This window comes from Mesorhizobium sp. M0019 (assembly GCF_040323975.1).
Lineage (GTDB): Bacteria > Pseudomonadota > Alphaproteobacteria > Rhizobiales > Rhizobiaceae > Mesorhizobium.
This window is the reverse complement of sequence record NZ_JAMYVK010000003.1, coordinates 1-56646: the sequence shown is the minus strand read 5'-3', so window position 1 is coordinate 56646 and position 56646 is coordinate 1. Positions and strand designations below refer to the sequence as shown.

At 62.8% G+C, this 56646-nt stretch carries 52 protein-coding genes and 1 other RNA gene (1 of these 53 only partly in view); 13 read left to right on the top strand and 40 right to left on the bottom strand.

What is annotated here, in order from left to right:
• Positions 1 to 51, bottom strand: the 5' end (the start) of a protein-coding gene (locus NKK47_RS03715) for a hypothetical protein (RefSeq protein WP_352575106.1). 294 nt of this gene lie to the left of the window's left edge; the window shows 51 of its 345 coding nt (coding positions 1–51); it begins with the start codon at positions 49 to 51; its stop codon lies off the left edge, out of view.
• A gap of 36 nt (positions 52 to 87) precedes the next feature.
• On the opposite strand from NKK47_RS03715, the gene NKK47_RS03710 reads away from it, so the two are divergent.
• A complete protein-coding gene (locus NKK47_RS03710; RefSeq protein ID WP_352575104.1) occupies positions 88 to 1932 on the top strand; it encodes an aminopeptidase P family protein in 1845 nt (614 codons plus the stop codon).
• Here NKK47_RS03710 and NKK47_RS03705 read toward each other — a convergent pair.
• The 25 genes from NKK47_RS03705 to mraZ all read right to left on the bottom strand — a co-directional run bounded on the left by NKK47_RS03705 (position 1922) and on the right by mraZ (position 30923).
• Complete coding sequence (locus NKK47_RS03705; RefSeq protein ID WP_352575102.1) at positions 1922 to 2812, bottom strand: LysR family transcriptional regulator; 891 nt, start codon at positions 2810 to 2812, stop codon at positions 1922 to 1924. The two genes, NKK47_RS03710 and NKK47_RS03705, sit on opposite strands and share 11 nt — an antisense overlap.
• A 316-nt stretch (positions 2813 to 3128) precedes the next feature.
• Entirely contained in the window at positions 3129 to 3425 is a 297-nt protein-coding gene (locus NKK47_RS03700) for an AzlD family protein (protein ID WP_352456554.1), read from the bottom strand.
• On the bottom strand, positions 3422 to 4150 hold the full coding sequence (locus NKK47_RS03695) for an AzlC family ABC transporter permease (protein ID WP_352575100.1): 729 nt from the start codon (positions 4148 to 4150) through the stop codon (positions 3422 to 3424). The genes NKK47_RS03700 and NKK47_RS03695 overlap by 4 nt, the downstream gene beginning before the upstream one ends.
• 99 nt (positions 4151 to 4249) lie before the next feature.
• Positions 4250 to 4762 (bottom strand): hypothetical protein, encoded by a 513-nt coding sequence (locus tag NKK47_RS03690; RefSeq protein ID WP_352575098.1) that lies wholly within the window; start codon positions 4760 to 4762, stop codon positions 4250 to 4252.
• Positions 4763 to 4854: 92 nt separating this feature from the next.
• Positions 4855 to 5565: a DUF2461 domain-containing protein gene (locus NKK47_RS03685; RefSeq protein ID WP_352575096.1), complete on the bottom strand. Its 711-nt coding sequence runs from the start codon at positions 5563 to 5565 to the stop codon at positions 4855 to 4857.
• Complete coding sequence (gene ligA, locus NKK47_RS03680; protein ID WP_352575094.1) at positions 5565 to 7772, bottom strand: NAD-dependent DNA ligase LigA; 2208 nt, start codon at positions 7770 to 7772, stop codon at positions 5565 to 5567. Before ligA ends, NKK47_RS03685 begins: the two co-directional genes overlap by 1 nt.
• A 242-nt stretch (positions 7773 to 8014) precedes the next feature.
• Positions 8015 to 9688, bottom strand: coding sequence for a DNA repair protein RecN (gene recN, locus NKK47_RS03675; RefSeq protein WP_352456159.1), 1674 nt, complete (start codon positions 9686 to 9688; stop codon positions 8015 to 8017).
• A gap of 13 nt (positions 9689 to 9701) precedes the next feature.
• Entirely contained in the window at positions 9702 to 10571 is an 870-nt protein-coding gene (locus tag NKK47_RS03670; RefSeq protein ID WP_352456160.1) for an outer membrane protein assembly factor BamD, read from the bottom strand.
• 204 nt (positions 10572 to 10775) lie between these two features.
• Entirely contained in the window at positions 10776 to 11723 is a 948-nt protein-coding gene (gene lpxC / locus NKK47_RS03665) for a UDP-3-O-acyl-N-acetylglucosamine deacetylase (RefSeq protein WP_254818982.1), read from the bottom strand.
• A 279-nt stretch (positions 11724 to 12002) separates the two neighbouring features.
• Positions 12003 to 13673, bottom strand: a complete 1671-nt coding sequence (ftsZ, locus tag NKK47_RS03660; RefSeq protein WP_352456161.1) for a cell division protein FtsZ — start codon at positions 13671 to 13673, stop codon at positions 12003 to 12005.
• Between the two features lie 68 nt (positions 13674 to 13741).
• The gene (ftsA, locus tag NKK47_RS03655; RefSeq protein WP_352456162.1) at positions 13742 to 15049 is read right to left on the bottom strand and encodes a cell division protein FtsA; all 1308 of its coding nucleotides are present in this window, start codon (positions 15047 to 15049) and stop codon (positions 13742 to 13744) included.
• Positions 15046 to 15987, bottom strand: a complete 942-nt coding sequence (locus NKK47_RS03650; RefSeq protein ID WP_352456163.1) for a cell division protein FtsQ/DivIB — start codon at positions 15985 to 15987, stop codon at positions 15046 to 15048. The genes ftsA and NKK47_RS03650 overlap by 4 nt, the downstream gene beginning before the upstream one ends.
• On the bottom strand, positions 15975 to 16901 hold the full coding sequence (locus NKK47_RS03645) for a D-alanine--D-alanine ligase (protein ID WP_352575092.1): 927 nt from the start codon (positions 16899 to 16901) through the stop codon (positions 15975 to 15977). The genes NKK47_RS03650 and NKK47_RS03645 overlap by 13 nt, the downstream gene beginning before the upstream one ends.
• A gap of 314 nt (positions 16902 to 17215) precedes the next feature.
• On the bottom strand, positions 17216 to 18181 hold the full coding sequence (murB, locus tag NKK47_RS03640) for a UDP-N-acetylmuramate dehydrogenase (RefSeq protein ID WP_031211769.1): 966 nt from the start codon (positions 18179 to 18181) through the stop codon (positions 17216 to 17218).
• Positions 18178 to 19584: a UDP-N-acetylmuramate--L-alanine ligase gene (murC, locus tag NKK47_RS03635; protein ID WP_352456166.1), complete on the bottom strand. Its 1407-nt coding sequence runs from the start codon at positions 19582 to 19584 to the stop codon at positions 18178 to 18180. The genes murB and murC overlap by 4 nt, the downstream gene beginning before the upstream one ends.
• The gene (gene murG / locus NKK47_RS03630; RefSeq protein ID WP_352575090.1) at positions 19581 to 20705 is read right to left on the bottom strand and encodes an undecaprenyldiphospho-muramoylpentapeptide beta-N-acetylglucosaminyltransferase; all 1125 of its coding nucleotides are present in this window, start codon (positions 20703 to 20705) and stop codon (positions 19581 to 19583) included. The genes murC and murG overlap by 4 nt, the downstream gene beginning before the upstream one ends.
• A gap of 1 nt (position 20706) precedes the next feature.
• Positions 20707 to 21858 carry a putative lipid II flippase FtsW gene (gene ftsW / locus NKK47_RS03625; protein WP_352575088.1) on the bottom strand — a complete coding sequence of 384 codons (1152 nt, stop codon included), beginning with the start codon at positions 21856 to 21858 and terminating at the stop codon, positions 20707 to 20709.
• On the bottom strand, positions 21858 to 23258 hold the full coding sequence (murD, locus tag NKK47_RS03620; protein ID WP_352575086.1) for a UDP-N-acetylmuramoyl-L-alanine--D-glutamate ligase: 1401 nt from the start codon (positions 23256 to 23258) through the stop codon (positions 21858 to 21860). Before murD ends, ftsW begins: the two co-directional genes overlap by 1 nt.
• Before the next feature lie 8 nt (positions 23259 to 23266).
• Positions 23267 to 24349, bottom strand: a complete 1083-nt coding sequence (mraY, locus tag NKK47_RS03615; RefSeq protein WP_023676767.1) for a phospho-N-acetylmuramoyl-pentapeptide-transferase — start codon at positions 24347 to 24349, stop codon at positions 23267 to 23269.
• 24 nt (positions 24350 to 24373) lie between these two features.
• Positions 24374 to 25807, bottom strand: coding sequence for a UDP-N-acetylmuramoylalanyl-D-glutamyl-2,6-diaminopimelate--D-alanyl-D-alanine ligase (locus NKK47_RS03610; RefSeq protein ID WP_352575084.1), 1434 nt, complete (start codon positions 25805 to 25807; stop codon positions 24374 to 24376).
• Positions 25804 to 27258, bottom strand: a complete 1455-nt coding sequence (locus NKK47_RS03605; protein WP_352575082.1) for a UDP-N-acetylmuramoyl-L-alanyl-D-glutamate--2,6-diaminopimelate ligase — start codon at positions 27256 to 27258, stop codon at positions 25804 to 25806. The genes NKK47_RS03610 and NKK47_RS03605 overlap by 4 nt, the downstream gene beginning before the upstream one ends.
• A gap of 54 nt (positions 27259 to 27312) precedes the next feature.
• Positions 27313 to 29058 (bottom strand): peptidoglycan D,D-transpeptidase FtsI family protein, encoded by a 1746-nt coding sequence (locus tag NKK47_RS03600; protein ID WP_352575080.1) that lies wholly within the window; start codon positions 29056 to 29058, stop codon positions 27313 to 27315.
• A complete protein-coding gene (ftsL, locus tag NKK47_RS03595) occupies positions 29055 to 29432 on the bottom strand; it encodes a cell division protein FtsL (protein WP_023676771.1) in 378 nt (125 codons plus the stop codon). The genes NKK47_RS03600 and ftsL overlap by 4 nt, the downstream gene beginning before the upstream one ends.
• A gap of 4 nt (positions 29433 to 29436) precedes the next feature.
• A complete protein-coding gene (rsmH, locus tag NKK47_RS03590; RefSeq protein WP_352575078.1) occupies positions 29437 to 30468 on the bottom strand; it encodes a 16S rRNA (cytosine(1402)-N(4))-methyltransferase RsmH in 1032 nt (343 codons plus the stop codon).
• Complete coding sequence (gene mraZ / locus NKK47_RS03585; RefSeq protein WP_254818997.1) at positions 30465 to 30923, bottom strand: division/cell wall cluster transcriptional repressor MraZ; 459 nt, start codon at positions 30921 to 30923, stop codon at positions 30465 to 30467. Before mraZ ends, rsmH begins: the two co-directional genes overlap by 4 nt.
• 406 nt (positions 30924 to 31329) lie before the next feature.
• Between mraZ and NKK47_RS03580 the strand changes: the two genes are divergently transcribed.
• Positions 31330 to 32445 carry a cystathionine gamma-lyase gene (locus NKK47_RS03580; protein ID WP_352575076.1) on the top strand — a complete coding sequence of 372 codons (1116 nt, stop codon included), beginning with the start codon at positions 31330 to 31332 and terminating at the stop codon, positions 32443 to 32445.
• 8 nt (positions 32446 to 32453) lie between these two features.
• Here NKK47_RS03580 and NKK47_RS03575 read toward each other — a convergent pair whose 3' ends face one another.
• From NKK47_RS03575 to NKK47_RS03545, 7 genes are all read right to left on the bottom strand, one after another.
• Positions 32454 to 32747: a type II toxin-antitoxin system RelE/ParE family toxin gene (locus tag NKK47_RS03575; RefSeq protein ID WP_352575075.1), complete on the bottom strand. Its 294-nt coding sequence runs from the start codon at positions 32745 to 32747 to the stop codon at positions 32454 to 32456.
• Positions 32744 to 33028: a type II toxin-antitoxin system ParD family antitoxin gene (locus NKK47_RS03570; RefSeq protein ID WP_352471550.1), complete on the bottom strand. Its 285-nt coding sequence runs from the start codon at positions 33026 to 33028 to the stop codon at positions 32744 to 32746. The genes NKK47_RS03575 and NKK47_RS03570 overlap by 4 nt, the downstream gene beginning before the upstream one ends.
• A gap of 153 nt (positions 33029 to 33181) precedes the next feature.
• Positions 33182 to 33580: RNase P RNA component class A (gene rnpB, locus NKK47_RS03565), an RNA gene on the bottom strand.
• A gap of 60 nt (positions 33581 to 33640) precedes the next feature.
• Entirely contained in the window at positions 33641 to 34384 is a 744-nt protein-coding gene (locus tag NKK47_RS03560) for a lytic transglycosylase domain-containing protein (protein WP_352575073.1), read from the bottom strand.
• Between the two features lie 185 nt (positions 34385 to 34569).
• Positions 34570 to 35337 carry an N-acetylmuramoyl-L-alanine amidase gene (locus NKK47_RS03555; RefSeq protein WP_352575071.1) on the bottom strand — a complete coding sequence of 256 codons (768 nt, stop codon included), beginning with the start codon at positions 35335 to 35337 and terminating at the stop codon, positions 34570 to 34572.
• A complete protein-coding gene (locus NKK47_RS03550; protein ID WP_352575069.1) occupies positions 35334 to 36053 on the bottom strand; it encodes a TerB family tellurite resistance protein in 720 nt (239 codons plus the stop codon). The genes NKK47_RS03555 and NKK47_RS03550 overlap by 4 nt, the downstream gene beginning before the upstream one ends.
• Positions 36054 to 36250: 197 nt before the next feature.
• Positions 36251 to 36457, bottom strand: coding sequence for a hypothetical protein (locus NKK47_RS03545; RefSeq protein ID WP_023676780.1), 207 nt, complete (start codon positions 36455 to 36457; stop codon positions 36251 to 36253).
• A 182-nt stretch (positions 36458 to 36639) separates the two neighbouring features.
• On the opposite strand from NKK47_RS03545, the gene NKK47_RS03540 reads away from it, so the two are divergent.
• The 5 genes from NKK47_RS03540 to NKK47_RS03520 all read left to right on the top strand — a co-directional run bounded on the left by NKK47_RS03540 (position 36640) and on the right by NKK47_RS03520 (position 43260).
• Entirely contained in the window at positions 36640 to 40515 is a 3876-nt protein-coding gene (locus NKK47_RS03540; RefSeq protein WP_352575067.1) for a hydantoinase B/oxoprolinase family protein, read from the top strand.
• 82 nt (positions 40516 to 40597) lie between these two features.
• Positions 40598 to 41842, top strand: a complete 1245-nt coding sequence (locus tag NKK47_RS03535; RefSeq protein ID WP_352575065.1) for a BtaA family protein — start codon at positions 40598 to 40600, stop codon at positions 41840 to 41842.
• Positions 41842 to 42507: a class I SAM-dependent methyltransferase gene (locus tag NKK47_RS03530; RefSeq protein WP_023676783.1), complete on the top strand. Its 666-nt coding sequence runs from the start codon at positions 41842 to 41844 to the stop codon at positions 42505 to 42507. Before NKK47_RS03535 ends, NKK47_RS03530 begins: the two co-directional genes overlap by 1 nt.
• A gap of 135 nt (positions 42508 to 42642) precedes the next feature.
• Positions 42643 to 42939, top strand: coding sequence for a type II toxin-antitoxin system RelE/ParE family toxin (locus NKK47_RS03525; protein WP_352456184.1), 297 nt, complete (start codon positions 42643 to 42645; stop codon positions 42937 to 42939).
• A gap of 12 nt (positions 42940 to 42951) precedes the next feature.
• Positions 42952 to 43260: a HigA family addiction module antitoxin gene (locus tag NKK47_RS03520; RefSeq protein ID WP_352453138.1), complete on the top strand. Its 309-nt coding sequence runs from the start codon at positions 42952 to 42954 to the stop codon at positions 43258 to 43260.
• Positions 43261 to 43284: 24 nt separating this feature from the next.
• Here NKK47_RS03520 and NKK47_RS03515 read toward each other — a convergent pair whose 3' ends face one another.
• Positions 43285 to 44664: a serine hydrolase domain-containing protein gene (locus NKK47_RS03515; protein WP_352575063.1), complete on the bottom strand. Its 1380-nt coding sequence runs from the start codon at positions 44662 to 44664 to the stop codon at positions 43285 to 43287.
• Between the two features lie 407 nt (positions 44665 to 45071).
• Here NKK47_RS03515 and NKK47_RS03510 point away from each other — a divergent pair, with 407 nt between their 5' ends.
• Both NKK47_RS03510 and NKK47_RS03505 read left to right on the top strand, forming a co-directional pair.
• The gene (locus NKK47_RS03510; protein ID WP_502903591.1) at positions 45072 to 45869 is read left to right on the top strand and encodes a glycoside hydrolase family 25 protein; all 798 of its coding nucleotides are present in this window, start codon (positions 45072 to 45074) and stop codon (positions 45867 to 45869) included.
• A gap of 80 nt (positions 45870 to 45949) precedes the next feature.
• Positions 45950 to 47122: a lytic murein transglycosylase gene (locus NKK47_RS03505; protein ID WP_352575061.1), complete on the top strand. Its 1173-nt coding sequence runs from the start codon at positions 45950 to 45952 to the stop codon at positions 47120 to 47122.
• 115 nt (positions 47123 to 47237) lie between these two features.
• On the opposite strand, the gene NKK47_RS03500 is transcribed toward NKK47_RS03505, so the two are convergent.
• Positions 47238 to 48131 carry a LysR family transcriptional regulator gene (locus tag NKK47_RS03500; protein ID WP_352575059.1) on the bottom strand — a complete coding sequence of 298 codons (894 nt, stop codon included), beginning with the start codon at positions 48129 to 48131 and terminating at the stop codon, positions 47238 to 47240.
• 123 nt (positions 48132 to 48254) lie between these two features.
• Here NKK47_RS03500 and NKK47_RS03495 point away from each other — a divergent pair, with 123 nt between their 5' ends.
• Complete coding sequence (locus NKK47_RS03495) at positions 48255 to 48986, top strand: SDR family oxidoreductase (RefSeq protein WP_352456187.1); 732 nt, start codon at positions 48255 to 48257, stop codon at positions 48984 to 48986.
• Between the two features lie 134 nt (positions 48987 to 49120).
• Here NKK47_RS03495 and NKK47_RS03490 read toward each other — a convergent pair whose 3' ends face one another.
• Positions 49121 to 50341 (bottom strand): alanine racemase, encoded by a 1221-nt coding sequence (locus NKK47_RS03490; RefSeq protein WP_352456188.1) that lies wholly within the window; start codon positions 50339 to 50341, stop codon positions 49121 to 49123.
• Positions 50342 to 50567: 226 nt separating this feature from the next.
• On the opposite strand from NKK47_RS03490, the gene NKK47_RS03485 reads away from it, so the two are divergent.
• Entirely contained in the window at positions 50568 to 51485 is a 918-nt protein-coding gene (locus NKK47_RS03485; RefSeq protein WP_352575057.1) for a DMT family transporter, read from the top strand.
• Positions 51486 to 51520: 35 nt separating this feature from the next.
• Here NKK47_RS03485 and NKK47_RS03480 read toward each other — a convergent pair whose 3' ends face one another.
• The 4 genes from NKK47_RS03480 to NKK47_RS03465 form a co-directional block, all read right to left on the bottom strand.
• Positions 51521 to 52210 carry an RES family NAD+ phosphorylase gene (locus NKK47_RS03480; RefSeq protein ID WP_352570502.1) on the bottom strand — a complete coding sequence of 230 codons (690 nt, stop codon included), beginning with the start codon at positions 52208 to 52210 and terminating at the stop codon, positions 51521 to 51523.
• Entirely contained in the window at positions 52211 to 52648 is a 438-nt protein-coding gene (locus tag NKK47_RS03475; RefSeq protein WP_352575056.1) for an antitoxin Xre/MbcA/ParS toxin-binding domain-containing protein, read from the bottom strand.
• Between the two features lie 592 nt (positions 52649 to 53240).
• Positions 53241 to 54158, bottom strand: a complete 918-nt coding sequence (gene metF / locus NKK47_RS03470) for a methylenetetrahydrofolate reductase [NAD(P)H] (protein ID WP_352575054.1) — start codon at positions 54156 to 54158, stop codon at positions 53241 to 53243.
• Positions 54158 to 55180 (bottom strand): ArsR/SmtB family transcription factor, encoded by a 1023-nt coding sequence (locus NKK47_RS03465; protein ID WP_352575053.1) that lies wholly within the window; start codon positions 55178 to 55180, stop codon positions 54158 to 54160. The genes metF and NKK47_RS03465 overlap by 1 nt, the downstream gene beginning before the upstream one ends.
• 142 nt (positions 55181 to 55322) lie before the next feature.
• Between NKK47_RS03465 and tsaA the strand changes: the two genes are divergently transcribed.
• Positions 55323 to 55841, top strand: a complete 519-nt coding sequence (gene tsaA / locus NKK47_RS03460; RefSeq protein WP_352575051.1) for a tRNA (N6-threonylcarbamoyladenosine(37)-N6)-methyltransferase TrmO — start codon at positions 55323 to 55325, stop codon at positions 55839 to 55841.
• The gene (locus NKK47_RS03455) at positions 55841 to 56152 is read left to right on the top strand and encodes a DUF2293 domain-containing protein (protein ID WP_352456194.1); all 312 of its coding nucleotides are present in this window, start codon (positions 55841 to 55843) and stop codon (positions 56150 to 56152) included. Before tsaA ends, NKK47_RS03455 begins: the two co-directional genes overlap by 1 nt.
• Positions 56153 to 56646: the final 494 nt, after the last annotated feature.

Sequence of the window (56646 nt, the reverse complement as noted above, 5' to 3'; positions counted from 1 at the left end):
CGGCAACCGGGAATGATCGTTCCGAAAATCGATTCCGATTTTCGAGGTCATGCGCTACGGTCGCGCCAGCATTCGAGGAGAGCCGACATGTTCCAGACCTTCGATTCCGCCGGCGATCCGGCCGTTGGCAAGCCGCGCGTAGCAATGCTGCGCCAATGGTTGGCGGCGAACGGGCTGGATGGCTTCATTGTGCCCCGTGCCGACGAGCACCAGGGCGAATATGTCGCCGATCGCTCGGCACGGCTGAAATGGCTGACCGGCTTCAGCGGCTCGGCCGGAGTCGCCATTGTGCTTGGCGAGCGCGCCGTCATGTTTGTCGACGGGCGCTACACGCTGCAGGTGCGCCAGGAGGTCGATCTCGACATCTTTTCGATCGAGAGCCTTGTCGACAACCCGCCGGCCAACTGGATCAAGGACAATCTCGGCAAGGGCGTGCGGTTGGGCTTCGATCCGTGGCTCCATACGATCAGTGACGTCAAGGCGCTGAAGGCCTCGGCCGAGAAATCAGGCGCGATACTGGTGCCGCTCGAAGAGAATCCAATCGACGCCATCTGGCAGGACCAGCCCGGGCCGCCACTGGGGCCGGTCGAGATCCACCCGATCGGCTTTGCCGGCGAACTGGCCAAGGACAAGCTGGTGCGGCTGGCGGCGGCCACCGAGAAGGACGGCGCCACCCATGCCGTGCTGACCGACCCCTCCTCCATTGCCTGGGCGTTCGACATCCGTGGCGGCGACGTACCGCACACACCGCTGGCGCTCGGCTTTGCCGTGCTCGCCGCCGACGGCTCGCATCTGCTTTTCATGGACCAGCGCAAGTTTTCGCGCACCGTCGCGGCCTACCTGACGCAGCTCGCCGAATTGCACGAACCAGGTGAATTCGAGACGGCAATCGTCACCCGGGCCAAGGGCGGCGCAAAAATCGCGCTGGACCCGGTTCTCGCGGCGGACAAGCTCAGAATGCTGGTCGAGGATAATGGCGGCACCGTCATTGCCACGGCCGATCCGGCCCGCATTCCACGCGCAACAAAGAACAAAGCTGAGATCGCCGGCGCACGCGCCGCACATCGCCGCGACGGCGCCGCGGTCGCCAAGCTGCTGTGCTGGCTCGACCGCCAGAAGCCCGGCACGCTCGACGAAATCGCCGTTGTCACCAGGCTTGAGGAGACGCGCCGTCAGACCGGCGAAGAAACGCAGATGCCGCTGCGCGACGTATCGTTCGATACCATCTCCGGCGCTGGTCCTAACGGCGCCATCATGCACTACCGCGTCTCCCGCGCCACCAATCGCAAGCTGGGGGATGGCGAGCTGTTCCTGCTCGATTCCGGCGGGCAGTACCAGGACGGCACCACCGACATTACCCGCACCGTGCCGATCGGCACGCCAACGGAAGAGATGCGCGAACGCTTCACGCTGGTGCTGAAAGGCATGATCGGCATCTCCATGCTGCGCTTCCCCCAGGGCACGCGCGGCTCCGAAATCGATGCAGTGGCGCGCCTGGCGCTATGGAGACACGGCTGCGATTTCGCCCATGGCACCGGGCACGGTGTCGGCTCCTATCTTGCCGTGCATGAGGGCCCGCAGCGTATCGCCAAGACCGGTACCGAAAAGCTGCTGGCCGGCATGATCGTCTCCAACGAGCCCGGCTATTACAAGGAAGGTTCCTACGGCATCCGCATCGAGAACTTGATTCTGGTGACACCGGCCGAGGCAATCGAGGGCGGCGACATCGCCATGCACGCCTTCGAGACACTGACGCTGGCGCCGATCGACAAGCGGCTGGTCCGATCGGACCTTTTAACCCGCGACGAGTTGCATTGGCTTGACGAATACCATGCGCGCGTACTGGCCGAGATCGGACCGATGCTCGACGGCGAAACGCTGGCCTGGCTGGAAAAGGCAACCGCGCCGCTGCCGCACGACTTCAAGCAATAGCCGCGGCGGCATCGCCGGTTGACAGGCTTTGCTCCGCAAGCAGTCCCTGCAAAGCGGTGACGTTGGGAGAACCGGCTCCCTTGCGCCAGAACAACACCGTGACGGCGTTGTCTTCGTCAGAGGGCAGTTCGTGCAGCTTTAGCCAGCGGCTTTCCGGGAAACCCGAAAGCACGCTGTTCGGCATCAGCGCTATGCCCATGCCAGCCACCACGCAACCAAGGATGGCATGGTATGAACCAAGCTCGATGGTTTTCTCGGCCATGAACCCTCTGCGCGCATACCATTGTTCCAGCCGCTTGCGGTGCGGACAGCCGTGCTCGAAGGCTATCATGGTTTTGGGCATGTCCAGGTGGTCTTCGACCGAAACGCGCGATGCCGCCGAGACAATGACCAGCTGCTCGTGGAATGCGGGCAGCTTTTCGAACGGAACGTCAGCGATCGGCTCGGCGGCGAACGCAGCATCGAGCTCACCGGCAAGCATGGCGGTCGCGAGAACCTGCGGATTGCCGGTGCGCAACTGGATTTCCACTTCGGGATGCCGTGCATGGTATTCGGCGAGCAGACTTGGAAGCCGTGCCGCAGCGGTGCTCTCCATAGCACCTAGGCGAAGAGTGCCGCGCGGGCGTGGATCGAGCATCGCCGTTCGCGCCTCCTCCGCAAGCGCCAGCAGCCGATCCGCGTAGCCGACCAATCTGTGACCGGCCGGCGATACGTGCAGGCGCTTGCCCTCCCGGATAAACAGCTGCACGCCGAGATCCTCCTCGAGCTGCCGGATGCGTGTGGTCACGTTCGACTGCACGCGAAACAGTTTTTCCGCCGCCCTGGTGATTCCACCCTCGCGCACCACCGTGCGGAAGATGCGCAGATCGGCCAAATCCATACATCTCTCCTGGAGAACATAACGATCTTAATTATTCATTTTAACTGATTACGCCTTTCCCGTAAATCGCCGGTGTAGCTGCCGATCAACACGGCAAACCAGGGGAGATGGAAATGTCGCGTGAGCCCTTCGGCATCCAGCCGATCGATCTAAGCGCATTGACGCCGAAGCAGCGCGAAGCGCTCTATAGCGACGCCGTGCTTGGCGCCCACCAGGAGAGAGCGGAGGCGATCCGGCTGAGCCTGTCGCGGGTCGGCGCGGCAATAGTCGCTGCGGTAAAGCGCATGTGTGCTCTCGCCGCCAAAGCAAAAGTCGATCAGCCGACGAGCTGCCGCGCGAGGATCAGCACGGCAGCACCCGCCAGGAACATCGCCATCAGACCGCCGCGCAGTGAGACAAGGCCGGCAACGATCAAGGCTGCCCATTCCGCCGGCCCGGCGCTGAGCGCCGCCGGCGCCACCAGCGTGGTCAGCACCGCCGCCGGAACGGCGCTGAGCCCGGCCTCGACGCGCGGATGGATATGGTCGAAGCGGGAGATCACCAGATGACCGCCGATGCGGGTCAGATAGGTCGCGATGGAACCGGCGATGATGATCCACAAGGTCGTGCTCATGGCCGTGCCTCCACGCCGCTGTGGCGGGGCGGCAGGATGACGGCGAGCAGCACGCCGGCCAGCGCACCGATGGAGACATGCCAGGGCGAGCCGACCGTTTTGTATGCAATGATGGAGGCGGCAGCGCTGGCGACGACCACCGGCAGCCACAGCGGCCGCTTGCGGAAGCTCATGACCAGGCCGAGAAAATAGATCGGCAGCAGGAAATCGATGCCCAACGCATGGGTGTCGGGAATAAGCTTGCCGAACATCGCGCCGAGCGCGCTTTCGATGATCCAGAACACATAGACCGGCAGCCCAAGCCCCATATACCAGGTGAACCCGACGGTCTCGCCGGCCTCAGCCTTGCGCTCGGCCACCGCGAACTGCGGATCGGTAAGCACGAAGTAGCCTATCGCCTGCTGGATCAGCGGCCAATGCGCGATGCGTCGGCCGATGCCAGCCGAATAGAGCACATGGCGAAAATTCACCGCGAAGATCGACAGCACGATCAGCCACGGCGCGACATGCTGGCCGAACAGCTCGATGCCGACCATCTGGCTGGCGCCGCCGAACACCGTTGCGCTCATCAGGAACGCTTCGAGCACGGAAAACCCGTTGTCGACTGCGAGCGCACCGAACAGCAATGCAAACGGCGCCGACGCCACCACGACGGGCATGCTGAGCCGCACGCCGTCCCAGAAATCGCTTTTCGCACTGTTTTCGGAGATTGCTTCCGCCGACATCGACCGCTCCTCGGGAACGGCCGTATGTAGAGAGAGCGGCCCGGCTTGTCACACCAATTCGCTTGAGGCGAACGATCAGCAAATTTCGATGATGTCCAACTAAAACCTGAGCTCCACAAACGACGCCTCAAATCCGGACCACTCTAAAACTTTTTGAATATATCTTTTCAGTTGATTCCTAGAAATGTTTGTATCGAACCACCAATCCCCATTTAATCTCTCAGCACTTTTTTCAACTAATTCGGGGTTACCCGGATATATCTCAACGTTTTTCTTTGCAACGACCCTGCGTCCACGTGGAGTCCGGTACGTTGATATTCTCTCAATTGCGCCCTTTTTTGTCTTTTCCATCGCCAAAATGACCGCCTTCAAAACCTCCTTCAGACTATGGCGGACCATTCGCTCGCCATTCACGACAAACTCATACTCCCCTCCCCTCCGCCCATGTCGAACGCGACCTGACTCAAGCTCCATCTGAGCCATTTGGCTCACGTTTCCATTGCTGCCAATCCCAAAGACACGCTTCACAATGTCCAGTTGGGTTTCGGACATGTTCAGCCGATGGGCTTCAATCGCCTTATGCAAATGCAGATCAATCGGGAGCGTGGTCATAGGCTTCACCTCATAAGACACATTCTCTCTTATAAGAGAAGAGAGCAGAGTAGCACCTGGCTGTCAAGGCAGACGCGGACGCTGCAAGTAGATCAGTTGCCCTGAGGGAACCACGTTTCCGCAACCTTGCCTTCGATCGTCCTGCCCCAGTCGAGCAGCGGTTTTGCCCGCATGGCGAAGTCGACAAGCTCGTCGACCAATCCAGCTCCGTAGATATCCGCCGGCTCGATTGCGTGCCGGACGGCAAAATGCCGGTTGCGGATCGCGGTAGCGAGATCGGGCTCGGCGATATGCTCGAAGCCGCGCGGCGTGCGCTTCATGCAGCCGTCCGGGTCGAGCTCGAGGCCGTTCTTCTTCAGCGCCGCGACGAGGCTGCGGAATTCAGCGGGCCGCTTCGCGATTGCGTTGCGCAGCGCCAGCAATAGCTCCGGTCCGGGCTGCCACCAGGCAATGGCGGCAAAGCAGCGCCCGAGCCCGATATGGACGTAAAACACGCCCTGTTCCATCTTGGTGCCGTCGGGCGAAAGGATCGCCGACAAATGCCGGTTATAAGGCCGTTTGTCCTTGGCGAAACGCACATCGCGATTGATCCGGAACAGCGACTTCTTGCGGTCGCCGCGCAGGCCGAGCCCCAATGCCATGAAGCGCTCGGAGAGCGTCTCGACCAGATCGCCGAAGGGATCGCGCAGGTCGCGTTCGAAAAGGTCGCGGTTTTCCAAAAACCACTCCCGGCTCTGATGAAAATCCAGCGCCTTGAGGAAGGGAATGGCCTTTTGCCCAAAACCGTTGAACGCAGCCGCCATCACCCGCCCTTGCCGATCCGCTGCAACCAGGTGTCCTCGTCGATCACCTCGATGCCGAATTTGGTCGCGTCCTTCAGCTTGGAACCGGCGCCTGGCCCTGCCACCAGGAGATCGGTCTTCGCAGAAACCGAGCCGGCGACCTTCGCGCCGAGACGTTCGGCCATCGCCTTGGCCTCCGGGCGCGTCATCTTTTCCAGCGTGCCTGTAAACACAATTGTCTTGCCGGCGACCGCACTATCGGCTGAGACGTTCACAATGTACGGCTTCGGATGGATCTGTGTGAGCAGTGCTTCAAGCACGGCGTCGTTGCGTTCATTGCCGAAGAAATCGCGAAGGGCGCCTATCACCGTATCGCCAATGCCGTTGATCGAAGGAAAAACGGTGTGTGGATCGGCTGCCGCTGCTGTCTCCTTGCCAATGCGGATCAACTCCTCGATCGTCGAGAAGGTTCGGGCGAGCACAGCGGCCGTCGTTTCGCCGATATGGCGGATGCCCAGGGCAAAGATGAAGCGATCAAGTTCCGGTTCGCGGCGAGCGTCGATGGCAGCGAAGAGCTTGTCGAGGCCGTCATAGTTGCGTTCCTCGACGCTGCGTACATTCTTGCGCGTTTTGCCCGATGCGGCCTCGCGCTGCCTGGCCTGCTCCTCCCGTCGCTCCGCCAGCGCCTTGGTGACGGCGGGACGGCGGTCCCGGAGGGTGAAGATATCGGCGGCTGTCTTGACCAACCCGGCATTGAAGAACAGGTCTATGTTTTCGGCGCCCAGGCCTTCGATATCCATGGCGCCGCGCGACACAAAGTGGCGTAATCCTTCCACGGCCTGCGCGGGGCAGATCAGCTCGCCGGTGCACCGTCGGCGGGAATCTTCCTTGCCGGTCTTCTCGTTGATCTCGCGCGTTGCCGGCGAGCCGCAGATCGGACATTTGTGCGGGAATTCGTAGGGCACCGCATCTGGCGGACGCTTGTCGGCTACGACGCTGACGATCTGCGGAATGACGTCCCCTGCCCGCTGGATGACCACCGTGTCGCCGATACGCACATCATAGCCGTCGCGGATCGGCTGGCCGTTGCTGTCCAGGCCCTTGATGTAGTCTTCGTTGTGAAGCGTGACATTTTCGACCACGACGCCGCCGACCGTGACGGGCGCAAGCCGGGCAACGGGCGCCAGCGTACCGGTACGGCCGACCTGAATGTCGATCCTGAGCACGGTCGTCATCGCCTGTTCGGCCGGAAATTTGTGAGCGATCGCCCAGCGTGGTTCGCCGGTGACAAAGCCCCATCTGCGCTGCAACTCCAATTGGTCGACCTTGTAGACGACGCCGTCGATGTCGTAGCCCAGCGATGAGCGCTGGGTCTCGATTAGGTGATAGTGCGCGACGAGTTCCTCGACCGATCTTGCCCGGACCATCAGCGGGCTGACCTTGAATCCCCACTCCGCGAATTTTTGCACGGAATCGTATTGGGTCGGAGCTGGATCCTTTGAAGTATAGCCCCAAGCGTAAGCAAAGAATTTAAGATTGCGGCTGGCGGTAACTAACGGGTCCTTTTGGCGGAGCGATCCGGCCGCCGTGTTACGCGGATTGACGTAATCCTGGCCGCCTATCGCCGCCGAACGTTGCTTCAGCGCCTCGAATTCCGCGTAGGTCATATAGACCTCACCGCGTATTTCGATGACCTCGGGCCAGTCCGATCCCTTCAAGGTCTTGGGAATATCGGCGATGGTCTTGAGATTGGCGGTGATGTCCTCGCCGACGACGCCGTCGCCGCGCGTTGCTCCCTGCACGAACACACCGCCTTCGTACCGCAGGGAAGCCGATAGCCCGTCGATCTTCGGCTCCGCCGTGAAGGCGATGTTCAGATCCTTGTCGCGGTCAAAGAATCGCCGGCCCCGTTCTATGAAGTCCGCGACGTCCTGGTCGGTATAGGCCTTGGCAAGGCTGAGCATCGGCACCGCGTGGCGCACCTTGGCAAAACCTTCCGCCGGCGGCGCGCCGACCCTGCGTGAGGGCGAATCCTCGCGCACAAGATGCGGGAACCGCTGCTCGATGGCGAGGTTGCGCCGCGTCAGCGCGTCATATTCCGCATCCGTGATTATCGGCGCGTCCTCGCCATGGTAGCGCCGGTCGTGCTCGGCGATCTCCTGCGCCAACCGCTTCAACTCGCTTGCCGCCTCGCTTTCGCTGAGCGAATCGACTGGTTTTTCGTCCATGCACTGCTCCCTCCACGGTGGCGCGACACAATAGAACAGGATTCTCTCACGAGGGAGAGACCAGGCACGGAAAATCATTCCTGAACAGCAGGATGGCGCCAGACCCTGACTCAGGTCGCGAGCGCCGGAAACGAACTCGTCTAGAGCAATTCCAGGAAAAAGTGTGAAACGGTTTTCCGTCCGGAATCGCGCAAAACAAAGAAGTAGAGCAGTTCGGCGTTTCCGTGAAACGATGAACCGCTCTACGCTGCCGCGGTGTTCTCCCGTAGCAGCCGCTCGGCCGCCGCGCGCGCCTCGTCGGTGATGGTGGCGCCGGCGAGCATGCGTGCGATCTCTTCCTGCCGCGCCGCCCGGTCCATCTCGGCGATGCCGGTCGAGACCCGGTCGGCGCCGCCCGATTTGGAGATCAGGAAATGCGTCGCCGCGCGCGCCGCCACTTGCGGTGCATGCGTGACCGACAGCACCTGCACGCGTTTTGCCAGCCGCGCCAGCCGCTGGCCGATGGCGTCGGCAACCGCGCCGCCGACGCCGGTGTCGATTTCATCAAAGACCAAGGTCGGCGCCGAGCCCCGGTCAGCGAGTGCTACCTTCAACGCCAGCAGGAAGCGCGAAAGCTCGCCGCCGGAAGCGACTTTCATCATCGGGCCGGGCCTGGTGCCGGGGTTGGTGCGCACCCAGAACTCGACCTGGTCGATGCCTTCTTCCATGCGGCTCTCGGCATCGCTTGCGATCTCGACGATGAACTCGGCCCGTTCGAGCTTCAGCGCCGGCAGTTCGGTCATCACCGCCTTGGTCAGCCCGACGGCCGCCGCATGGCGAAGCGACGACAGCTGGGCCGCCGTAATGTCATAGGCCTGGCGCGCCGCCGCAGCCTGTTTCTCCAGCGCATGCAAGCGCTCTTCGCCGGCGTCGAGATCGGCAAGGTCGGCAGCCATGGTGTCACGCAATTGTGCCAGGTCGTCGACGGCGACGCTGTGCTTGCGCGAGGCGGCACGCAGCGAAAACAGCCGCTCCTCGGCTTTCTCCAGCCGCTGCGGATCATATTCGGTGGCGCGAAGTGCTGCTTCGACGCCCGACTGCGCCGCGTCGAGCGACAGCATCGCCTCGTCGAGCGACTTGACGACATCCTCGAGCAGCCCGGGCGCTTCGGTGACCTTGCGCTGCAGCCGCCTGAGCAGGCTGGCCAGTTGCGGCAAGGGCGAGGACGGACCCGAGAGCACATCCTGAGCATCGTGGATTTCCGAGGCGATCTTTTCCGCTCGCATCATCGCGGCGCGCAGTTCGGCCAGCTCCGTCTCTTCGCCAGGTTGCGGATCGAGCCTGGTCAATTCGGCGACCGCTGCACGCAGATAATCGGCCTCACGGGAAGCTGCCTCGACTTTGGCCCGGTGCCGTGAAAATTCCTGCTCGCAGGTACGCCAATGCCGCCACGCCTCGCCGGTTGCCCGAGCAGCGCCGAGATGGCCACCGAAACTGTCGAGCAACTCGCGATGGGCGCCGGGATCGACCAAAGCGCGCTCGTCATGCTGGCCGTGGATCTCGACCAGCGCACGGCCGATGTCGCGCATCAGCGTCACGCTGGACGGCTGGTCGTTGACGAAAACGCGCGTGCGGCCGTCAGCCGTCTGGACGCGGCGCAGGATGATGTCGCCGTCGTCCTCGATGGCATTCTCGGCAAGCAGCATGCGAGCCGCGTGGTTGCGCGGCACGTCGAACACGGCGATGATCTGGCCTTGTGCCGCGCCATGCCGCACCAGCGAAGCGTCGCCGCGGGCGCCAAGCGCCAGTGACAAAGCGTCGAGCAGGATAGATTTTCCGGCGCCGGTTTCGCCGGTAAGGACCGAAAGGCCGGACGAGAAGTCGATGTCCAGCTTCTCGATCAGAACGATATCGCGGATCGACAGTCTGGAGAGCATGGTGACGCGCCGCTCAGGCGCCGGTGATCAGCTTCCCGGCCTTGGAGATCCACGATCCGGCATTCTCGCGCGGCTCGAGCCCACCACTCTGCAGGAGCTTGTAGGAGTCCTTGTACCACTGGCTGTCGGGATAGTTGGTGCCGAGCACGGCCGCAGCGGTCTGCGCTTCCGACGTCAACCCCATCGCATAGTAGCTCTCGGTAAGACGCGCCAGCGCCTCTTCGACATGGCGTGTGTTGGAATAGTTCTCCACCACGTTGCGGAACCGTTTGACGGCCGCGATGTATTCGCGGCGCTCGAGATAATAGCGGCCGATCTGCATCTCTTTGCCGGCGAGCTGATCGTTGGCGAAGCGGATCTTCTCCTTGGCGTCGTCGGCATATTCGGACGTGGGCCAGCGCGTCACGAGGTCCTGCATCGTCTGCACGGTAAGACGCGCTTCCTTCTGGTCCTGGGTGACGTCCTTGATCTGACGGTAGTAGCTCAGCCCGATAATGTACTGGGCATAGGCTGCATCGTCGGTCGACGGATAAAGGGTCAGGTAGCGCTTGGCCGAACCGATCGCCTCGTCGTAATTGCCTTGACGGTAGTCGGCAAAGGCGCCCATCACCATCGATTTGCGGGCGAATTCCGAATACGGATGCTGGCGGTCGACCGCATCGAATTTGCGGCTTGCTTCCTGCAGGCGCCCGGCATTCAGATTGGCGAGACCCTGATTATAGAGCACGTCGGCCGGCTCGGTCTGATCGACATAGGTCGATAGATCGACGTCCTTCTCGGACGACATGCAGGCCGACAGAAACAGCGATGGAACGACCACCGAAAGCGCCAGGAAAACAGCCCGCCGCGGCGCCTTCGATTGACCAACTCGCTTGAAAAACATGATTGGATTCCGCCCTTTCGGCGTCATTTCAGTCGACGGCAGCAGCCATAAACCATAACCGCCTTGCCCGGCAACGCTATCCCCGGCCAATCGCACATTTTTGTGGCGGTTTGGCGCCACCTGGAAAGCTGTGCGATTTGGCCGGCCAGTGATGCATCCATGCAACACCGCTGATCGCGATAAGAGCCGCAAAAACGTTAAGAATCAGATCATCCAGGGCGCATAGAGGGGTGCGTTGACGGCGCTCATCTCGGCGGTACGCCCGCGCTCGCGGCGCGTCGTCTCAACGATCTCGAAAGCCGAACGGTCGGACAAGAGACGGCGCAGCGCAGCTGCGTTCAGCCTGTGGCCGCCACGATAGGAGCGGAAGCAGCCGATGAACCGGGCACCGGCGAGCGCCAGGTCGCCCATCGCATCCATCGTCTTGTGGCGCGCGAACTCGTTGGGATAGCGCAGGCCTCCCATGTTGATCACGCGGTTGTCGTCGCCGATCACCAGGGAGTTTTCCAAAGACGAGCCGAGCGCATAGCCGGCCGCCCACAGCCGCTCGACGTCCTTCATGAAACCGAAAGTGCGGGCCCGCGCGACGTCGCGGCGGAAAATGTCGGCGTTCATGTCGGATGCAAAAAGCTGGCGCCCGATCGCCGGGCTTTCGAAATCGATCTCGATCTCGAAGCGCGTGCCGTCATAGGGCCTGAACTCCGCCCAGCAGGCGCCGTTCTCGATGCGAACCGGCTTGACCACCCTGATGTAGCGACGCTTGACCGGCAGCGTTTCGATGCCTGCCTGGTCAATGGCCTCGACGAACATCACTGCGCTGCCGTCGAGGATAGGCACCTCATGGCCGTCGATTTCGATGACGAGATTGTCGATTCCAAGCCCGAAAAGCGTCGCCATCAGATGCTCGACCGTGGCAATGTGCTCGCCTTGCGGATCGCCAAGCATGGTGCAGAGATCGGTGGCGCCGACCTCGGAGACGAGCGCGCGAAATTCGTGGCTTCCGCTTGCATTCGAAAGCTGGAAGACGACACCCGTATCGGCGTCCGCCGGCAGGAAATGGACGGTGACCGGATTGCCACTGTGAACGCCGATGCCGGTCAGCGTCGCACGCGATTTAAGTGTCGTCTGATAGTCGTGCAAAACAATCCCCATAGCCCATGCTGCCTAGGTCCGCTTCATCTGCCCTGAGGGCGCGGCTCTTGATTGATCGGCAGGCAGGGCCACTTCCCCGAGACTCCCAGCAAACCGACTTTGGTCGGTGGCGAAGATAATGGTCCCGCAGGGAGACTCCAAATCACGGTTTCTTACTCGTTGTAACCGCGCTCCAGCGCGGGATTGCCCCATAAGTCCTTGTTTTAAAATTGCTTTTAATATTAACAGGCGAACAGTTTCCTGCTCGCCTGTTAACAACTGTTACGAACCGTTAACAGATCAATTGGCCTGTCGGCGCAGGAAGGCGGGAATCTCCAACTGATCGTCTTCCTGGACAGCCCGGCTCTGCGGCGTCAGGCGGCCCTGCTCGTCCAGCTGGCCGCGGCGCGGTGCGTAAAGCTGCGGATCCTGGCTGGCTAGGCGGCGCACTTCCGCCGGCGCCTGGCGCAGTTTCGGTTCGCGAGGCTGCGCCGGCTGCAGTCTTGCAGGCTCCTCTTCGCGGCGGGTCAAGCCGTTGGTCAGGCGCTTGAGCAAGCCCATCGGGCCGCTGTTCTCTTGGTCGGCGGGGCGGGCCTTGGCTTCCACTTCGGCCTTCACCTGCGGCGGGAAATCCTCGACCCGCGGCATGCGCTGGGGTGCCGCGGCAACCGGCTGCGGCATTTCACGATGCGGAGCGGGCTGCATCGCTTGCTGAACCGCTGGCTGCATCATTGGCTGCGGCTGAGCGGGAGGCGCCTGGAAAATCTTGCTCTGCGGACGGAAGTCTTCCGCATGGGCGACCGGTGCCGGGCGGGCCTGCGCCATCGCTGCCGCATTCGCCTCGGCGAGCTGAATGGCCTCGGCGACCGGGTCGGCAGCACGTGGTTCATAGATCGGTTGCTGGACAGGCGCCGGGCGCATTTCCGTGACCTGGGGCGCCGGGCGGCTGACCGGCTTCGGCGGAGCCGTGCGGATGGCGATCGGCGCGGCAGCGATTTCGGCCGCCGATTTGTCGATGCCGGTGGCGACCACCGACACGCGGATAACGCCTTCGAGTTCCTCGTCGAAAGTGGCGCCTAGAATGATGTTGGCATCCTGGTCGACCTCTTCGCGAATGCGGGTTGCGGCCTCATCGACTTCGAACAGGGTCAGGTCGCGGCCGCCGGTGATCGAGATCAGCAGGCCCTTGGCGCCCTTCATCGAGGTCTCGTCGAGCAGCGGGTTGGCGATGGCGGCTTCAGCCGCGGCCATTGCGCGGCCCTCGCCCGAAGCCTCGCCGGTTCCCATCATCGCCTTGCCCATTTCGCGCATGACCGAGCGGACGTCGGCGAAGTCGAGATTGATCAGGCCTTCCTTGACCATCAGGTCGGTAATGCAGGCAACGCCCGAATAGAGCACCTGGTCGGCCATGGCGAAGGCATCGGCGAAGGTGGTCTTGTCATTGGCCAGCCGGAACAGGTTCTGGTTGGGAATAACGATCAGGGTATCGACGCATTTCTGCAGTTCCTCGATACCCATGTCGGCCGTCTTCATGCGGCGCTGGCCTTCGAAGTGGAACGGCTTGGTGACGACGCCGACGGTGAGGATACCCTTTTCGCGGGCAGCGCGGGCAACGACGGGAGCTGCCCCGGTGCCGGTGCCGCCGCCCATGCCGGCAGTGACGAAGCACATATGCGTGTTGGAGAGATGATCGATGATCTCGTCGATGCATTCCTCCGCCGCCGCGCGCCCGACTTCAGGCTGCGATCCGGCGCCGAGACCCTCGGTGACATGCGCGCCGAGCTGGATCAGCCGCTCGGCCTTCGACATCGTCAGTGCCTGCGCGTCGGTGTTGGCCACCACGAACTCGACGCCGCGCAAGCCGGCGGTGATCATGTTGTTGACGGCATTGCCGCCGCCGCCGCCGACACCGAACACGGTGATGCGCGGCTTGAGCTCGGTGATGTCCGGCTTCTGCAGATTGATGGTCATTGTCTTCGTCCTTTGCCTTTCCCGCCGCTTCGCCGCCGCGGCCGCCTATGGGGCTGTCCCCGTCAAAATTAAAAACTGTCTCTCAACCACTGACTCATTCGATGCAGTTTTCCGCCTGTTCCGGTCATCCGAAGACCGGAAATTCCCTTCGCCGGCCGGCTCTCGAAGCTCGCCATCTGTGGATAGATCAGAAGTCCGACCGGGGTCGAGAAAGCCGGCCCCTTGGCCGCCTCGGGCAAGCCTGCCACGCCAAGCGGGCGTCCGATGCGCACATTGCGGCCGAGAATGCGGCGTGCTGCTTCTGGCAGGCCGGCAAGCTGGCTGGCACCGCCGGTCAGCACCACACGCTTGCCGACGGCGTTGCCGTAGCCGGATTTGTTCAGCCGGTCGCGCAACAATTCCAGCGTCTCGTCGATGCGGGCGCGGATGATGCGCGTCATCACCGAGCGCGGGATCTGCAACGGCACCTCGCCGTCCTCGCCGATCGGATGGATGGAAACCAGGTCGCGGTCGTCGGCACTGCCAGGCAGCGCCGAGCCATGCATCACTTTCAGCCTTTCGGCGGCATCGAGCGAGGTCGACAGGCCCTTGGCCATATCCAGCGTGACGTGGTTGCCGCCGATCGCGATGGCATCGCCATGGACGAACTTGCCTTCCGAAAACACCGAGATCGTCGTCGTGCCGCCGCCCATGTCGATGCAGGCCGCGCCCATTTCGAGCTCGTCGTCGACCAGCGCAGCAAGCCCACTGGCATAGGGCGTCGCCACCATGCGTTCAACCGACAGATGCGAGCGGTTGATGCAGAGCTCCAGATTGCGCAAGGGCGCTGCGTCGCCTGTCAGCACGTGCATGTCGACGCCAAGCTGGTCGCCAACCATGCCGCGCGGATCGCGCACACCGCGCTCGGCATCCAGCGAAAAGGCTACGGGAAGCGAATGGATCACCTCGCGCTCGGCCCGCAACGCCTGCTTGGCGCCGGCGGCAAGCACGCGCTTGACGTCGGCCTCGTCGGCCTCATGGCCGCCGAGATTGATGGTGGCCGAAAAAGCCTCGCTCTTCAGCCGGCCGGCAGTCATGTTGACGATCAGCGAATCGACCGTCAGTCCCGCCATGCGTTCGGCGGCGTCGACGGCAAGACGGATGGCGTGCTCGGCACGGTCGAGATCGATGACGACGCCCGATTTCACGCCTTGCGATTTCTGGTGGCCGATGCCGATCACCTGGACGCGATGCGAGCGTCCGCGCAGCAGCTTGCCATCGTCGCGCGGCTTGAGTTTGGCCACCACGCAGCAGACCTTGCTGGAGCCGACATCCAGCACCGTCAGGATGCCGGACCGGCGCGACGAGGCATCGCTATTGCCGCCAAGCCAGCTCATATCTTCGTCTCCGGCTTGCGCTTCAGCATCTTGGGCTTTTCGTCGAGCGCGGCTTGGCGCTGTGTCGCCGCTTCCGGCGTCAACTGGACGACCAGACGATCGGAAAGGCGCATGTCGACGGCGGCGATGTCGCGCGTCAAAAGCCCGTTCTCGTGATCCATCCTGACCAGGTCGGCAATCGCCTGATCCTCACCGTCTTCGGGTAGCTTGATCGTGATGCCGTTTTCAAGCTTGAGATCCCAGCGCCGTTCGCCGATGCGGATATAGCCCTTGATCCGCGCGGCGAGCTCCGGATAATTCTTGATCTTGGCCAGGAAATCCGGCGCTTTGGCCGGCGCGCCGGTGCCGATGATCAGCGGCAGCAATATCTGCTTGCCGCCGGAGAACGGCGCAATGACGGTGCCGGATTTCTCGATGACCGAAAGCGCGCTGCCTTGCTGCCACAGCGCGAACGGCTCGCGCTCCTCGACGCGCACTTCCAGCGTATGCGGGTAGACCTTGCGCACTGCCGCGGCTTCGACCCAGGGTAGCGTGGTGATGCGTTCGCGCGCGGCTTCGGCATCGAAGCCGATCAGCGAGGTCCAGCCGTCGAGTTCCAGCCTGTCGAGAATATCGATCTCGGACGTTTCGCGGTTGCCGACGACCTTGACCTGGTCGACGGCAAAGCCGGTGCGGGCGGTGACACTCTGGACGATGGCGTCGGAATATCCGCCGAGATAGGCGCCATAGGCACTGCTCGAAACAAGCAGTGCCGCCGACAGCATGGCAGCGCAATAGGGCGGCGCTTCGAAGTCGCCTTCGCCGAGGCGCGCCAGCACGCGCACCGGCCGGCGGAGCAGGCGCGGCAGCACGAAATGGTCGAATGACAACGGCATGCCGAACAGCGCCGGCCCGGCCGCGCCCTTCCCCTTGCCCTGTCCCCACTTCAACGCAGACACGAAGCGTCCTCCACCATCCAACTCAACAAATCGCCGAACGAGTGTCCCGCTTGCGCGGCGATTTCCGGCACCAAAGACGTCGGCGTCATGCCCGGCTGGGTGTTGACCTCGAGCCAGACAATTTCGCCGTTTTCGGAGTGACGATCGTCATAACGGAAGTCCGACCGGGAAACGCCCCGACAGCCGATAGCTTGGTGAGCCTTGAGCGTCAGTGTCTGTATTTTTTGGTAAATATTCGGTGAAAGTTTTGCCGGGCATTCGTGTTTTGATCCTCCCGCGACGTATTTTGAATCATAGTCGTAGAAGGAATGGCCGGTCGGGATGATCTCGCAGACACCGAGCGCCACATCGCCCATTACCGCGCACGTCAATTCCCGCCCGTGCACATAACGCTCGACCATCACCGTATCGCCATATCTCCACTCGGACGAGCCGATGATCTGCGGCGGATGCGACTGGCCTTTATGCACGATGACGACACCGAAGCTCGACCCTTCGTTGACCGGCTTGACGACATAGGGCGGCTTCATCGGGTGCTTGTTCTGGATGGCGAAGCGATTGGCCACCTTCGATTCCGCCACCGGAATGCCGGCCGCTTTGGCGACCTTCTTGGCCTGTTCCTTGTTCATCGCGAGCGCCGAGGCAAGCACGCCGGAATGGGTGTACGGAATGGCGAGGTACTCGAGGATGCCCTGGATGGTGCCGTCCTCGCCGAAGGGGCCGTGCAGTGCGTTGAAGACGACGTCAGGCTTGAGCGCGCTGAGCACCGAGCCGATGTCGCGCGAGACGTCGACGCGGGTGACCTGGTAGCCCTCTCCCTCGAGCGCATCGGCGCAGGCTTTACCCGACGACAAGGACACGGGCCGCTCGGACGAGAATCCCCCCAGAAGGACGGCCACATGCTTGCTTGTCATTCCCCGTCATTTCCTCTCACAGCAGGCCTGCACCATCGTGCATGCCCCGAAAAGCATCGCGCGCGCTCAAATGCGCCCGAGCAACTTCGCTCCCGTGTTTCCGCAACATTGAGTCCGAGTCTCCCGGCAGGTTGCCCCCCAGACGGAAACGCGAGTAACGCGTCGAAACGACTCAAATCAGGAAACGCTTCAGGGCAGAGAATCAGAGAGTTGATTCGCTGGCAAGTGCTTACGATTCCGATGGATTCACTTTCCGCAAAAACGGCAGCAAAATGTGAATTCATGAGTCCGAAAGGCAACGGCGGTCAGCTTGCCTAAAGCAACTGCCCGAGAAATTCCTGGACGGCATGGCCCGGCCGAAAATTACCGATGCGCTTGATCTCCCACTGCAGCCGGATGCCTGATCTTTCGAGCACGCGCGCACGCACCGTCTCACCGAGATATTCAAGCTCGTAGCCCGTGGCGGTTCCGGTGTTGATCATGAAGTTGCAATGCATCGGCGACATCTGCGCCCCACCAACCATCAGGCCGCGGCAGCCGGCCTTGTCGATCTCCTTCCAGGCCGAGGTGCCCTCAGGATTCTTGAAGGTAGAGCCACCGGTCTTTTCGCGGATCGGCTGCACGGTCTCGCGATGGTTCTGGACAGCATCCATCGCGGCCTTGATCGCCGCCTTGTCCTCAGGAATGCCTTCGAGCAGCGCCGACGTGAAGATCAGCCCGGACGGCGCCGCTGAATGGCGATAGGCATAGCCCATATCGGCATTGCTCAGCGTATGAACATTGCCCTTGCGGTCGAGTGCCCGCACCTCGACCACGCGCTCGCGCGTCTCGACGCCATTGGCGCCGGCGTTCATCCTCAGCGCTCCGCCAATGGCGCCGGGAATGCCGTGGTAGAAATGAAAGCCACCGATGCCGGCCTCGTAGGCAACGGCCGCAAGGCGCTTGTCGGGTGTCGCGGCGCCCGCCTTGATCGTGGTCGGCGCGATCACTTCGGTCTCGCCAAAGCCTTTGGCCGAAAGCCGGATGACAAAGCCCGCAATGCCGCCGTCACGGACAAGCAGGTTCGAGCCGACGCCGACGATGGTCAGCGGAATTTCCTCCGGCACCGCCTTCAGGAACGTGGCAAGATCGTCCTCGTCGGCCGGCTGGAACAATGCGTCCGCGAGCCCGCCGGCTCGAAACCAGGTGATCTTGTCCATCTCGGCATTGGGCGTGATGCGGCCGCGCAGTCCGGCAAGCCGGTCGCCAAGCTTCTCGATCAACGCCTGGCCGCGCATCATGAGATAGTCCCGCCGAGTTCCTTGGGCAGCGCATAGGCCCATTGGGTGATGTTGCCGGCGCCGAGGAAGACGACGAAATCGCCCGGCTTCGCCACCTCGCGCACGATCGGCGCAATCGCCGCCGGACCTTCGATGTAGCGTGCGTCGCGATGGCCGCCGGAGCGGATGCGCGACACCAGTGCGTCGGACGTGACGCCGTCGATCGGTTCCTCGCCGGCCGCATAGACGGGCGCCACCATTACCGTATCGGCGTCGTTGAAGCAGACGGAAAACTCGTCGAACAGATCGCGCAGCCGGGTGAAGCGATGCGGTTGTGTAACGGCGATGATGCGACCCTTGGTAGCGCTGCGCGCAGCTTTCAGTACCGCCGTGATCTCGACCGGATGATGACCGTAATCGTCGAACACATCGACACCGTTCCACGAACCGGTATGGGTGAAGCGCCGCTTGACGCCCGCGAAAGACGACAGGCCCTTCTTGATTGCCTCAGCCGAAAGGCCGAGCTCATGCGCGACGGCAATCGCCGCCGTCGCGTTGGAGACATTGTGGCGCCCGGGCATGGGCAGCCGCAGGCCTGATATCGTTATCTGGCCGTGCGTCTTGCGGTCGCGGATCACCACGTCGAATTCCGAGGTCGGGCCGTCCATGCGGTGATTGGTGAAGCGCACGTCGGCCTGCGCATTTTCGCCATAGGTGATGACGCGCCGGTCCTCGATGCGGGCGACCAGCGCCTGCACCTCGGGGTGGTCGGTGCACATCACACCAAAGCCGTAGAACGGCACATTCTCGACGAACTGACGAAACGCTTCGCGCACTTTGTCGAAGGAGCCGTAATGGTCGAGGTGCTCGGGGTCGATATTGGTGACGACTGCAATCTCGGCCGGCAGCTTGAGGAAGGTGCCGTCGCTCTCGTCGGCCTCGACCACCATCCATTCGCCGTCTCCCATGCGGGCATTGGTGCCATAGGCATTGATGATGCCGCCATTGATTACCGTCGGGTCGAGCCCGCCGGCTTCGAGTAGCGTCGCCACCATCGAAGTCGTCGTCGTCTTGCCATGCGTGCCGCCGATCGCGACCGCCTGCCGGAAGCGCATCAGCTCGGCCAGCATTTCGGCGCGCCGCACGATCGGCAGCAACTTCTCTCTCGCCGCCTTCAGCTCCGGGTTGGATTTCTTGATTGCGGTGGAGACGACGACCACTTCGGCCTCGCCGAGGTTTTCGGCCTGATGGCCGACGAAGCATTCGATGCCCTTGTCGCGCAGCCGCTGCACATTGGCGCTGTCGGCCTGATCGGATCCCTGCACCTTGTAGCCGAGATTGTGCAGCACCTCGGCGATGCCGCTCATGCCGATGCCGCCAATGCCGATGAAATGCACGAGGCCGATCGTCTGTGGCATCTTCATGCGTGCGTCTCCTTCCTGAATTCCGAAACGGATTTCCTGGACGCAATAGCCTCTGTCAGATCGGCGAGCAACCGCGCCGCGTCGGGTCTTCGCACCGAGCGGGCCGCCGTGGCCATGGCGGCGAGCCTGTCGCCGTCGCCCAGCAACTCCACGATCTCGCCTGCGAGCGCCGCCGCGTCGAGGCCGGGCTGGCGCCGCATCACCGCGCCCCCCGCGTTGACGAGGATCTGTGCATTGTGGCCTTGATCGTCGTCGAGGGCATGCGGAAGAGGCACGAGGATGGCCGGCCGGCCGATCACCGAAAGCTCGAGCACCGTCGACGCGCCCGAGCGTGAGATGACGAGATGCGCGGCGGCCATGCGCGCCGGCAGATCGGAGAAGAACGACGCGACCTCGGCCTCGATGCCGAGAGCGCGGTAGTGCTCTCTCACCTGCGCCTCGTCCTCGCCGCGCGCCTGCTGCACGATGCTCAGCCGCGAGCGCATTGCGCTGGGCATCGCCGCCACCGCCTCAGGCACAGTGTCGGAAAAATAGCGCGCGCCCTGGCTGCCGCCGAAGACGAGCAGCCGCAGCGGCCCGCCGGGCTCGGGCACGGCATAGGGCCTGCCGGCCACGTCGAGCACCGCCTGCCGGACCGGATTGCCCGTCTCCACGATCTTGGCCGAGAAGGGACCGGACGCCTTGAGGAAGCCCCCCGCAATCGCCGTCACCCGCGGCGCGAGAGCCTTGTTGGCGCGGCCCATTACCGCGTTCTGCTCATGGATCAGCGTTGGCGCACCGCGTCGCGTCGCCGCGAACAGCGGCGGCAGCGTCGGATAGCCGCCGAAGCCCACCACCGCATTCGGCCTCAGCCGGGCGATCAGGGCGGACGACTGGCGGAATCCACGCCACAGGGTCCAGAAGGTCCGCGCGACAGTCAGCGGATTTCTCGACCCGAAGGTAGCGGAGGCGATCGCGTGGACGCCGTCGCCGGGGAACCTGCCGGCATAGCGCTCGGCGCGGTCGTCGGTGGCCAGATGTACCGCCCAGCCGCGCGTCTTGAGCTCATGTGCCAGCGCCTCGGCCGGGAACAGATGTCCGCCGGTTCCGCCTGCCGCCAGAAGGATGACCCCCTTCGCCATCTCACTCCGCCGGCATCGCACGCGGCGACGGCATGAAGCCCAGCTGCTTGCGCTTTTCCGGGCGCTTGCGCGTCAGCGCCAGCACCATGCCCATCGAGATGGCGATCGCGATCTGCGAAGAGCCGCCGTAGGAGATGAACGGCAGCGTCATTCCCTTGGCCGGCATCAGCTGCAGATTGACGGCCATGTTGATGACCGACTGCAGGCCGAAGACCGTGACCAGGCCGCCAACCGCGTAGCGGGTGAAATCGTCCTGCTCCCTGAGCGCCGTGTTGAGACCGCGCAGCACGATGAAGCCGAAGATGGACATGATGAAGAAACACATGACCAGCCCGAATTCCTCGCCGGCGACAGAGAAGACGAAGTCGGCGTGGCTGTCGGGGATGACCCGCTTGACGGTACCCTCGCCCGGCCCGACGCCGAACCAGCCGCCATTGATCAGCGCCTCGCGGCCCATGTCGACCTGGAACGTGTCGCCCTCGCCGGTCATGAAGCGGTCGATACGGCCGGCAACGTGCGGGAACACTGCATAGGCGGCGAACACGCCGCCGACGCCTGCAGCACCCAGCGCGACGATCCACAGCCACGGCAATCCGGCCATGAAGAACATCACCCCCCAGGTGCCGAGCACCAGCATGGTCTGCCCAAGGTCAGGCTGCGCCACCAGCAGCGAGATGACCAGTGCAAGCAGCAACATGGCGAACAAATTGCCCGGAATGTCGGGCTGGCGCTTGTGCTCGGCGAACAACCAGGCGCAGATGATGACGAAGGCCGGTTTCAGGAACTCGGACGGCTGGATCGACAGGCCGGCTAGCGACACCCAGCGCCGCGCGCCCTTCACCTCGACGCCGATATAGAGCACCGCCACCATCAGAAACAGCATGATGCACAACATGACCAGCGCCATGCGCCGGATCTGCCTGGATTCAAGGAACGAGACGGCCAGCATTACCCCAAGCGCCGGAATGGTGAAGATAATCTGGCGTGTCGCGAAGTGGAAACTGTCTAGCCCGATGCGCTCGGCCACCGCCGGGCTTGCGGCGAAGGACAAAACGATGCCGAGCCCCATCAGCGACAGGAACGCCGCCAGGAACCAGCGATCGATCGTCCACCACCAGGTCGCCACAGGGCTTTTGTCGAGACGGCTTTGCATTATCGTGTCCCTCCGATGGGCTTCACGCCATCAATGGCGGTTGCGGCTTGCCTGAACGCCTCGCCGCGGACTTCGAAATTCTTGAACTGGTCGAAACTGGCGCAGGCCGGCGACAGCAGCACCACTGCCTCGCCGCTACTATCCCTGGCCGCATCGCGGGCGGCGTGTTCGACTGCCGCCGCCAACGTGCCTGATATCTCGTAGGGCACCGCTTCGCCCAGCGTCGCCGAAAAGGCCGGTGCGGCTTCGCCGACCAGATAGGCCTTGGCGATGCGCGGGAAGAAGCCGCGTAACGGCTCGATGCCGCCCTCTTTCGGCAGGCCGCCGGCAATCCAGTAGATACGCGCAAAGCTCGACAGCGCCGGTGCAGCGGCATCGGCATTGGTCGCCTTGGAATCGTTGACGAACAGCACATGCCCTTTGCGGCCGACCTGCTCCATGCGGTGCGCCAGCCCAGGGAAACTCTCCAGTCCGGATTGGATCTCGCCGAGCTCGAGCCCGACCTTGAGGCAGGCGGCGGCGGCGGCCAGCGCGTTCTGCGCATTGTGCTGGCCGCGCAACGAGCCGATGCCTTCGAGGAAGGCGACACGGCTGTAGCGGCCGTGCACGGCTTCCATTAAGTTGGTGCCGTCAGCGAAATAACCGTCGGTCAGCGGCAGGCGCTTGGAGATGCGGATGACCTGCCGGCCGGCCCGCTCCAGCCGATCGGCGATCTGGGCGCACCAGGAATCGTCGACACCGATGATTGCCGTCTCGCTGCCGGCCACCAGCCGCTCCTTGATCGAGGCGTAGTGTTGCATCGTGCCATGGCGGTCGAGATGGTCCGGCGTCAGGTTGAGCAGCACACCGGCCGTCGGATTGATCGAAGGGGCAAGATCGATCTGGTAGGAAGAGCACTCAACCACATAGTGCCGTTCAGGCTGCGGCGGATCGAGCGTCATCACCGCGCGGCCGATATTGCCGCCCATCTGCGTGTCGCGCCCAGCCGATTTTAGGATGTGCGCCGTCAGTGCCGTGGTCGTCGACTTGCCGTTGGTGCCGGTAATGGCAATGAAAGGTGCTGCCGGTGCCAGCAGCATCCGCTCGCGGCAGAAAAGCTCGATGTCGCCGATGATCTCCACGCCTGAGCCCCGCGCCAGCTCGACGGTCCAGTGCGGCTTGGGATGCGTCAGAGGCACGCCGGGCGACAGCACGAAGGCAGAAAACCTCGCCCAGTCCGCACCGCGCAGGTCCGCTGTCGTGATGCCGACCGCGCCGGCCTTGGCGACGCTATCGGGATTGTCGTCCCAGGCCAGCACATCCGCGCCGCCCTCGATCAGCGCGCGCGCCGTGGCAATCCCCGAGCCACCGAGCCCGAAGAGCGAAACGCGCTTGCCTGAAAAGGATGCGGCGGGGATCAAGCGGCCTCCTATCTGAGCTTCAGGGTCGACAGGCCGACCAGCGCCAGGATGACGGCGATGATCCAGAAGCGGATCACCACCTGGCTTTCGGTCCAGCCGAGCTTTTCGAAATGATGGTGGATCGGCGCCATCAGGAAGACGCGCTTGCCGGTCATCTTGAAGTAGCCGACCTGGATGATGACCGAGAATATCTCGACGACGAACAGGCCGCCGACGATGACCAGCACGATCTCGTGCTTGGTCGCCACCGCGACCGTGCCGATCAGCCCACCCAGCGCCAGCGAGCCGGTGTCGCCCATGAAGATCGCCGCCGGCGGCGCATTGAACCAGAGAAAGCCAAGTCCGGCGCCGATCACCGCTCCAAGGACCACCGCAAGTTCACCGGTGCCGGGCACGAAATGGATCTGCAGATATTCGGCGAACACCGCGTTGCCGGAGAGATAGGCGATGACGCCGAAGGATGCGGCGGCGATCATGATCGGCACGATCGCCAGCCCGTCGAGACCGTCGGTCAGGTTCACCGCATTGCCGGCGCCGACGATGACGAAGCACGAGAACGGGATGAAGAACCAGCCGAGATTGACGAGAAACTCCTTGGCGAAAGGGAATGTCAACGATGACGAGAACGGCGCCTGGCCGTTATGCATGATCACCCAGGCGGCGATGCCGGCGATGACGAATTCGAGCCCCAGCCGCGCCTTGCCGGAAAAGCCGAGATGCGATTGCTTGGTTACTTTGAGATAATCGTCGTAAAAGCCGATCGAGCCGAATCCCAGCGTCACCAGCAGGACCACCCAGACGTAGATGCTCGACAGGTTCGCCCACAGCAGCGACGAACCGACGATGCCGGACAGGATCATCAGTCCGCCCATTGTCGGCGTTCCCGCCTTCTTGAAATGCGTCTGCGGCCCGTCGGCACGGATCGGCTGGCCTTTGCCTTGCCGCAGCCGCAGCGAATTGATGATGGTCGGTCCGAAAATGAACACGATCAGTGCCGCTGTGATCAGCGCTCCGCCGGTGCGGAAGGTTATGTAGCGGAAGACGTTGAAGACCGAGATCTTGTCCGCAAATTCGACGAGCAGTGTTAGCATGCGCTTGCGTCCCCCGGACCGATCCTAGGTCTGTCTGCTGGTTGTGGCTTCCGCCGGAAACTTGCCGAGCAACGCCTCGACCAGCTTTGAAAAGCCTATGCCCTTCGACGATTTGATCATGACCACGTCGCCGGGCTTCAATGCCGATAGAAGAACCGGTTTCAGATCTTCCGCACCGGCGCGGTACTCCGTCCTGATCTCGCCGGGCAAAACGTCGGCCAGCGCCCGCATCTCCGGGCCGCCGAGAAAGACCGTGCGCGTGTCGGTGCCGACGATCAGACCGGCAAGCGCGGCATGCAATTTCGCCGAATGGCTGCCGAGCTCGAGCATATCACCGAGCACGGCAATGCGCCTGCCCTCGCCCGACACCGGCGTCGTATTGAGCAGTGCCATTGCAGCGCTCATCGACGCCGGATTGGCGTTGTAGCTCTCGTCGATCAGCGTGATCGGCCCGTTGGGGTGACGCAACACATAGCGCTTGCCGCGTCCGCGTTCGGGCGAAAGATCGGCCAGCGCCTGCGCAACTCTGGTGACGTCGGCGCCGACCAGATGCGCGGCACCAAGCACCGCGAGCACGTTCTGCACCATATGGCGGCCCGGCGCGCCGATCCTGGCGACAATCTCGTGCCCGCCAATCTTGGCGGTGATGACCGAGTGATCGGCATTGAGCTCGCATTTGATCAGTTTGAAGGTCGCCCGGGCATTCTCGCCGAACCCGTAGACATGCTCGACGCCGGCCTCTTTGGCCATCTTCTCCAGCAGCTTCCAGCGCGCATCGTCGCGGTTGAGAAGGGCGGCGCCACCGGGCTCCAATCCCTCGAAAACCTCTGCCTTGGCCTTGGCGATCTCGTCCAGGTTGCGGAAGAAGCCGAGGTGAGCCGCCGCGATCAACGTGACGATGGCGACATGCGGCCGGACCATCTTGACCAGAGGCCGGATCTCGTCGGGATGGTTCATGCCGATCTCGAAGACAGCATAGTCGCAATCCTGCGGCATGCGCGCCAGCGTCAGCGGCACGCCCCAGTGATTGTTGAACGACTGGGCCGATGCATGCACCGTACCGACCGCAGAGAGAGCGTGGCGTAGCGCTTCCTTGGTGGTGGTCTTGCCCGCCGACCCGGTCACGGCAATCACCCTGGCCTTTGAGCGTGCGCGCGCGGCAACGCCGAGCTTTTCCAGAGCGACAAGCACGTCCTCGACGACGATCATCGGTGCCGTCAGCCGCCCCAGCGACGGCAGCTTGCCCTCGGCGACGACAAGCACGCCGGCGCCCGCCTTGATGGCGGCGGTGACGAAATCATGGCCGTCCATCGCCTCGCCCTTGATGGCGAAGAAGGCGTCTCCCGGCTGCAGGCTGCGGCTGTCGATGGAAATGCCGGCGATGCCTTCAGGCATCGGACCGAGCGGCCGGCCATCCATGGCGGCAACCAGCGCCTCGGAGGTCCACAGATAGCTCACGCCGCTTGCTCCCTGAGCGCCGAGCGAACTTCCTCATGATCGGAAAAATGCAGCGTCTCGGTGCCGATGGTCTGGCCTTCCTCATGACCCTTGCCGGCCACGATCAGCGTGTCTCCGGCATGTAGCATCCCGACCGCCTCGTGAATGGCCTTGCGCCGGTCGCCGATCTCGATCGCGCCAGGTGCCGCCGCGAGGATTGCGGCGCGGATCGTCTCGGGGACTTCCGAGCGGGGATTGTCGTCGGTGACGATGACGATGTCGGCCAGCCTTGTGGCGATTTCGCCCATGATCGGCCGTTTGCCCCGGTCGCGGTCGCCGCCGCAGCCGAATACGACGATGACGCGGCCGGTGGTAAAGGGGCGCACCGAAGCCAGCACGTTTTCCAGCGCATCCGGCTTGTGCGCGTAGTCGACATAGACCGGTGCGCCGTTAGCGGCCGTCCCGACAAGGTCGAGCCGTCCCGGCGCTCCCTTCAATTTCTCCAGCGCCATCAATGCCTTGGCAACAGATGTTCCAGTCGAAATGGCGAGGCCGGCCGACACCAGCGCATTTGCAATCTGGAAGTCGCCGGCCAGCGGCAAGTCGACTTCATGGAGAACGCCGTCCGCTTCGACCTCGGCGCGCTGGCGGTGGCGCTCGTGCTCGACCCGCTTCAGCCGCAGGAAATCGCCGTGGCGGCCGACCGTCAGCACATTCAGTCCCCCTGCCCGCGCCGCCTTGATCGTCGGCTCCGACCACGGGTCGTCGGCAAAGATGACCGCCGGCGCGCCCTTCGGCAGCAGCGCGTCGAACAGACGCAATTTGGCGCGATGATAGTCCTCGACCGTCGGATGATAGTCCATATGGTCGCGGCCGAGATTGGTGAAGCCGCCGGCCGTAAGCTTGACGCCGTCGAGCCGGCGCTGGTCGAGGCCATGGCTGGACGCTTCCATCGAGGCGTGGGTGACGCCGGCCTCCGCCAGCTCCTTGAGCAGCCTGTGCAGTGCCACCGGATCCGGCGTGGTCAGCGAGCCATATTCGTTGCGGCCCGGCGCCACCACGCCGGTCGTGCCGATCGAGGCGGCGGCGAAACCCGCCTGCTCCCATATCTGCCGGGTGAATGCGGCGACCGAGGTCTTGCCGCTGGTTCCGGTCACCGCGACCATGGTTTGCGGTTGCATGCCGAAAAAACGTGCAGCACTCAGCGCCAGTGCAAGGCGCGGATCGTCTACGACAAGAACCGGGACTGGCAGCCCGGCGACCGCACTGCCCTTGCCGACCACGATCGCTGCGGCGCCTCGGCTCGCGGCATCGGCTGCGTAGGCTGCGCCATCCGCCTTGGAGCCGGTGAGCGCGAAAAAGACGACGCCCCGTGTTACCTGGCGGGAATCCGACGAAATCCCTGTAACCTCCATGTCGAAGGAAGCTGTCCCCTCGACAGGCAGGATACCGGCTAGATTTTTCAGCTTCATCGAACCCCGTTCATCGCAACAAAATAGCGCGCAGTTGCCGGCGCGCCCCAAGAATCATTGATAGGAAACCAGCGTTGCACCATTTTCATGGCTGAAATCTGGCTTCACGCCAAGCATGGAAGCCGCACGTCGGATGATGTTTGCAGCCATGATGCCCGCGTTCGAGGCGGCCGTAGCACCCATGCCGGGCTTTTCCGGCTTCGGTTCGTCGGCGATCGTAAGCACTATGTATTGCGGATCGTCCATCGGGAAAGCCGCAACGAAGGCGTTGAAATTCTTTTCCTTCGAGTAACGGCCGTTGACAACCTTCTCCGCCGTTCCCGTCTTGCCGCCCACCCGGTATCCTGGCACCCGTGCATTGCGGCCGGATCCCTTTTCGGCATTGAGTGCATAGAGATAGCGCATGCCCTCGACCGTCTTGTCGCTGACCACTTTCTTGGCCACCGCCATCGCCTGCTCCTGCGTGCGCGGCAGGAAGGTCGGGTCCATCAGATAGCCGCCATTCATCAGCGCGGCGCAGCCGACCGCTGTCTGCAGCGGCGTCGTCGACACACCGTGGCCGAAGGCGATGGTGATCGAATTGACCTGCTTCCAGACCTTGGGCTCGGTCGGCCGAGCGACTTCCGGCAGTTCGGTCTGCATCTTCTCGAGGATTCCCAGGCGATGCAGGAATTCGCGGTGTCCGTCGATGCCAACCGCTTCGGCTTCCTTGGCAGAGCCGATATTGGAGGAGTAGATGAACACTTCCGGCACCGACAATACCCGGCCCTTGCCATGGAAATCATGGATGGTTTGATGGCCGATCCTGATCGGGCGCGACGCGTCGAAACGGCTTTGCAGCGTTATCTTGCCGGAATCGAGCGCCATGGCGGTGGTGAAGCTCTTGAAGGTCGACCCCATTTCATAGAGGCCGGCCGACATACGGTTGAGCCGGTCCTTGTCCTGCGCGTTATAGGGGTTGTTCGGATCGAAATCCGGAACCGACGCCATCGCCAGCACCTCGCCGGTCTTGACGTTGAGCACAACGGCGCCCGCCGCGATGGCGTGGTACTTTTCCATGCCGGTGGCGACCTCGTCGCGCACGATATGCTGGACGCGCAGGTCGATCGAGAGCTGCACCGGCTTCAAATCCTTGGCCACCGCCAGACCCGACGCCTGAAGGTCGCTCAAGCCTTGTTCGTCGATGTATTTCTCCATGCCGGAGATGCCCTGATTGTCGATGTTGGTGAGGCCGACAATGTAGGACGAGGTTTCGCCGGCCGGATAGAACCGGCGCTTTTCGGTGCGAAAGCCGAATCCGGGGATGCCGAGTTGCATGATGTCGGCCTGCTGCTTCGGCGTCAGTTGCCGCTGCAGCCAGACGAACCCGGCGCCGCTCTTCAGCTTGTTATATGTCTGCTCGTAGTCGATCTCGGGAAGCACCGTCGACAGCTTTTCGATCGCCTCGTCGGCATCGACGATGCGGCGCGGTTCGGCAAACAGCGACGCGGTCTTGATGTCGGTCGCCAGCACTTCGCCGTTACGGTCGACGATGTCGGGTCGCGATGCCGTCACCCGGCTCTGCGGCCCGCCCGACAGGTCGGGATTCTGGAAACCCAGATAGACCAGCCGCCCGGCAATGGTCGAATAGATGCCGAAGAACACCGTCATCGTCATGACGATGCGGGTCCTGCCCTTGCCACCGGTCGCCTTGCGGGCACCTTCGACCACGATCGATCCGCCTGCACCGGACTTCGAACCGCGCTTCAGCAGCCTCCCAATCTTTGGAAATCTGGCAGCGATTGGAAATCCGGTGATCATTGGACGATGCCTCCGGTCACCACGGGATCTTTGCCGCCGATATCGGCCATGCCGCCTAGCCGCTGCGATGAAAGGTCCTCGATGTTGACGGGTTTCGCCGGCAGATCGTCCAGCCCGACGATCTGGCGCGCATTGACCGGCTCGAGTCCGAGTTGCGATTTGTAGATTTCGGTGAGCTTCTGCAGGCGCGACGGCTGGGTAAGCAGGCTCCAGTCCGCCTTGAGCAGGTCGATCGTGTCCTCCTCATAACGGATCTGCGCCTGGATCTTGTGCACTGCCGCCAGTTGCTCCTCGGCCTCGCGCTTGGTCTTGTAGGTCAGGGCAGCCGCCGAAACCATGACGGCGATCAGGACTATGTCGCTGGTACGAAACACGTGCTCACCTCTCTCCCGGTCGATCGGCGCCGGGAAGCTTTGGGCCAGGCAGTTTTGGCAGGCCGAAAATCGAAAAATCACCGGCACGCGCCGGCGCCTCTGTACGGATTGCAGTGCGCAGCCTTGCCGAGCGCGCCCGCGGATTTGCCGATATCTCGGCATCGCCAGGTGTCACGCCGCCGCCCTTCTTGGTGAAGGTGGCGGTGCGCGCCTGCGCCTCGGGCAGGTGCCGCGATCCGGTCGCTGAATCGGCTCTGTCGGCGATGAAGCGCTTGACGATGCGGTCCTCGAGGGAATGGAAGGTCACCACGACAAGCCGCCCGCCCGGTTTCAGCACGCGCTCTGCGGCAAACAGTGCCTTGGCCAGTTCGCCGAGTTCGTCATTGACGAAGATGCGCAGCGCCTGGAAAACGCGGGTGGCCGGATGGATCTTGTCTTTCGGCGCGCGACCGATATGCGTCTCGATGGCATCGGCAAGGTCGAGCGTGCGCTCGAAGGGGCGTTTTTCGCGACGGCTCTCGATTATGCGGGCGATGCGCCCGGCATGGCGTTCCTCGCCGAGAAAACCGAAGATGCGGGCAAGATCGCCCACCTTGAAGGTGTTGACGACGTCGGCGGCGCTCAGGCCCGCCTGCGCCATGCGCATGTCGAGCGGTCCATCGGCCCGGAACGAAAAGCCGCGGTCCGGCTGGTCGATCTGCATGGAGGAGATGCCGATGTCGAGCACGACGCCATCGGCACTTTCAACCTGCTCGTCGAGCGTCGAGAACGGTGCCTGGACAAGCCTGAGCTTGCCGCCGGACTGCTGTTCAAGGGCCCGCCCCGCCGCGATCGCATCCGGATCGCGGTCGATGGCGACGACCGAGGCTCCGCTTGCCAGAATGGCCTTCGTGTAGCCGCCGGCACCGAACGTGCCGTCGACGATCACCTCGCCTTTTGTCGGCGCCAGCGCCTCCAGAACTTCGGCAAGGAGGACCGGAATGTGACGGGCTGGTCCGCCAACGGCATGAACTTCATCGCCGCCGCCCGCCATCATTCCGGCCGCTCCCCGGGCTTCGTCCCCTGCCGAAGCTGCAAAAGCCGTGCGCGTGCTTCCGTCCCATAGGCGCTGAGCCGTCCCGGCTCCCAGATCTGAAAGAAATTGCCGCGGCCAACGAAGGCCACTTCCGCTGAAATGCCGGTATGCTCGCGAATGAAATCGCTCATCGTGATACGGCCGTCCTGGTCGAGCTTCAGAAACGTTCCATCGCCATGGCAGAAGAACGACATGTCGTCCGCCGTCTGCAGGAACGGGTCTTCCTGGGCGATACGCTGCTCGTAGCGATCGAGCAGGTCGAGCCCACCGACATCCATCGCCGGGCGATCCAGGCAGCGTAGCGCATAAAGTTCCGAATAGCCGCGTTTCTGCACAACGGCACGGAAATGCGCCGGCACGGACACCCGTCCCTTCGCATCGATCCTGTTCACCGCGTTCGACAGAAACCGGTCCATTACGCGTTACGGCCGCTTGCGCCGCCGCACCCCTCTGCATCTTCCTGTCCGCGCCGCCCCGGCCCGGTCGACGTCCAAAACCCGCTTCGTTGTGACGGGCGAACGCAGGCAAACGCGCAGCCGCCGCGGCTGCCCGATTGGCGTACGCTTCACCCTGACACGGAACGAAGGCTTGAGTATCGGAATGGGATATCATGGGGTGTTATGGGCGTCAACGGGAACAGTCTTCAAAACGCGCCTGCCACGACTGGGGAGAGCAGCTTTGACGGCGCTCCGGTCTTTATCCTCCATTAAGCCTAACGAAGCGTTTAGGGCCGTGTGGTCCAAGCGGAGGCGGCTTGCTGCGGATCGCTGCCGCGCATAGCCTCGGCATCTCCTTTTCCGGTCAGTAACGAGGTTTGAAACCATGTCCGAAACCGCCAAGTCACGCGCCGCGGCACTTCCCCATCTGCGTCGCGGCAGGCATGCCAAGGGCGACCCGATCCCCTTGCCCCTGACCATGGCCGCCATCTTTCATGCGCCCGGCGACGCCACCGGCTTCGATCAATATGGCCGCTTCAGCAATCCGACCTGGGATGCGGTCGAGCACATGCTGGCGCATCTGGAAGACGCCCCATGCGTCGCCTTTCCCTCGGGGATGGCTGCCATCTCGGCGGTATTTTTCGGTCTGCTCAAAGCCGGCGACCGTATCCTGCTGCCGTCCGACGGCTATCACACGACGAGAGCGCTGGCAGAGCGCTTCCTGAAGTCCTTCGGCGTCGCTTATGATGTCCGGCCAACATCGAGCTTCCTCGACGGCGGCTTCGATAGGTATCGGCTTGCGTTCGTCGAAACGCCCGCCAACCCAGGACTGGACATATGCGACATCGCAGCCGTCGCCGAGGCCGTGCATAGAGCGGGTGCGGTGCTTGTGGTCGACAACACGACGATGACGCCTTTCGGCCAGCGCCCGCTCGATCTCGGCGCAGATATCGTCATTGCCGCCGACACCAAGGCACCAAACGGCCATTCCGATGTGCTGTTCGGCCATGTCGCCAGCCGCGACGCGGACATTATCTCGAGGGTGACCGACTGGCGCGAGACGTCGGGCGCCATCCCCGGGCCGTTCGAGGCATGGCTGGTGCATCGCGGCCTCGAAACGCTGGACGTGCGCTTCGACCGCATGTGCGCTTCCGCCGAAATGATAGCGCGACGGCTGAAAAACCATCGCGCGATCAGCGGCTTGCGCTTTCCGGGACTGGAGAGCGATCCATCGCACAATCTTGCCTGCGCCCAGATGGAGCGCTTCGGATTTCTCATCTCGTTCGTGCTCGCCTCGGAGGACAAGGCCGAGGATTTCATCAACAACTGCGCCTTGATGCAGGCAGCGACGTCGTTCGGCGGCGTACACACCTCGGCCGAACGGCGATCAAAAAGGGGAGATGCCGTTCCGCCCGGCTTCGTTCGCCTGTCGGTCGGCTGCGAGCCGGTGGAAGAGCTTTGGCAGGCGATCGAGGCGTCGCTGGACGCAATCGGTGGCTGAATCGGCAATCACGAACTTAGATCGTCGGCCGCGATCTTGCGCCGGCCGTGCAGCACGCGAACGATTTCGATCGCCTCTTCACTGACGCGGTACAGGGTGAGGTATTCGCCGACGATCAGGTGACGGATGCCAGGCGCGATGTCTTCGCGCGGGGCACCTGAGAAGGGGTGCAGGGTCAGCAAATCCCACCGCCTTTGCAAGAGATCCACGAGCCGAACCGCCGCATTTGGATTCTGTTCGGCAATGTAGTCGCCGATGGCTTCGAGGTCGATCAATGCCTGAGGAAGCAGGCGGTATTTCACTCCTCAAGGCCTTTGGTTCCGGCCATTTTCAGATATTTGGCGCGCAGCCGTTCCATGATTGGCGGCCCGTCCAGCCCCGGCCCGCTGTCGATCCCCTCCTGCACCAGTCTGCGCAATTCCTCGACGGTGTAGCCGAGCAGGTCGCGCCGGTCCTTCCATTGCCTCAGCGCGTCGCGGATCACCTCGCTTGCCGAGGCATATTCGCCGGCGGCGACCACGTCGTCGACCGCCGCTGCCAATTCCGGCGACAGCGTGATGCTGCGTTTATCGACCTGTCCCATGACGCGCTCCTGAATACCGTCATCCAAATGGTACGATTTAATCGCACCATTTTCAAGGAATGTCGCGCTCGATTGCGGGTCGAAAAGTGAATCAACGGCTGCGCCCGAAGACGCAACCTGCTGATATCAGGAGATTTCCTTTTATCGGGGAAAACTGCCAGCTGGCCTGTAAGCCGGGTTCTGTATGGCCCTCGCCCCTTTCGGGGCGAGAACGTGGCGGCCATTCATCTTGGGCGCATGTTGCCATGCGCCTCACGCAACCTACCCGGACGGTGAGCCGGAAACAGCCCTCGAGGATTTCCCCTCGCACCGCCCCTATTCGGTCTTGCTCCCGGTGGGGTTTACCGTGCCGCTCCTGTTGCCAGTCGCGCGGTGGGCTCTTACCCCACCCTTTCACCCTTGCCACGATTGGATCGTGGCGGTTTGCTTTCTGTGGCACTTTCCCTGGGGTCGCCCCCGCCGGTCATTAACCGGCACCGTGTCTCCATGGAGCCCGGACTTTCCTCACCCGCAGCCTTTCGGCTTCGCGGGTGCGGCCGCCCGGCCAGCTGGCAAGGCGTATAAAGGGGTTCAGGCCCGAAAACGCAAACGAAAAAGCAAGTTTGTCGCTTGTCAGGCGGGCGCTCCAAGTGCTGCCAGCTGCACCTTGACCTTGCCGCAATAGGCTGCGGACACCGGGTTCATCCGTGTGGCGGCGTGGCCGGCATTGTATTTCAGGATCGTGCCGCAGGTCGTGCCGCCGCCGAGATCCCGCGCCATGGCAAGGTACTTCATGCCGTATTTGATGTTGGTATCGGGATCGTAGAGACCCTGAACCGAACCGCTATAGCCCATCATCCTTGCCGTCGCCGGCTTGATCTGCATCAGGCCGATCTCGCCGGCGCTGCCGACCTGGTTCGGTTGGTAGTTGCTTTCGATCTTGATGACGGCGTTGGCGAGCGACACCGGGACGCCATAGCTGGCGGCATAACGCGCAATGATCGCCGAATACTGTCCGCTGCCGCCGACTACCGCCGCCTGAGGCGCTGGCCTGCTCTTCGGAGCGACTGACGCCGTTGCCATGCGGTCGATGCGTTTGCGGCTACGCTTCACATGCTGTTTGGCGATTGTCTTTCTCGCAGCGGTTGGCCTTTTCGCGGAGACTGGCTTTTTCGTCCTTACCGCGGCCGCTTTTTCCACTTTTGCGGTGGCGGTCTTCTCTACTTTTGCACCACCCTTCGGCATGGCGGTTTTGCCGGCTGCGGCACTGAAGCCCTGATCGGCCCGCTGGCTCAGCGGTGCGCTGTTCGCCGCACTGAAGGCAAAAGTCATTACGCCGGCAGCAATGGCTGCCGTTAAAACGGTCAATTTCTGCATGTGATCCTGTTCTGTTTGATCTGCACAAAGAACTTCGCGCAGATACCCTCAATCAACATCGGAACATTTGGGGGGATAGACGTCCGACAATCTGTACGGATCGCCTTTGACGACGGAATTGGCGCCAAAGAAGGCGACGCAAGTCACTTTGAGTAACAGATTGTAATTTTTAAGCTGGCAAAAGATTATTTGAGAGAGGCTATCCTTACGGAAGCGAGCAGCCTTTCTAGCGTGCGGATCGTCGATCCGTCAGCCATGCCATCGACCAGGCACTGCCGGAAATGCCGCTGAAATGCCTCGACCACGATTTCGGTCTGCCGGTCGAAAGTGCCGGTGATCTCGACGCCATAACCATAGAGCGCCAGCATCGACTGCAGCGCCTCTACCTCGGCGCCGGTATCGCCTGGCTTCAGCACGGCGCCGCGCCGGATCGGTGCCGCCGGCACAACATGGCCGATACCGGCGGCAAACAAGGCCTTCCATGGAAATTTCTCGCCTGGATCGACCTTGCGCCCCGGTGCCACGTCGGAATGGGCAAGCACCCGCTGCGCCGGAATGGAATGGCGCTCGATGATCCCAGCGCACAGGCCGATCACCGCGTCGATCTGCGGTTTTGGAAAGTTGCGATAGCCGAGCGTATGCCCCGGATTGACGATCTCGATGCCGATCGAACAGGAGTTGATGTCGCTCTGTCCGAACCACGAGCTCTTACCGGCATGCCAGGCGCGGTCGCTTTCCCTTACCATCTGAACAATTCGGCCGTCCTCATGGACCAGGTAGTGCGACGAGACCTCGTTTGCCGGATCGCACAACCATGCCTCGGCACCGGCGCCGGTAGCCATGCCGGTGTAGTGCAGCACGATCATATCGGGTCCGAGCGTCCCGCGCCGTGGTCCGAAATTCGGCGATACCCTGACCTCGGCCCTCGGCTCGTCGGGCGGAAAGCCGCTCATGCGTGCCGCAGGCCTCGCTCGATCATCTCATAGGCCGCGTTGATCGCCGCCAGCCTGGTCGTCGCGATCTTGATGAATTCCTGCGGCAGGCCGCGTGCGATCAGCCGGTCCGGATGATTGTCGGAGACCAGCTTGCGGTAGCGCCTGCGGACCTCCTCGAACGGCTTCCCACGCTCGATGCCGAGCACGACATAAGGATCGGCGGCACCCAGATCGACATGCCGGGCCAGGATGCTCTGGTAATGCGCCTCCTCGATGCGGAATATCTCGGCGATGCGATGCAGGAACTGGCCCTCGCGCTCATGCACCAGCCCGTCGGCCTTGGCGATGTGGAACAGCCCGTCGAGTATGTCCTCGAGCATCAGGCAGTTCGAATGGCCCGAACCGCAAAGCTGCGCCATCCGCTCGGCATAGGTCTCGAAACCGGCAATGTCGCGTTTGGCCAAATCGTAGAGCCGCGCCACATTGCGCCTCTGTTCCTTCGGCACCTCGAATATTTCCTGGAAGGCGCGCACCTCGTCTTGCGTGACGATGCCGTCTGCCTTGGCCATCTTGGCCGACAGGGCGATCATCGCCACCGAGAAGGCGACACGCCGGCGCAGATCGGCATCGCCGGAGAAAACCGTGCGCACGGCCTCGACCACTTCGGCGACGCCTGACGACGCTGAAGATGAAACGCGTGTGACGAAGTCGCCAAGGCGGTCCCAAATCGACATGGGGGCTTCATAGGGCCAACCACCCATCGCTATCAAGCCAAGACAGTGCCGCAGGGGCTGGCCCAATCGATTTGGCGCAATGCCTGAGGCGGCTGGCGCCAGCGCTCACGTCGTCGCACTCGGCCGCCAGGCGCTGGTATCGTAAGCAGCAGAAAGGCCGGCCTGTGAGGCCAGCCTTTCCTTGGTTGTCACATTGACTACTGAGCCGGAGCAGCCGGCGCAGGCGCCGGAGCCGGAGCCGGCTCGGCAGGCTTGTTGGCGTCAGGAGCAGCCGGCTTCATCGTCTGGTCGGATGCCGGCGGGTTGGTGCTCTGCGTCGTGGTGTTGTCGGTGCCGCTGTTGCTGCAGGCGGCAAGGCCAAGCAACGCAAGCGCCGACACCGACGCAAGAATGAGTTTCTTCATGATATCTCTCCTCTAATCACGCCTCCGTTACCGGCGGCGGTCGAGGACACAATGCGTAAGCTGCGCATGAGTTTCGTAACGTTGCATTTCTGCCTGTAACATATTCCAATCATTTGACGATTGCCGGTCAGGGCCTCGCGAGCTAACAGATCGAACAGGGAAAAATCCCGGGAGCCGCCGCAGTGACTGCAAAATGGGATTTCTGGATCGACCGTGGCGGCACCTTCACCGACGTCATCGGCCGTGACCCGGAAGGCGCGCTGCACCCGCGCAAGCTGCTGTCCGAGAATCCCGAAGCCTATGCCGATGCTGCCATCCATGGCATTCGCGAGCTGCTCGGCGTCCAACCCGGCGCTCCAATCCCCTCCGCTCTGATCGGCGATGTCAAGATGGGCACCACGGTTGCCACAAATGCCCTTCTCGAGCGCAAGGGCGACCGTGTGCTGCTGCTCATCACCAAAGGCTTCCGCGATGCGCTGAGGATTGCCTATCAGGCCAGGCCCGATATCTTTGCCAAGCAGATCATCCTTCCCGAACAGCTCTATGAGCGTGTCGTAGAAATCGACGAAAGGGTTCGCGCCGACGGCAGTGTCGAGCGCCTGCTCGACATTGCTTCCGTACGCCCGGCTATTGAGCAAGCCAAGGCGGACGGCATCGATGCGGTCGCGATCGTCTTCATGCATGCCTGGAAACATCCCGATCACGAAAAGGCAGTTGCGAAGGTCTGCAGAAAACTCGGATTTTCGCAGGTCTCCGTCAGTCACGAGGTCTCGCCGCTGATCAAGCTGGTCGGCCGTGGCGACACCACCGTGGTCGACGCCTACCTGTCGCCGATCCTGGCAAGGTATGTGCAAAGGGTTGCGGCGGAACTGGGTGCCGCGCCAATCTCCCCCCTTGTGGGGGACATGGCTGCGCAGCAGCCAGAGGGGGTCATCTCAGAAGGCACCGCCAGAGTGTCGAACCCAGTCGAGCCGACCCCACCCGGCGGCTTCGCCGCCACCCTCCCCTCAAGGGGGAGGGAAAGCCCTCGCCTCATGTTCATGATGTCGTCGGGCGGCCTCACCGCCGCCGACATGTTCCAGGGCAAGGATGCGCTGTTGTCCGGCCCGGCCGGCGGGGTCGTCGGCATGGTTGAGACGGCAAAACTCGCCGGTTTCGGCAAAGTCATAGGCTTCGACATGGGCGGCACCTCCACCGATGTCGCCCATTACGATGGTGACTACGAGCGCGCCTTCGACACCGAGGTCGCCGGCGTGCGCATCCGCGCGCCGATGATGCGCATCCACACCGTTGCTGCAGGCGGCGGCTCGATCCTCCATTACGAGGCCGGCCGCTTTCGCGCCGGGCCGGATTCGGCCGGCGCCAATCCCGGCCCGGCCGCCTATAGGCGCGGCGGCCCGTTGGCCGTCACTGACGCCAATGTCATGCTGGGCAAGCTGCAGCCCGAGTTCTTCCCGGCTATTTTTGGACCGGGCCAGGACGAACCGCTCGACGTCCAGACGGTTCGCGAAAAATTCACCGCACTTGCCGCCGAGATCGGCGACGGCCGCTCGCCGGAAACCGTCGCCGAAGGGTTCATCACAATCGCCGTCGAAAACATGGCCAACGCCATCAAGAAGATTTCGGTGCAGCGCGGCTACGATGTCACCGAATACCTCCTGAACTGCTTCGGCGGCGCCGGCGGCCAGCACGCTTGCCTGGTCGCCGATGCGCTCGGCATGGAGGCGGTGCTGATCCATCCCTTCTCAGGCCTGCTCTCGGCATACGGCATCGGCCTATCCTCTGTATTTGCGTCACGCCAGCAGGCGCTGCTGAAGCCGCTGGCGGACAATTCCGGGCCAGCGATCGATGAACTCATCGCAACGCTGCGCAAAGCCGTCATCGACGAACTCGCCGCGCAAGGCATCAGCGAAGACGCGGTCGCCTCGAGACCGGTGCTGCAGATCCGCTACGACGGCACCGATACCGCGCTGCCTGTGAACTTCGGGCACGGCTCGATTGCGCAGGCCAAGGCGGACTTCGAACTGGCGCACAAGGCGCAGTTCGGTTTCGTCTACGACGACAAGCCGATGATCGTCGAATCGGTCGGCGTCGAGGGTACCGATACCGGCGTCACCGGCCGCGACGAAAGCGATTCAGTTGTTGAAGACATGGCCGCAAGTCCTTCCGGGAACCGGAAAATCTTTGTCGACGGCGTCTGGCGCGACGCCGGCATCTTCCCTCGCGAAACGCTGAAGCCTGGTAACAAGATCGCCGGCCCTGCTTTGATCATCGAGCCGAACCAGACCATTGTCGTCGAGCCGGGCTGGCAGGCCGAGATCACCGCCAAGGACCACGTATTGATGCGGCGCGTCGAGAAGAAGCGCCGACAGGCCGCACTCGGCACCGAAGCCGATCCGGTGATGCTGGAGGTCTTCAACAACCTGTTCATGTCGATCGCCGAACAGATGGGCGTAACGCTGCAAAACACTGCCTATTCCGTCAACATCAAGGAGCGGCTCGATTTCTCCTGCGCCGTCTTCGACCGGAATGGCGCGCTGGTCGCCAATGCACCGCATATGCCGGTGCATCTCGGCTCGATGGACCGCTCGGTGGAGACCATCATCCGGCTCAATTCCGGCGACATTCACCCCGGCGACGTCTTTGCGCTGAATGCGCCTTACAATGGCGGCACCCATCTGCCTGATATCACAGTGGTGACGCCGGTGTTTTCCCTCCCCCTTGAGGGGAGGGTGGCCGCGAAGCGGCCGGGTGGGGTCCTCGCAGAAGGCACCACAAGTGCGTCGAGCACTGCCGCAACGACCCCCTCCGGCGGCTTCGCCGCCACCTCCCCCTCGAGGGGGGAGGAGATCCTCTTCTACGTCGCCTCGCGTGGCCATCATGCCGACATCGGCGGCACCGCGCCCGGCTCGATGACGCCGCTTGCCACGACCGTCGACGAGGAAGGCGTGCTGTTCGATAATTTCCGCATCGTCGATCGCGGCCGGTTCCGCGAGAAGGACCTGGAGACGCTACTCACCAACCACCCCTACCCGGCGCGCAATCCGCACCAGAACATCTCCGACCTCAAGGCGCAGATCGCCGCGAACGAAAAGGGCGTCGCCGAGCTGCGCAAGATGGTCGCGCATTTCGGCCTCGATGTGGTCGAAGCCTATATGGGCCATGTCCAGGACAATGCCGCCGAAAGCGTGCGCCGCGTTCTGGAGCGGCTGCCCGACAGTTCCGAATACGAATATCCGACCGACACCGGCCAAATGATCAAGGTGAAGATATCGGTCGACCGGCGGAAGCGCGAAGCGACCGTCGACTTCACCGGAACGTCGCCGGTGATGAAGAACAATTTCAATGCGCCAGAGCCAGTCGCCCGAGCCGCTGTGCTTTATGCCTTCCGCGTCATGGTCGAAGACAACATCCCGATGAATGCCGGATGTCTGCGGCCGATCAACATCGTCATTCCCGACGGCTCGATGCTGAAGCCCGCCTATCCCGCGGCAGTCGTCGCCGGTAACGTCGAGACCTCGCAGCACGTCACCAACGCGCTGTTCGGCGCCATGGGCGCGATGGCCAATGCGCAAGGCACGATGAACAATCTCACCTTCGGCAACAAGCAGTACCAGTATTACGAGACGATCTGCTCGGGCTCGCCGGCTGGCCGGATGAACGACGGCCGCGGTTTTGCCGGCACCTCCGGCGTCCACACCCATATGACCAATTCGCGCCTGACCGATCCGGAAGTGCTGGAACTGCGTTTCCCGGTATTGCTCGAGGATTTTCATATCCGCGAAGGCTCCGGCGGCGAAGGCAAATGGAATGCCGGCGACGGCACCAGGCGCACCATCCGCTTCCTCGAAAAAATGGAATGCGCGATCCTGTCCTCGCATCGCAACCGCCCGCCGCGGGGACTGGACGGAGGCGGCGATGGCAAGGCCGGTTCGACCAAGGTCCGCCGCAAGACCGGCGCGATCGAGACGCTGAAAGCCTGCGATCAGACCATCCTCGACGCTGGCGAGGCGGTCATCGTGACGACGCCGACCCCAGGTGGATTTGGCAAGGCCTGAACTCGCGTCAACAGGCTGTCACTGGCCTGTCATCACCCTGCGCTACCCGCTTGCGGCAAAGCAAACGGGGAATCGCCTTGCCATGACGGACATTTCTGGGGACCTGGTTTTTCGCCGCGGCAAGGAAGTCGGCAAGGCCGTCTACCAGAACCGCCCGCTGTCGAAAGCCGGCATCTCCGAGCGCCTGTTCGCCTTCCTGTTCTCCGGCCTCGTCTATCCGCAGATCTGGGAAGACCCCGAAATCGACATGGACGCGATGCAGCTCGGGACGGGCCACCGCATCGTCACCATTGCCTCCGGCGGCTGTAACATCCTTGCCTATCTCACCCGCTCGCCGGAAAGGATCGATGCCGTCGACCTCAACGCTGCCCATATCGCGCTGAACCGCATGAAGCTCGAAGCCGTCCGTCACCTGCCGTCGCAGGGCGACCTGTTCCGTTTCTTCGGCGCGGCTGAGACCGGGCACAATTCACAGGCCTACGATCGCTTCATCGCACCGCATCTCGACCCGGTCAGCCGCCATTATTGGGAGCGCCGCAACTGGCGCGGCCGTCGCCGCATCGCCGTCTTCGACCGCAATTTCTACCAGACCGGCCTGCTTGGCCTGTTCATTGCGATCGGCCATCGCACCGCAAAATTCTTCGGCGTCGACCCGGCCGGAATCATGGACGCCAAGACCATCGCCGATCAGCGCCGCTTCTTCGACGAAGAGCTGGCGCCGGTCTTCGAAAAACCGCTGCTGAAATGGGCGACCTCGCGAAAGGCTTCGCTGTTCGGCCTCGGCATTCCGCCGGCCCAGTACGATTCGCTGATCACCTCGGGTGACGGCACCATGGCCAGCGTGCTGAAGGCACGACTGGAAAAGCTCGCCTGCGATTTTCCGCTGAAGACCAATTATTTCGCCTGGCAGGCTTTCGCCCGCCGCTACCCTAATCCGGGCGAGGCCGCCCTGCCCGCCTATCTCGAAAAGCGCAACTACAAGACGATCCGCAACAATGTCGATCGCGTTGCCATCCACCACGCCAATCTGATCGAGTTCCTTGCCCGCAAGGATGCCGGCTCGGTGGATCGCTTCGTGCTGCTCGATGCACAGGACTGGATGACCGACGACCAGCTCAACGAGTTGTGGGCCGAGATCACCCGAACCGCCTCCACCGGCGCCCGCGTCATCTTCCGCACCGCAGCGGAACCCAGCCTGCTGCCCGGCCGCGTCTCGAATTCGCTGCTCGATCAGTGGCGCTACGAGAACGACGCCTCGCGCGAGTTTTCGGCGCGCGACCGCTCGGCCATCTATGGCGGCTTCCATCTCTATGTGAAGCGGTCCTGATGAGCACGACCGACTTGCCGGCCAGCCATGCCGAACTGATGGACGGCGTCTACCGCTGGCAGCGTCATATCTACGACCTGACCCGCAAATACTATTTGCTCGGCCGCGACCGGCTTATCGCCGGACTGGATGTGCCGGCCGGCGGCACCGTGCTCGAGCTCGGCTGCGGCACCGGCCGCAACATCATCCTCGCCGCCCGCCGCTATCCCGGCGCGCGCTTCTTCGGCCTCGATATTTCGGCCGAGATGCTGGAGACGGCCACTGCCGCCCTCGCGCGCGAAGGCCTCTCCGGCCGCGTCACGCTGGCGCGCGGCGATGCCACGAATTTCGACGCGAAAGCGCTGTTCGGCGTCGAAAGTTTCGACCGCGTCTTTGTCTCATATTCGCTGTCGATGATCCCCGGCTGGGAAAAGACGGTATCCGCGGCTCTTGCTGCTCTGTCACCGGGTGGCTCGCTGCATGTCGTCGATTTTGGCCAGCAGGAAGCCTTGCCCAGCTGGTTCCGCAAGCTGTTGCGCGGCTGGCTGAAAAAATTCCACGTCGAGCCGCGTCAATCGTTGCGCGCGATTCTGGATTCGGAATCTGCAAGAGTTGGCGCAAGCGTTCGATTCAAAACACTTTATCGCGGCTACAGCTGGCTCGCCGTGAGCAAGATCGCCATCTAATATCAATTTTGCCGTGGAAGGTTTTGGGGCTCCAATCCTAAATGAGGGCCGTGGCTGAAATCAGTTAATTGGCTAAATCACACATTGCCATATGACCCAAGGAGTGGTACATTATCTCCTCGCCGGAAGCATGGGATGATCATCGGCTTTAGAGATGGATGGCTGCGGGCTTTCTTCGTGGACGACACCCACTCCCGCAATATTCCGTCCGATCTCGAAAGCCGCTTGTTCCGCAAGCTCCAGATGATTGACGACGCGGCGATCGATCAGGATTTGCGTGTGCCGCCCAGCAACCATTTCGAGAAGTTGCGCGGCAATCTCGAAGGCTTCCATTCGATCCGTGTCAACAAACAATGGCGGCTGGTCTTCCGCTGGGACGGGGGCCGGGGCGAGGCGTCGGACATCTATCTCGACGACCACAGTTATATATAAGTGAGGTGAGACATGTTGATGACCGCACGCAAGCCAGCAACGGTTGGCGAAATTCTTACGGAAGAATTCATGCAACCACTCGGCCTGACACAGGCGGCTTTGGCCGAAGCTATGAGCGTCCAGCGCAAGCATGTGAACGAATTGTGCAACGGCCGCCGCAACGTGACGGCGGCTACCGCGCTCATTCTGGCGCGGGTGTTTGGCAACAGCCCGGATTTCTGGTTGAACGTCCAGCGCCGTAACGATCTTTGGACAGTTATGAACTCACCCGACGAGCGGGCGCGTGTTGATCGCGCCAAGCCTTTGGCGACAGCCGCATAGACAAGACTGCGACCGCCGCATTCCTCAGTGTAGCGCCTTCGTCAGCGCCGCTACCATCGCCTGCGGCCGGTAGCCGAGCCTGGCCGGCGTCAGCCCGAGCCGCACCACAACCAGCTGCTCCGAGGGGATGATGGCAACCGTTTGCCCATCATGCCCCTCCATCCAATAGGTATCCTTGGGCAGGCCGGCGGCAGTGCCGGCGCCGGGGTTTTCTTCGTCGCCCGGTCCTTCGATCCATAATTGCCCATTGCCGTAGACCTTCGAGGCAGTTGCCGGTTCCCGCATCCAGTCGACGAAGCCGGCGGGCAGGATCTCCTTGCCGTTCCAGACGCCGCCCTGCAGCAGGAACTGGCCGAAGCGCGCCCAGTCGCGTGCCGTGGCGTAGAGGTAGGACGAGCCGACGAAGGTGCCGTGCTCGTCGGCCTCCAGCACTGCACTCTGCATGCCGAGCGGATCGAACAGCGCGGTCCTCGGCCAGGCCAGCGCCTTGTCCTTGCCGCCGATCGCGTCCTGCCACAATCGGGACAGCATCACCGCCGTGCCGCTCGAATAGGAAAACACCTTGCCGACCTCGCCGGTCAGCGGCTTGGATCCGGCAAAGCCGGCCATGTCCGGTTCGAGGTAAAGCATGCGCGTTACATCGGCGACGTCGCCATAATCCTCGTTGAATTCCAGCCCGCTCGACATCGCCATCATGTCGGCGAGGCTGATCACGGCGCGGCCATCTGCTTGCCAGGGTCCGAACAGGCGCTGGTTGGTCATCGCCAGCTTGCCGTCCTTCACCAGCGTGCCGACGATCGCCGCATTCAGCGTCTTGGTCATCGACCAGCCCAGTAGCGGCGTCTTTTCGGAAAAGCCGTCGCCATAGCGCTCTGCGACGATGCGGCCGTTCTTGACCACCACGACCGCCCGCATGCCGGCGCCGGTCATTGCTGGATCGTCGAGGACTTTCGCGACCTCGGGATCCTGCGAGGCATCGGCCTTGTCGCCCTCCGGCCAGATCAGATCGGGCAGCGGCGCCGGCGTCGGTGCAGCTCCGGCGACAGCCTTGGCGGCGGCAATATCGCCGTCGGGAACCGAGGCGCAGCCGAGCCCGTCGCGCGCAACCGCGACACTTTTGCCGAGCACACCGAAAAGGCCGGCCGAAACCGTTCCCTTCTCCTTGTCGACCGACACTCTCATCAGCTTCAGCAGCGGATGACCCGGCGCCTGCACATCGACGGCAAGCACATCGTCGGCGTCTCGCCCGGCGATGAAGACGTTCGAACAGACGATCTTGGCCGCATAGCCGGAACCGACGCGGATCAGTTCCGGCGGCGCAAAATACAGCCAGCCGGCGAGTACCGCGGCGGCCAGCACAGCCAAGCCGAGCAGCCATTTGACGAACTTCAAAAGGATCTGCATTTTGAGTTCCCCCGGGCGCGCTCGATCTATGTCATCGATTTGCCGCCATTGTTTCGGCAAAATCGCGGCTCTTGTCGAGCGCCGTCAACCGAATATCAACCATGATCGGCGATCACAGGTGCATGTCGCCCAGAAGTGCGCAGCGGTTTTGGGACAACGACATGCATAGACGAAAGAGCTAAGCGCGTCGAAGCGACGCGCTTAGGACAGACCGGGCGATCCTGTGGGGTGACCGTCCGGCGGGGCTTGAATGCATGCGTCCCAAAACTGCGTAATGGTTTGGGAATGCATGAAACGAAGATCCAGGCGCGTCGCGTAAGTCGATTTCAAACGCGCTGCGCCCGGTCGAGGGGGCACCCGCGGAAAGACCCATCAGCGGCCGGCTGAAACCGGCTCGGGAAGTAGCGATGCGCCGTTTCGCGGTTCTCATCACGCTGACGCTGCTTGGTGCCTGCTCGACGGTCGAGGATCTGACGCCATCGCTGTCGTCGTCCAGCGCCTCGATGGTTGCGGTACGCGCGCCGCGTTTTGCCGATTCCGACCCGCATGAATGGGACAGCGGCGCACCGTGGAGCTATGCCGTCCACGGCACCGACGTCTCCAAATACCAGACCTCGATCGACTGGCCGGCGGCCAGGGCCAGCGGCATCTCCTTCGCCTTTATCAAGGCAACCGAAGGCGGAGACCGTTTCGATGAAGCTTTCAACGAGCATTGGAGCCGCACGAAGGCCTCGGGCGTCCCCCGTGCCGCCTATCATTTCTTCTACTTTTGCACGCCGGCCGCTACCCAGGCGCGCTGGTTCATCCAGAACGTGCCCAAAGACGGTTCGGCGATGCCGCCGGTTCTCGACATGGAATGGAACCCGAAATCGCCGACCTGCAAGCTGCGGCCCGATCCCGCCACGGTACGCAGCGAGATGAGCACGTTCCTCGAAATCGTCGAAAAATACTACGGCAAGAAGCCGATCATCTACACGTCTGTCGATTTCTTCGAAGATAACGGTTTATCGGGCTTCCGCAATTACCCCTACTGGCTGCGCTCCGTCGCCGGGCACCCGCGCCAGAAATACGGCAGCCATCCCTTCACCTTCTGGCAGTATACCGGAACGGGCGTCGTGCCGGGCATGACCGGAAACGCCGACATCAGCGTCTTCAACGGCTCCGAAGCCGCGTGGAAGAAGTGGTTGCGGCAGAACACCCGTTGACACCAGGCCTGCCGCCTGCTTTTCGACACAGCCAATGACGGATGCCCGCAACCGCTGGTAATCTTCTCGGAAGGATGGCGATGCGATCGCGCTTTGGATTTCTCGCGGCGCTGCTCCTGAGCGCCGTGCCGGCCGCGGCACAGCAATGCGGCGGCGATTTCGAGGCATGGAAGCAGGGCGTGGCGGCGGAAGCCAGGGCGGCCGGCGTCGGCGCTGCCGGCCTTTCTGCGCTGGAAAACGCCACCCTCGATGAAAAGGCGCTGGCACGCGACCGTGCCCAGGGCGTCTTCACCCAGACCTTCATCGAATTCTCGAACCGTATGATCTCGTCCCATCGGCTGAAGCAAGGTGCGGCCAATCTGCAAAAATATGCCGAGGTCTTTGTCCGCGCCGATCGCGAATACGGCGTGCAGGCGCCGGTCATCGCCGCTTTCTGGGCCCTGGAGACCGATTTTGGCGCCGTGCAGGGCGATTTTCATACGCTGAACGCGCTGGTGAGCCTCTCGCATGACTGCCGCCGCCCGCAGCTGTTCCGGCCGCAGATCGTCCCGCTGCTGATGTTGATCGATCGCGGCGTGGTGCCGGCCGACGTCACCGGTGCCTGGGCCGGCGAGATCGGCCAGACGCAGATGTTGCCTTCCGACTATCTCGGCCACGGCGTCGACGGCGACGGCGACGGCCTGGTCGACCTGCGCGGCAGCGCGCCCGATGTGATCATGAGCACGGCCAGCAAGATCCAGTCGCGCGGCTGGAAGCGCGATCAGCCCTGGATCGAGGAAGTCCGTGTGGCCGACGATTTGCCGTGGGAGCAGACGGGGCGCACCAACAAGCTGCCGTTGACGCAGTGGGCGCAGTGGGGCGTTACCAGGCCCGACGGTACGCCGCTTCTCGACAACGGCCTGAAGGCCGGCCTGGCGCTGCCCATGGGTCGCAAGGGGCCAGCCTTCCTGACCTACGACAATTTCGACGTCTATCTCGAGTGGAACCAGTCCTTCACCTATGCCCTGACCGCGGCAAATCTTGCCGCCCGGCTGGGGGGCGCGCCGCGATTCGATCCGCGCAACCCCGAACCCGGCCTCAACGGCGACCAGATGAAGGCGCTGCAGACCAAGCTCGAGGCGAAAGGCTATGACGTCGGCACCGTCGACGGCATACTGGGCACCAACACCCGCGAAGCGATCCGCAGGGAGCAGAAGCGGCTGGGCCTGCCGGTCGACGGCTGGCCGACGCCGGAGCTGCTGGCCAGGCTGTGAAGGTGGTGAATGGTGAATGGTGAATGGTGAATGGTGAAAAGAATGGCACCGGAGCCGCATTGAGCACCAGAGCTACCACTATTCACTATTCACTATTCACTATTCACTATTCACATCACCGCCTCGCAAGCAGGAAATCGATGAACGCTCGCAGCGGCGCCGGAACCTGGCGGGAACTCGCGTGATATAGATAAAAACCCGGAAATCTCGGCGACCAAGCTTCGAGAAAACGGATGAGCTTTCCCGCTTCGATCCACGGCCGGACCTGATATTCCAGCATGTACGCCACCCCGACCCCATCCAGAACCGCCCCGATCATCAGTTCCGTATCGTTGACCGTCAGGCCGCCGCTGACGGCCACTTCCAAAGCACGCTGGCCTCGGGCGAACTCCCAGCGGTAGAGATTGCCGCCGCTCGGCCACTGGAAATTGATGCACTGGTGGTGATGCAGGTCCGCGGGATGGCGGGGTATCGGGCGATGTTCCAGGTAGCTCGGCGCGGCCACTGCGGCCATCTCGAGTTCCTCGCTGAGTTTTACCGCCACCATGTCCTTGTGCAGCCGCTCACCCAATCTGATTCCGGCATCGAAGCGGCCCTCGACGATGTCGGTGAGCATGTCGTCGACAATGATGGTGAGGGCGATATCGGGATAGGCGCGGCGGAAATCGCCGAGGATCGGCGCGATGAAACGCGTGGCGGCGATGCGCGGAACATTGATGCGCAGCGAGCCGGCCGGCCGGCCGCGTGATGCATGCGCGTCGGCGACGGCCCCTTCCAGTTCGCTGAACGCCGGTGCGATGCGGGCAAACAGCTTCTCGCCCTCAGCCGTCGGCGACATGCTGCGCGTGGTGCGGTTGAGCAGGCGGACACCGAGACGCTCTTCCAGCCCACGTATCGTCTGACTGAGTGCTGGAGGCGAAATCCTGAGCTTGGCCGCGGCGCGGACGAAGCTGCCCTCTTCGATGATTGCTGCAAATGCCGTGAGTTCGGAAAACTCGGTTCCGCGCATTATGTACCCCAGGCTTAACAAGTCAGTAAGATAATAGGCTATTCTCTGAGCAATACCATGCCCATAGCTTTCCCTGGAACGCCGCTCGATCGAGGCGGCCGTAATCAGACGGAAGGAACAGCCATGCATCGTCCACTCGAAGGCAAAACCGCACTTGTGACCGGCAGCTCGCGCGGCATCGGGCGCGCCATCGCCGAGGGGCTCGCGGCCAAGGGTGCTGCCGTGGTCGTCAACTATGTCGGCAACGAGAAGGCCGCCAGGGAAGTGGTTGCCGCCATTGAAGGGATTGGCGGAAAAGCCGTCGCCATCCAGGCGGACGTCTCCAGCATCCCCGACATTCGCAAGCTGTTCGACGAAACCGAAAGACAGATGGGGCCGATTGACATCGTCGTCGCCAATGTCGGCGTCGCTGTCATAAAGCCGCTCGTCGAGGCCACCGAAGCGGACTTCGATCACGTGTTCGGCGCCAATGCCAAGGGCACCTTCTTCACGCTTCAGGAAGCGGCGCGCCGCGTTCGCGACGGTGGCCGCATCATTGCCGTCTCCACCGGCGGAACCAGGATGTTCTTCACGCACACGGCGCTCTACCTCGGCAGCAAGGGAGCCGTCGAGCAGTTCGTCCGCGTCCTCGCGCGCGAACTCGGCCCGCGCTCCGTTACCGTGAATGCGCTTTCACCAGGCTTCACCGACACCGACCTGCTTCCCGAACGGGACCGCGCCGTGGCCGCCGGCATGTCGCCCTTCGGCCGGATCGGAGCACCGCGCGACGTCGCCGATGTCGCGGTTTTCCTGGCTTCCGACGAAGCTCGCTGGCTAACCGGCGAGAACATCCAGGCTGGCGGTGGCGTGGCCTGACTGAATGGTGAATGGTGAATGGTGAATGGTGAATGGTGAATGGTGAATGGTGACGATTCACGGGAGCGGGACGGAACGCAAGAACTACTTCTATTCACTATTCACTATTCACTATTTCACTTATTCACCATTCACTAATCCGCCATCGTCTCCAGGCTGGCAAACCCCTGCGGCGCATCGCCTTCGTCGAATGGCGTTGCCACCTCGACGAAAGTATCGGGATAGAAGCCGTTGAACCGTGTTCGGAGCGACAGCGAATAGGCGCCGATATGGCCGATCTCGATCCAGTCGCCGGTATCGACGGTTTCGGGCAGCCAGAACGGCCGCGACAATATGTCGACGGAATCGCAGGTCGCGCCACAGACCTTGAATGGCACGATGGTCTTGTCCTCGCCATTGCGCGAGCGGATCGCCGGATCGGGGATGAAGCGTGCCGGCAGCGTGATCTTGCCGGTCCATGAATCCGACAGCGACGCCCAGATGCCGTCATTGATGTAGAGCCTTTTGCCCTTGCGCAGCAGCACGCGCACGATCAGCGACAGGCAGCGCGCCACGATCACCCGGCCCGGCTCGGCCACCAGCGGCATCTGGTCGAACTGATACTCCTGGAGGTCGCCCGACAGCCGCGACATGATCTGGCCGAGCGACGGCATTTCCGGCTTGCGGCTGTTCGGATCATGACCGTATTCGGCGGGAAAGCCGCCGCCGACATCGAGCCCGGCAATGTCGAAACCGACGCGGTTGCGCACCCAGTCGGCGGAGGCCAGCGCCCGCTCATAGGTGTCGGGATCCTCGATCTGGCTGCCGACGTGAAAGCACAGCCCGACCTTGTAGCCCGTCCGGTTCAGCCGTTCGGCCAGTTCGACCGCATTGGCCGGTCCGGCGCCGAACTTCTTCGACAGTTCGTAGGCCGCCGAGCCTTTCGTCTGGATGCGCACGAACACGGTGATGGCGCCCGGATCGATGTCGAGCGCCCGCACCACCCTGGTCAGCTTGGTGACCTCGTCCTCATGGTCGAGCGAAATGACGCGGATGGCGTATTTTTCCAGCGCCAGCCTGATGTCCGACTGCGCCTTCACCGGGTGCATGTAGAGCATCTCGGCGTCCGGCGAGACGGCGCGCACGGCGGCGAATTCGCCGGGCGAGGCCACATCGAAGGCACCGACGCCGGCCTCGACCAGGGCGTTGAGCACGATCCGCTCGCCATTGGTCTTGACCGCATAGGCGGTCTTGCCGGGAAACATGCCCATGAACTGTTTGGCATCCGCCTTCAGCACCTGCGGGCGGAAGCAATAGATCGGATCGTCCGGGCGAAGCGCCAGCGCTGCCTCGCGGGCATTTTCGAATCGCTGCATGGACGAATCCCTTGACTGAGGCTGCGCACAATTAATCCAAGCTAGCGGCTAATGAAAACAATTCTATGTCTCGCCGCCCTGGCTTCGCGGCGCTACGCCGTTCTGTACGCCGGTTATGAGCGAGCTAGGCCATCGCTCAGGTTTCGGGTGGCCCTTGCCGCCGGACCGGGTAGAGCGTGAACAGATGCCTGAAGAGAGCAAGGCATCTCGTCTGGGAGGACGACCAATGGCGATAGCTGCCACCACCACGATGCGCGGGCCGATGGTGCTCAAGGACTGGGCGCAGCTTCTGCTGCTCGGCGCGATCTGGGGCGGCTCGTTCTTCTTTGCCCGTATTGCGGTAGCGGAACTTCCGCCGCTGGTGCTGGTGCTGTTCCGCGTCACCATAGCTGCGATCGCGTTGCAGCTCTATCTTGCGGTCCGTGGCCCGTCGTTTCGCCTCGCCTTGCCGCATGCCGGCCTGTTCTTCCTGCTGGCGCTCGCCAACAATGTCATTCCTTTCTCGCTGATCTTTGCCGGCCAGACCGAGCTTGGCGCCGGTGTCGCCTCGGTGCTCAATTCGACGACGCCGTTCTGGACGCTGATCCTCGCCAACGCCCTGACCAGCGACGAAAAGCTGTCGTGGAACAAGCTTGCCGGCATCGCCCTTGGTATCGCGGGAACGGCGGTGATGATCGGCCCCGGCCTCGTCGCCGGGCTCGGCGGTCCGGTCTGGGCGAAATTCGCGCTCATCGGAGCGTCGCTATCCTATGCGGCTGCACTGATGATTGCCCGCCGCCTCAAGGGCGTGCCGTCACCGGTCATTGCCGCCGGACAATTGACCTGCTCGACCATCATCATGATCCCGGTCGTTCTGTTCACCTATGATGCCGCCAATCTGTTTTCGGCCTCGCCGCCGGTCTGGGCGGCGGTGCTGGCACTGGCGCTGCTGTCGACGGCCTTCGCCTACATCCTCTATTTCAATCTCGTCGCCTCGACCGGCGCCACCAACGCCTCGCTGGTCACGCTCATCGTGCCGGCCAGTGCCATCCTGCTCGGCTTCCTGTTCCTGGGCGAGCGGCTCGAACTGTTCGAACTCGGCGGCATGGCGCTGATCGCCCTCGGCCTCGTCACCATCGACGGTCGCCTGTTCGGGCGGTGTTAGAGATGGCGCAGCGAAGTTGTCGCTCCGATCGTGCGCTATATGGGCGTGATCGCGGGAACAGATGAACCCTGCCATTCCAGACGCCAGATACCGCCTTGCCGGAGATTCTGAACGAGATCGGGAAGGAAGGCGGCAAGGCAGGTCCCGCCGACATGTCTCACGGAAGGATACACAAAACCGGTCGCGGCGTCTTGCTTGCGAAGTTGCTTCGCCAGCGCCTGACCGGCAGGATAGGCTAAGGCGGTATCCGGATCGAGCACCGGGTCCTTGCTGAACTCAGCACCGCGCAGATCGTGAAACGAGCCTATGAAGTCGGCAACGAGCTCCGCGTAGTCGGTGACGTTTTCGAACCGTTCGATCGCGGCAAGCTCGCGCGTCAGATGAAACGAGACCTCGCCGAGCGCGGTTTCCGCATCGAACCCACAGTACCAGACGCCCCTGGCATCATCGTTGAAACGATTGCCGCCCGGACGGGTGTAAGCGAACGCCGCATTGATGAAGGTGTAGCCCGGCCTCCCGAAAACCAGTTCGCGCGGATCGAGGTCGGGCAATCCCCCTTGCTGCGCCTGAAGGCGGCCGCTGGTGGCTCCTTCGAGCTCCGCAAGGTCCTCCAAATCTCCATGATTCCTGGCCAATGGCATCAGGACCGGTTCCTTGAGCCTGCCTGTCGAAATCAGCCGGATCGTGTCGCGCTGGGAAATGTCAGCGCGCGGCGGGATCTGCATTCAAAGTCCACCGCGCAAAGCGTCGATATGTTGGCGAACCTGCAGCAGCTTCGGAATGCCGCCCTCGATCATCACGTCCAGGGGGCGCCGGCCACCATAAAGAGGCCCTTTGTTCGGCAACCGCACCCATTCATCGGCAAGCGCTTCGGAGAACAGAAGCCGCAGTCCCTTGAAGATGCCGACCAGGGCGCTGATGCGTGTCAGCGAATCCTGGGAGAGAACGCCCTCCCACTCGCCTTTCTTCATGCGGAACCAGGTTCTCTCCGACACGTCGCCGATCAAGGTACAGATCTCGGTGCTGGTCAGATGCCAGATGTCTGCGAGCCTGACGATGCCGGCAACAGCAGCTGGCGTGATCCGCGCCCGTGCCGAGGCATCCGCCAGATTTGCCGGCAAAGCCTGATTTGCAGGATCGCGAACCGCATAAACGACACTCATTCCAACCTCCATCACTTGGCAGGCAATATACTGCCAATTGGCAGCATTTTCAAGTCGTGGCTATCCAACGCGCTGCTGGTTGCCCTTCGCTTCATGGAGTGTTCAGCATCCGGCTGGACGTGCAAAGGACGCTTCGAATCTTCAGTCGGTCCGAAAATCGATTTCCGATTTCTGGCGCGGTAGCGCTGCCATTCTCGTTACTGCCCCGGCTTTGCCACAAATTATTCACAGTTCCCGAGCCGGCTTTTGACAAAGAGTTTCAATGCCTAACGGCAAACGGCAGGTCGCAAATTCCACAATCTCGTCGCATTGCAGCAAAGTTTCTGCTTGCCTGTGGCACAAATGACCCTAGACTCTCGCCATAGCTCTTTAAGAGGAGGCTATGACATGGGACTGACGAGGCCGATCAACGCATTGATGATTTGTGCTGCGTTTGCATTCATCGGCGCCCTCATTATGGGCGTCCTTCCATAAGGCCGCTGAGCGGGGGAAGACCAGCACCGAATATTCCAAACCATTGAAAAGGCCGGGCATTTTGCCCGGCCTTTTGCATTTCCCCGATCTTTGACATTTCAAAAAGGAGCTTGCCGCCTTACGCCGCGGCGGATCCCGCCGCCTCGACTTCGTGCGACCTGATGCCGATCATGTGGCAGATGGCGAAGACCAGATCGGCCCGGTTCATCGTGTAGAAGTGGAAATCGCCGACGCCGCGCTCGACAAGGTCCAGCACCTGCTCGGCGGCCACGGCAGATGCCACCAGCGCATGCGTTTGCGGATCGTTCTGCAGCCCATCGAAGCGCTCGGCCAGCCATGCCGGCACCAAGGCGCCGCACCGCGCCGAGAAGTTGGCGACCTGGGTGAAATTGTGCACCGGCAATATGCCCGGCACGATCGGTATGTAGATGCCGGCCCGCCGTGCCCGCTCGACATAGCGCTCATAGAGATCGTTGTCGAAGAAGAACTGGGTGATCGCCCGCGTCGCTCCGTTGTCGGCCTTGCGCTTCAGCATGTCGAAGTCGGTGGCGAAATCCGGGCTTTCCGGATGTTTTTCCGGATAGGCCGAGACCGATATGTCGAAATCGCCGGCGCCCTTCAGCGCATCGACCAGTTCGGCGCCATTGGCATAGCCTTCCGGATGCGGCCGGTAAGCCGCGCCGACGCCCTCGGCCGGATCGCCGCGCAGGGCGACGAAACGCTTGACGCCCATATCGGCGAACTCCCGGATCACCGCATCGACCTCGTGACGCGCCGCATCGACGCAAGTCATGTGCGCCGCCGGCGTCAACGTCGTTTCATTGAGGATGCGCTTGACCGTGCGGGCCGTCCGCTCGCGGGTCGAACCACCGGCGCCATAGGTGACCGAAACGAATTTCGGCTTGAGCGGCTCAAGCCGGGTGACCGTGTCCCACAGCCTTGCTTCCATCTCATCGTTTGTCGGCGGAAAGAACTCGAACGAAACCCTGACCTTGTCGCCGATGTCGGGGCGGCGGGAGAAGCGGAACTGGTTCATCAGGCGGTTTCCCCTATCGGATACGCATTGGCCGGTTGTCTGTCGTTGGAAGGCTCGGCAATCAGCATGCGCCGATCGCGGCCGAGCCAGAGTTTGACGGTGAGCTTGGCCTCGTTGCCGCCGCGCGGCTCGAATTCCTGGCTGTCCTCGAGGTCGAGGCCGGCCTCGGAAAACCAGTCGCCAATCTGCCGGTCGGAAAAGCCGAGACGCATATGCGCGTGCTCCTCGCGCAAGAACTCCAGCGCGTGCGGCGCGAAATCGACGATCACCAGCCGGCCGGCCGGGCGCAACAGACGCGCCGCCTCGCGGATGGCGCGGGCGGGATCGTCGAGATAATGCAGCACCTGATGGATGGTAACGAGATCAAAGGCGTCGCGTTCGACCGGTGGCGCAAAAATGTCACCCTGGCGCACCTGCGCATTCGAAACGCCGGCCTTGTCGAGATTGGCGCGCGCCACCGTCAGCATTTCGCGCGACATGTCGATGCCGACACCGCGCCGATAGAGCGGCGAAAAGATCTCGAGCAACCGCCCGGTGCCGGTGCCGAGATCGAGCATCGACTGGAACGGCCGCTTGCCGACGAGCTTGACGAGTGCTGCTTCGACGGCGCGGTCCGGCACATGCAGCGAGCGGATATGGTCCCAGCTTGCGGCGTTTACCGAGAAATATTCGGCCGCCCGGTCCTGCCGCTTGCGCTTGACCGCGGCCAGCCGTTCGAGATCACGCTCGACCTGCGGATCGGCGCCGCGGATGCCGGAGACCAGCCTGAGCACGAAATCGCGCGAGGAGTCGGAATCCGACAGCCGGAAGAAGGCCCACGAGCCCTCCTGGTAGCGGCCGATCAGCCCTGCCTCCAGCAGCAATTTCAAGTGGCGCGAGACGCGCGGCTGCGACTGGCCGAGGATTTCGGTGAGATCGGACACGGTCAGATCGCCGCGCGACAGCAGCGCCAATATGCGCAGCCGGCTGGATTCGGCAGCCGCCTTCAATGTATCTACCATCGTGTCGAGAGCGACATGCATGCGAGCATTCTCTTTGAAAAGATATAAACATATGTTTATGTCGGTTTGGATAGGCTTGCAAGCGCTATGTCGCTTCCGGACAAGAAAATGACGCATGCGTGGCGGATCGCGCAAAAACGGACGCATGATCGGGGCGAGAACCATGTTCGAGACGCGCAGCGGCGAAAAGCTCCTGGAAACCGACCCGGCAACGATGCCGCCGGATGGCCATGTCGTCTTCATCGGCCGCATCGCTTCGCCTTGGTTCACGCGGGAGACCTGCCCCAAGAGCATGAAGGCAGCGCGGGAGACGGAACAGCCGGCGCACTTGATCATCGACCCGCTTTATCGGGATGGCCTGCTTGGGCTGGAACGCGCCAGCCACGTGATCGTCCTGTCCTGGCTGCACCATGCGCCGCGGCAACTGATCGTCCAGAAACCCCGCCATGCCACGGAGCCGAAAGGCGTCTTTTCACTGCGCTCCCCTGCCCGGCCGAATCCTGTCGGACTGCATGTCGCAAAGCTCGTTGCCCTCGACATCGACACCGGCCGCATCGATCTCGACGCCATCGACGTGCTCGACGGCACGCCGGTCATCGACATCAAGCCCTATTTCGCCTCGACCGATGCCTTCGCCGAGGCGACCATGTCCGGGCGGGACGAGCCAGGGCCGGTGGAGTGATGAGCGCGCCGACCGGCCGCCGCCGCGCTATCGCCAAGGCGCTGACAGCGCTGCTGCCGCTGGCGCCCTATGCCGATATGGAAAAGATCCGTGCCGATGCCGGCGCCGTGCACATGAAGACCTTGCCGCCGAGCATTGCCGTGTGGCTGGCGACGATTGCGCATATTCGCCACGCCCACACCGACTACGAAAAGCTGCTCGCCGAAGGCTATGACCGCGATTCCGCGCGCTTCTTCGTCATCGAACAGACCAACAATGTGCTCACCCGCTGGCGCGCCACCCGTCTGCTCGACGATGAGGATGAGGCGTAGAGAATGGCAGGCACACGCGTCGAGTTCTGCGGCGCCCCCCTCTGGCCTGCCGGCCATCTCCCCCTCCAGGGGGGAGATCAGCAGCTTCGCCCTAGCCGCCAATCCTGCAACGTTGGTGATTGGCGGAAGCAGACAAGATACCCAATCTCCCCCCTTGAGGGGGAGATGGCCGGCAGGCCAGAGGGGGGTGCTGTCCAGGGCGCTGTCCCGCCGACCTCAGGTCGGCAACATCGGAACTTTCAAAGCTTGAAATAAAAAACCCGCCTCGCGGGCGGGTCGTTGGAGCCAATTGGCACCATTCCCAAATTAGTAGCATAGCTGCCGGCACAAAGCAAGAACAAACTTGCTGTATTTTAGGGAAATCGCTTCAGGTTGGCATCGCGGCTTCATTCCAGCTTGGGTTCCTCGCCCCCACGAAAGTGGGGGAGAGGTGGCTCGGCGAAGCCGAGACGGAGAGGGGGAACCGCGCTCTACGAAGGCCCCTCTCCGGCCGC

Excerpts from the sequence above, each read along its gene's own strand:
- tsaA (WP_352575051.1), top strand. The coding sequence starts at position 55,323 with ATGTTCGAGACGCGCAGCGGCGAAAAGCTCCTGGAAACCGACCCGGCA.
- NKK47_RS03510 (WP_502903591.1), top strand. The coding sequence starts at position 45,072 with ATGCGCCGTTTCGCGGTTCTCATCACGCTGACGCTGCTTGGTGCCTGC.
- ligA (WP_352575094.1), bottom strand. The coding sequence starts at position 7,772 with ATGGACGAAAAACCAGTCGATTCGCTCAGCGAAAGCGAGGCGGCAAGC.
- NKK47_RS03645 (WP_352575092.1), bottom strand. The coding sequence starts at position 16,901 with ATGACAAGCAAGCATGTGGCCGTCCTTCTGGGGGGATTCTCGTCCGAG.
- NKK47_RS03600 (WP_352575080.1), bottom strand. The coding sequence starts at position 29,058 with ATGATCACCGGATTTCCAATCGCTGCCAGATTTCCAAAGATTGGGAGG.
- mraY (WP_023676767.1), bottom strand. The coding sequence starts at position 24,349 with ATGCTAACACTGCTCGTCGAATTTGCGGACAAGATCTCGGTCTTCAAC.
- ftsW (WP_352575088.1), bottom strand. The coding sequence starts at position 21,858 with ATGCAAAGCCGTCTCGACAAAAGCCCTGTGGCGACCTGGTGGTGGACG.
- NKK47_RS03455 (WP_352456194.1), top strand. The coding sequence starts at position 55,841 with ATGAGCGCGCCGACCGGCCGCCGCCGCGCTATCGCCAAGGCGCTGACA.
- NKK47_RS03530 (WP_023676783.1), top strand. The coding sequence starts at position 41,842 with ATGAGCACGACCGACTTGCCGGCCAGCCATGCCGAACTGATGGACGGC.
- NKK47_RS03685 (WP_352575096.1), bottom strand. The coding sequence starts at position 5,565 with ATGGCGGCTGCGTTCAACGGTTTTGGGCAAAAGGCCATTCCCTTCCTC.
- murG (WP_352575090.1), bottom strand. The coding sequence starts at position 20,705 with ATGGCGAAGGGGGTCATCCTTCTGGCGGCAGGCGGAACCGGCGGACAT.
- recN (WP_352456159.1), bottom strand. The coding sequence starts at position 9,688 with ATGCTCTCCAGACTGTCGATCCGCGATATCGTTCTGATCGAGAAGCTG.
- NKK47_RS03520 (WP_352453138.1), top strand. The coding sequence starts at position 42,952 with ATGTTGATGACCGCACGCAAGCCAGCAACGGTTGGCGAAATTCTTACG.
- NKK47_RS03555 (WP_352575071.1), bottom strand. The coding sequence starts at position 35,337 with ATGAGCGGCTTTCCGCCCGACGAGCCGAGGGCCGAGGTCAGGGTATCG.
- NKK47_RS03695 (WP_352575100.1), bottom strand. The coding sequence starts at position 4,150 with ATGTCGGCGGAAGCAATCTCCGAAAACAGTGCGAAAAGCGATTTCTGG.
- ftsA (WP_352456162.1), bottom strand. The coding sequence starts at position 15,049 with ATGAGCTGGCTTGGCGGCAATAGCGATGCCTCGTCGCGCCGGTCCGGC.
- NKK47_RS03545 (WP_023676780.1), bottom strand. The coding sequence starts at position 36,457 with ATGAAGAAACTCATTCTTGCGTCGGTGTCGGCGCTTGCGTTGCTTGGC.
- NKK47_RS03465 (WP_352575053.1), bottom strand. The coding sequence starts at position 55,180 with ATGCATGTCGCTCTCGACACGATGGTAGATACATTGAAGGCGGCTGCC.
- NKK47_RS03500 (WP_352575059.1), bottom strand. The coding sequence starts at position 48,131 with ATGCGCGGAACCGAGTTTTCCGAACTCACGGCATTTGCAGCAATCATC.
- NKK47_RS03690 (WP_352575098.1), bottom strand. The coding sequence starts at position 4,762 with ATGACCACGCTCCCGATTGATCTGCATTTGCATAAGGCGATTGAAGCC.
- NKK47_RS03700 (WP_352456554.1), bottom strand. The coding sequence starts at position 3,425 with ATGAGCACGACCTTGTGGATCATCATCGCCGGTTCCATCGCGACCTAT.
- NKK47_RS03705 (WP_352575102.1), bottom strand. The coding sequence starts at position 2,812 with ATGGATTTGGCCGATCTGCGCATCTTCCGCACGGTGGTGCGCGAGGGT.
- NKK47_RS03535 (WP_352575065.1), top strand. The coding sequence starts at position 40,598 with ATGACGGACATTTCTGGGGACCTGGTTTTTCGCCGCGGCAAGGAAGTC.
- NKK47_RS03710 (WP_352575104.1), top strand. The coding sequence starts at position 88 with ATGTTCCAGACCTTCGATTCCGCCGGCGATCCGGCCGTTGGCAAGCCG.
- murB (WP_031211769.1), bottom strand. The coding sequence starts at position 18,181 with ATGATGCGCGGCCAGGCGTTGATCGAGAAGCTTGGCGACCGGCTTGCC.
- ftsZ (WP_352456161.1), bottom strand. The coding sequence starts at position 13,673 with ATGACCATCAATCTGCAGAAGCCGGACATCACCGAGCTCAAGCCGCGC.
- NKK47_RS03670 (WP_352456160.1), bottom strand. The coding sequence starts at position 10,571 with ATGTTTTTCAAGCGAGTTGGTCAATCGAAGGCGCCGCGGCGGGCTGTT.
- NKK47_RS03475 (WP_352575056.1), bottom strand. The coding sequence starts at position 52,648 with ATGAGTGTCGTTTATGCGGTTCGCGATCCTGCAAATCAGGCTTTGCCG.
- NKK47_RS03495 (WP_352456187.1), top strand. The coding sequence starts at position 48,255 with ATGCATCGTCCACTCGAAGGCAAAACCGCACTTGTGACCGGCAGCTCG.
- mraZ (WP_254818997.1), bottom strand. The coding sequence starts at position 30,923 with ATGGACCGGTTTCTGTCGAACGCGGTGAACAGGATCGATGCGAAGGGA.
- NKK47_RS03580 (WP_352575076.1), top strand. The coding sequence starts at position 31,330 with ATGTCCGAAACCGCCAAGTCACGCGCCGCGGCACTTCCCCATCTGCGT.
- murC (WP_352456166.1), bottom strand. The coding sequence starts at position 19,584 with ATGAAGATGCCACAGACGATCGGCCTCGTGCATTTCATCGGCATTGGC.
- NKK47_RS03490 (WP_352456188.1), bottom strand. The coding sequence starts at position 50,341 with ATGCAGCGATTCGAAAATGCCCGCGAGGCAGCGCTGGCGCTTCGCCCG.
- NKK47_RS03525 (WP_352456184.1), top strand. The coding sequence starts at position 42,643 with ATGATCATCGGCTTTAGAGATGGATGGCTGCGGGCTTTCTTCGTGGAC.
- NKK47_RS03570 (WP_352471550.1), bottom strand. The coding sequence starts at position 33,028 with ATGGGACAGGTCGATAAACGCAGCATCACGCTGTCGCCGGAATTGGCA.
- NKK47_RS03605 (WP_352575082.1), bottom strand. The coding sequence starts at position 27,258 with ATGAAGCTGAAAAATCTAGCCGGTATCCTGCCTGTCGAGGGGACAGCT.
- lpxC (WP_254818982.1), bottom strand. The coding sequence starts at position 11,723 with ATGGGGATTGTTTTGCACGACTATCAGACGACACTTAAATCGCGTGCG.
- NKK47_RS03550 (WP_352575069.1), bottom strand. The coding sequence starts at position 36,053 with ATGTCGATTTGGGACCGCCTTGGCGACTTCGTCACACGCGTTTCATCT.
- metF (WP_352575054.1), bottom strand. The coding sequence starts at position 54,158 with ATGAACCAGTTCCGCTTCTCCCGCCGCCCCGACATCGGCGACAAGGTC.
- NKK47_RS03560 (WP_352575073.1), bottom strand. The coding sequence starts at position 34,384 with ATGCAGAAATTGACCGTTTTAACGGCAGCCATTGCTGCCGGCGTAATG.
- NKK47_RS03505 (WP_352575061.1), top strand. The coding sequence starts at position 45,950 with ATGCGATCGCGCTTTGGATTTCTCGCGGCGCTGCTCCTGAGCGCCGTG.
- NKK47_RS03515 (WP_352575063.1), bottom strand. The coding sequence starts at position 44,664 with ATGCAGATCCTTTTGAAGTTCGTCAAATGGCTGCTCGGCTTGGCTGTG.
- NKK47_RS03485 (WP_352575057.1), top strand. The coding sequence starts at position 50,568 with ATGGCGATAGCTGCCACCACCACGATGCGCGGGCCGATGGTGCTCAAG.
- NKK47_RS03480 (WP_352570502.1), bottom strand. The coding sequence starts at position 52,210 with ATGCAGATCCCGCCGCGCGCTGACATTTCCCAGCGCGACACGATCCGG.
- rsmH (WP_352575078.1), bottom strand. The coding sequence starts at position 30,468 with ATGATGGCGGGCGGCGGCGATGAAGTTCATGCCGTTGGCGGACCAGCC.